General features: G+C 70.7%; 49 protein-coding genes (2 of these 49 running past the window's edge). 29 read left to right on the forward strand and 20 right to left on the reverse strand.

Annotation, left to right across the window (positions count from 1 at the left end; translation table 11 throughout):
* Positions 1–808, reverse strand: partial view of a L,D-transpeptidase family protein gene (locus tag ABZ842_RS20625; protein ID WP_361538413.1) — the 5' portion only. Its footprint begins 113 nt before the window's first position; 808 of the gene's 921 nt are visible here — the first part of the coding sequence; its start codon is at positions 806–808; its stop codon lies beyond the left edge, outside the window.
* 232 nt (positions 809–1,040) lie between these two features.
* On the opposite strand from ABZ842_RS20625, the gene ABZ842_RS20630 reads away from it, so the two are divergent.
* Positions 1,041–2,633, forward strand: coding sequence for a methylmalonyl-CoA mutase family protein (locus ABZ842_RS20630; protein ID WP_361538415.1), 1,593 nt, complete (start codon positions 1,041–1,043; stop codon positions 2,631–2,633).
* A gap of 114 nt (positions 2,634–2,747) precedes the next feature.
* Complete coding sequence (leuE, locus tag ABZ842_RS20635) at positions 2,748–3,404, forward strand: leucine efflux protein LeuE (protein WP_361538417.1); 657 nt, start codon at positions 2,748–2,750, stop codon at positions 3,402–3,404.
* A 57-nt stretch (positions 3,405–3,461) separates the two neighbouring features.
* On the opposite strand, the gene ABZ842_RS20640 is transcribed toward leuE, so the two are convergent.
* Positions 3,462–4,793, reverse strand: coding sequence for a glycosyltransferase 87 family protein (locus tag ABZ842_RS20640; RefSeq protein WP_361538419.1), 1,332 nt, complete (start codon positions 4,791–4,793; stop codon positions 3,462–3,464).
* A gap of 191 nt (positions 4,794–4,984) precedes the next feature.
* Between ABZ842_RS20640 and ABZ842_RS20645 the strand changes: the two genes are divergently transcribed.
* Both ABZ842_RS20645 and ABZ842_RS20650 read left to right on the forward strand, forming a co-directional pair.
* Positions 4,985–5,431 (forward strand): MarR family transcriptional regulator, encoded by a 447-nt coding sequence (locus ABZ842_RS20645; protein WP_361538421.1) that lies wholly within the window; start codon positions 4,985–4,987, stop codon positions 5,429–5,431.
* Entirely contained in the window at positions 5,428–6,378 is a 951-nt protein-coding gene (locus ABZ842_RS20650; protein ID WP_361538423.1) for an SDR family NAD(P)-dependent oxidoreductase, read from the forward strand. The genes ABZ842_RS20645 and ABZ842_RS20650 overlap by 4 nt, the downstream gene beginning before the upstream one ends.
* Positions 6,379–6,398: 20 nt before the next feature.
* Here ABZ842_RS20650 and ABZ842_RS20655 read toward each other — a convergent pair whose 3' ends face one another.
* Positions 6,399–6,794 carry a nuclear transport factor 2 family protein gene (locus ABZ842_RS20655; RefSeq protein WP_361538612.1) on the reverse strand — a complete coding sequence of 132 codons (396 nt, stop codon included), beginning with the start codon at positions 6,792–6,794 and terminating at the stop codon, positions 6,399–6,401.
* A gap of 444 nt (positions 6,795–7,238) precedes the next feature.
* Between ABZ842_RS20655 and ABZ842_RS20660 the strand changes: the two genes are divergently transcribed.
* From ABZ842_RS20660 to ABZ842_RS20695, 8 genes are all read left to right on the forward strand, one after another.
* Positions 7,239–8,117, forward strand: coding sequence for a M14 family zinc carboxypeptidase (locus ABZ842_RS20660; protein WP_361538425.1), 879 nt, complete (start codon positions 7,239–7,241; stop codon positions 8,115–8,117).
* A gap of 49 nt (positions 8,118–8,166) precedes the next feature.
* Positions 8,167–8,793 (forward strand): helix-turn-helix domain-containing protein, encoded by a 627-nt coding sequence (locus ABZ842_RS20665; RefSeq protein WP_361538427.1) that lies wholly within the window; start codon positions 8,167–8,169, stop codon positions 8,791–8,793.
* Positions 8,794–9,076: 283 nt separating this feature from the next.
* Complete coding sequence (locus ABZ842_RS20670) at positions 9,077–10,540, forward strand: FG-GAP repeat protein (RefSeq protein WP_361538428.1); 1,464 nt, start codon at positions 9,077–9,079, stop codon at positions 10,538–10,540.
* A 68-nt stretch (positions 10,541–10,608) separates the two neighbouring features.
* Positions 10,609–14,364 carry a LamG domain-containing protein gene (locus ABZ842_RS20675; RefSeq protein WP_361538430.1) on the forward strand — a complete coding sequence of 1,252 codons (3,756 nt, stop codon included), beginning with the start codon at positions 10,609–10,611 and terminating at the stop codon, positions 14,362–14,364.
* Between the two features lie 60 nt (positions 14,365–14,424).
* Positions 14,425–21,471, forward strand: coding sequence for an RHS repeat-associated core domain-containing protein (locus ABZ842_RS20680; protein ID WP_361538432.1), 7,047 nt, complete (start codon positions 14,425–14,427; stop codon positions 21,469–21,471).
* A 5-nt stretch (positions 21,472–21,476) separates the two neighbouring features.
* On the forward strand, positions 21,477–21,908 hold the full coding sequence (locus tag ABZ842_RS20685; protein WP_361538434.1) for an Imm1 family immunity protein: 432 nt from the start codon (positions 21,477–21,479) through the stop codon (positions 21,906–21,908).
* Between the two features lie 143 nt (positions 21,909–22,051).
* On the forward strand, positions 22,052–22,678 hold the full coding sequence (locus ABZ842_RS20690) for a class I SAM-dependent methyltransferase (RefSeq protein WP_361538436.1): 627 nt from the start codon (positions 22,052–22,054) through the stop codon (positions 22,676–22,678).
* Positions 22,679–22,688: 10 nt separating this feature from the next.
* Entirely contained in the window at positions 22,689–23,183 is a 495-nt protein-coding gene (locus ABZ842_RS20695) for a DinB family protein (RefSeq protein ID WP_361538438.1), read from the forward strand.
* 21 nt (positions 23,184–23,204) lie between these two features.
* Here the strand turns inward: ABZ842_RS20695 and ABZ842_RS20700 are convergent, their stop codons facing one another.
* The 4 genes from ABZ842_RS20700 to ABZ842_RS20715 form a co-directional block, all read right to left on the reverse strand.
* Positions 23,205–23,402: a DUF5708 family protein gene (locus ABZ842_RS20700; protein WP_361538440.1), complete on the reverse strand. Its 198-nt coding sequence runs from the start codon at positions 23,400–23,402 to the stop codon at positions 23,205–23,207.
* A gap of 140 nt (positions 23,403–23,542) precedes the next feature.
* Positions 23,543–25,294 (reverse strand): immunity 49 family protein, encoded by a 1,752-nt coding sequence (locus ABZ842_RS20705; RefSeq protein ID WP_361538442.1) that lies wholly within the window; start codon positions 25,292–25,294, stop codon positions 23,543–23,545.
* A gap of 169 nt (positions 25,295–25,463) precedes the next feature.
* The gene (locus ABZ842_RS20710) at positions 25,464–25,940 is read right to left on the reverse strand and encodes a hypothetical protein (RefSeq protein ID WP_361538444.1); all 477 of its coding nucleotides are present in this window, start codon (positions 25,938–25,940) and stop codon (positions 25,464–25,466) included.
* Entirely contained in the window at positions 25,937–26,209 is a 273-nt protein-coding gene (locus ABZ842_RS20715) for a hypothetical protein (RefSeq protein WP_361538445.1), read from the reverse strand. The genes ABZ842_RS20710 and ABZ842_RS20715 overlap by 4 nt, the downstream gene beginning before the upstream one ends.
* Positions 26,210–26,466: 257 nt before the next feature.
* On the opposite strand from ABZ842_RS20715, the gene ABZ842_RS20720 reads away from it, so the two are divergent.
* The gene (locus ABZ842_RS20720) at positions 26,467–27,267 is read left to right on the forward strand and encodes a helix-turn-helix transcriptional regulator (protein ID WP_361538447.1); all 801 of its coding nucleotides are present in this window, start codon (positions 26,467–26,469) and stop codon (positions 27,265–27,267) included.
* On the forward strand, positions 27,257–27,556 hold the full coding sequence (locus tag ABZ842_RS20725) for a DUF397 domain-containing protein (protein WP_361538449.1): 300 nt from the start codon (positions 27,257–27,259) through the stop codon (positions 27,554–27,556). The genes ABZ842_RS20720 and ABZ842_RS20725 overlap by 11 nt, the downstream gene beginning before the upstream one ends.
* 52 nt (positions 27,557–27,608) lie before the next feature.
* Here ABZ842_RS20725 and ABZ842_RS20730 read toward each other — a convergent pair whose 3' ends face one another.
* Both ABZ842_RS20730 and ABZ842_RS20735 read right to left on the reverse strand, forming a co-directional pair.
* The gene (locus ABZ842_RS20730) at positions 27,609–28,931 is read right to left on the reverse strand and encodes a glycosyltransferase family 39 protein (protein WP_361538451.1); all 1,323 of its coding nucleotides are present in this window, start codon (positions 28,929–28,931) and stop codon (positions 27,609–27,611) included.
* 159 nt (positions 28,932–29,090) lie between these two features.
* Complete coding sequence (locus ABZ842_RS20735; protein WP_361538453.1) at positions 29,091–29,819, reverse strand: polyprenol monophosphomannose synthase; 729 nt, start codon at positions 29,817–29,819, stop codon at positions 29,091–29,093.
* A 561-nt stretch (positions 29,820–30,380) separates the two neighbouring features.
* Here ABZ842_RS20735 and ABZ842_RS20740 point away from each other — a divergent pair.
* Positions 30,381–31,805, forward strand: a complete 1,425-nt coding sequence (locus ABZ842_RS20740; protein WP_361538455.1) for a DUF4157 domain-containing protein — start codon at positions 30,381–30,383, stop codon at positions 31,803–31,805.
* A gap of 29 nt (positions 31,806–31,834) precedes the next feature.
* Here the strand turns inward: ABZ842_RS20740 and ABZ842_RS20745 are convergent, their stop codons facing one another.
* Positions 31,835–32,305, reverse strand: a complete 471-nt coding sequence (locus ABZ842_RS20745; RefSeq protein ID WP_361538457.1) for a DUF1772 domain-containing protein — start codon at positions 32,303–32,305, stop codon at positions 31,835–31,837.
* 147 nt (positions 32,306–32,452) lie between these two features.
* Here ABZ842_RS20745 and ABZ842_RS20750 point away from each other — a divergent pair, with 147 nt between their 5' ends.
* On the forward strand, positions 32,453–32,959 hold the full coding sequence (locus ABZ842_RS20750; RefSeq protein WP_361538459.1) for a GNAT family N-acetyltransferase: 507 nt from the start codon (positions 32,453–32,455) through the stop codon (positions 32,957–32,959).
* 121 nt (positions 32,960–33,080) lie between these two features.
* Here the strand turns inward: ABZ842_RS20750 and ABZ842_RS20755 are convergent, their stop codons facing one another.
* On the reverse strand, positions 33,081–34,043 hold the full coding sequence (locus ABZ842_RS20755; RefSeq protein WP_361538461.1) for a pyridoxal-phosphate dependent enzyme: 963 nt from the start codon (positions 34,041–34,043) through the stop codon (positions 33,081–33,083).
* Positions 34,044–34,324: 281 nt separating this feature from the next.
* Between ABZ842_RS20755 and ABZ842_RS20760 the strand changes: the two genes are divergently transcribed.
* The 8 genes from ABZ842_RS20760 (at position 34,325) to ABZ842_RS20795 (ending at position 44,201) form a co-directional block, all read left to right on the forward strand.
* Positions 34,325–35,554: an amidohydrolase gene (locus tag ABZ842_RS20760; RefSeq protein WP_361538614.1), complete on the forward strand. Its 1,230-nt coding sequence runs from the start codon at positions 34,325–34,327 to the stop codon at positions 35,552–35,554.
* 362 nt (positions 35,555–35,916) lie between these two features.
* A complete protein-coding gene (locus ABZ842_RS20765) occupies positions 35,917–36,966 on the forward strand; it encodes a BMP family ABC transporter substrate-binding protein (protein WP_361538463.1) in 1,050 nt (349 codons plus the stop codon).
* Positions 36,967–37,281: 315 nt separating this feature from the next.
* Positions 37,282–38,925, forward strand: a complete 1,644-nt coding sequence (locus ABZ842_RS20770) for an ABC transporter ATP-binding protein (protein WP_361538615.1) — start codon at positions 37,282–37,284, stop codon at positions 38,923–38,925.
* The gene (locus ABZ842_RS20775) at positions 38,922–40,061 is read left to right on the forward strand and encodes an ABC transporter permease (RefSeq protein ID WP_361538465.1); all 1,140 of its coding nucleotides are present in this window, start codon (positions 38,922–38,924) and stop codon (positions 40,059–40,061) included. The genes ABZ842_RS20770 and ABZ842_RS20775 overlap by 4 nt, the downstream gene beginning before the upstream one ends.
* Complete coding sequence (locus ABZ842_RS20780) at positions 40,058–41,347, forward strand: ABC transporter permease (protein WP_361538467.1); 1,290 nt, start codon at positions 40,058–40,060, stop codon at positions 41,345–41,347. The genes ABZ842_RS20775 and ABZ842_RS20780 overlap by 4 nt, the downstream gene beginning before the upstream one ends.
* The gene (locus tag ABZ842_RS20785) at positions 41,344–41,829 is read left to right on the forward strand and encodes a cytidine deaminase (RefSeq protein WP_361538469.1); all 486 of its coding nucleotides are present in this window, start codon (positions 41,344–41,346) and stop codon (positions 41,827–41,829) included. Before ABZ842_RS20780 ends, ABZ842_RS20785 begins: the two co-directional genes overlap by 4 nt.
* Positions 41,830–41,935: 106 nt before the next feature.
* A complete protein-coding gene (locus ABZ842_RS20790; protein ID WP_361538471.1) occupies positions 41,936–43,210 on the forward strand; it encodes a thymidine phosphorylase in 1,275 nt (424 codons plus the stop codon).
* 700 nt (positions 43,211–43,910) lie between these two features.
* Complete coding sequence (locus tag ABZ842_RS20795; RefSeq protein ID WP_361538617.1) at positions 43,911–44,201, forward strand: STAS domain-containing protein; 291 nt, start codon at positions 43,911–43,913, stop codon at positions 44,199–44,201.
* Here the strand turns inward: ABZ842_RS20795 and ABZ842_RS20800 are convergent.
* The 3 genes from ABZ842_RS20800 to ABZ842_RS20810 form a co-directional block, all read right to left on the reverse strand.
* On the reverse strand, positions 44,198–45,208 hold the full coding sequence (locus ABZ842_RS20800; protein ID WP_361538473.1) for a sigma-70 family RNA polymerase sigma factor: 1,011 nt from the start codon (positions 45,206–45,208) through the stop codon (positions 44,198–44,200). The genes ABZ842_RS20795 and ABZ842_RS20800 overlap by 4 nt on opposite strands.
* 74 nt (positions 45,209–45,282) lie before the next feature.
* Positions 45,283–45,981: a L,D-transpeptidase family protein gene (locus ABZ842_RS20805; RefSeq protein ID WP_361538475.1), complete on the reverse strand. Its 699-nt coding sequence runs from the start codon at positions 45,979–45,981 to the stop codon at positions 45,283–45,285.
* A gap of 174 nt (positions 45,982–46,155) precedes the next feature.
* Positions 46,156–47,448, reverse strand: coding sequence for an MFS transporter (locus ABZ842_RS20810; protein ID WP_361538477.1), 1,293 nt, complete (start codon positions 47,446–47,448; stop codon positions 46,156–46,158).
* Between the two features lie 63 nt (positions 47,449–47,511).
* Here ABZ842_RS20810 and ABZ842_RS20815 point away from each other — a divergent pair, with 63 nt between their 5' ends.
* Complete coding sequence (locus ABZ842_RS20815; protein ID WP_361538479.1) at positions 47,512–48,465, forward strand: LysR family transcriptional regulator; 954 nt, start codon at positions 47,512–47,514, stop codon at positions 48,463–48,465.
* A 500-nt stretch (positions 48,466–48,965) separates the two neighbouring features.
* Here the strand turns inward: ABZ842_RS20815 and ABZ842_RS20820 are convergent, their stop codons facing one another.
* Positions 48,966–49,643, reverse strand: coding sequence for an alpha/beta hydrolase (locus ABZ842_RS20820; protein WP_361538619.1), 678 nt, complete (start codon positions 49,641–49,643; stop codon positions 48,966–48,968).
* A 244-nt stretch (positions 49,644–49,887) separates the two neighbouring features.
* Here ABZ842_RS20820 and ABZ842_RS20825 point away from each other — a divergent pair, with 244 nt between their 5' ends.
* Positions 49,888–51,003 carry an adenosine deaminase gene (locus ABZ842_RS20825; RefSeq protein WP_361538481.1) on the forward strand — a complete coding sequence of 372 codons (1,116 nt, stop codon included), beginning with the start codon at positions 49,888–49,890 and terminating at the stop codon, positions 51,001–51,003.
* 161 nt (positions 51,004–51,164) lie between these two features.
* Complete coding sequence (locus ABZ842_RS20830; protein ID WP_361538483.1) at positions 51,165–51,518, forward strand: ATP-binding protein; 354 nt, start codon at positions 51,165–51,167, stop codon at positions 51,516–51,518.
* A gap of 116 nt (positions 51,519–51,634) precedes the next feature.
* On the opposite strand, the gene ABZ842_RS20835 is transcribed toward ABZ842_RS20830, so the two are convergent.
* The 5 genes from ABZ842_RS20835 to afsQ1 all read right to left on the reverse strand — a co-directional run bounded on the left by ABZ842_RS20835 (position 51,635) and on the right by afsQ1 (position 56,022).
* Positions 51,635–51,835: a PspC domain-containing protein gene (locus ABZ842_RS20835; protein WP_361538485.1), complete on the reverse strand. Its 201-nt coding sequence runs from the start codon at positions 51,833–51,835 to the stop codon at positions 51,635–51,637.
* A 71-nt stretch (positions 51,836–51,906) separates the two neighbouring features.
* The gene (locus tag ABZ842_RS20840) at positions 51,907–52,488 is read right to left on the reverse strand and encodes a VanZ family protein (protein WP_361538487.1); all 582 of its coding nucleotides are present in this window, start codon (positions 52,486–52,488) and stop codon (positions 51,907–51,909) included.
* 585 nt (positions 52,489–53,073) lie between these two features.
* Positions 53,074–53,724 (reverse strand): hypothetical protein, encoded by a 651-nt coding sequence (locus ABZ842_RS20845; protein ID WP_361538489.1) that lies wholly within the window; start codon positions 53,722–53,724, stop codon positions 53,074–53,076.
* Positions 53,721–55,286 carry a HAMP domain-containing sensor histidine kinase gene (locus ABZ842_RS20850; RefSeq protein ID WP_361538491.1) on the reverse strand — a complete coding sequence of 522 codons (1,566 nt, stop codon included), beginning with the start codon at positions 55,284–55,286 and terminating at the stop codon, positions 53,721–53,723. The genes ABZ842_RS20845 and ABZ842_RS20850 overlap by 4 nt, the downstream gene beginning before the upstream one ends.
* 58 nt (positions 55,287–55,344) lie before the next feature.
* On the reverse strand, positions 55,345–56,022 hold the full coding sequence (gene afsQ1 / locus ABZ842_RS20855) for a two-component system response regulator AfsQ1 (protein WP_361538493.1): 678 nt from the start codon (positions 56,020–56,022) through the stop codon (positions 55,345–55,347).
* A 193-nt stretch (positions 56,023–56,215) separates the two neighbouring features.
* Between afsQ1 and ABZ842_RS20860 the strand changes: the two genes are divergently transcribed.
* Entirely contained in the window at positions 56,216–56,983 is a 768-nt protein-coding gene (locus ABZ842_RS20860; RefSeq protein WP_361538495.1) for a SigE family RNA polymerase sigma factor, read from the forward strand.
* A gap of 357 nt (positions 56,984–57,340) precedes the next feature.
* Positions 57,341–57,671: the start of a deoxyribose-phosphate aldolase gene (deoC, locus tag ABZ842_RS20865; RefSeq protein WP_361538621.1), read on the forward strand. The gene runs 617 nt beyond the window's last position; 331 of the gene's 948 nt are visible here — the first part of the coding sequence; its start codon is at positions 57,341–57,343; its stop codon lies beyond the right edge, outside the window.

The following is a 57,671-nucleotide window of genomic DNA, read 5'->3' on the forward strand; positions in this document are numbered from 1 at the left end:
CCGCGAAGTCCGCCGAGTAGTGCACCGCCTGGCCGCCGCTGAAGAACAGCGCGTACGGCATCGGGGTGTCGTACAGGGACGAGACGTGGTCCCGCGACTTCATGAACACGCTGAAGACGCCCTCGCGCGTCGGGGTGTACTGCGAGCCGAAGCGGACGTCCATCGTCGACTTCACCGCGCCGTCCACCACCCACGACAGCGTGCGGGACGTCTTGCTGATGCACATCACCCGGCCGTTCAGACAGCGCGGGTCCAACTCCACCTTCGGCTTGTTGACCGCCTTGCCCTCCAGCTCCGCCCGCGTCGGCTCCTTCGTCATCGCGAGCAGCCGCTGCCAGGTGACCGTGTCCGTCTTCCCCGTCACCGGCAGCCCGCGCTTGCCCTGGAAGCCGCGCACCGCGGTGGCCGTGACGGGGCCGTACGTCCCCGTCGGGGCGTCGTCGAACCAGCCGATCTGGGCCAGCCGCGCCTGGAGCTTGCGCACCCGATTGCCCCCGTCGCCCTGTGCCATCAGCACTTCCGCGGGCGGCGCGCTGCTGCTCTCCGCGTCCTCCGGCCGCTCCGACTCCGTCGCGGACGGCGTGGGAGACGGCGTCCGGGAAGGGGTGGGCGTGGGCGACGGGGTCGGCGCAGCGGACGGCGTCGAGGCTCCGCTCGGCGCCGTGGCGCCGCCGTCCGGTTTGCCGTCGGACGGGTCGGACGCGCGGTCCGCGGCCTGCGCGGAACATCCGGCGGTCACCGCGACCACGACGGCCGCGGCGAGGGTCCTCCGTATGAAGGGCTTCCGTACGAGCGTCTTGCCGGGCATGATCGTCCCCCCTTGTCGGCCTCTGTCAGCCGCTGTCGTCCTGTGTGGGCCTGCGTGGGCCTGTGCCTGCCCGTGTCGGCTTGCGTCCTTTGCCCGTGCATCGAGCGATGCACAGTTAGATGCATTCCCGCGCTGCCCGGTTGCCCATTCGCGAGCATGATGGGAAAGGCGTTGCGAAATCGACACCTGCAACGCCTGCAACGGCCCCCGGCACCCCTGGAGGGAGGCGGCCATGGCGGCGGCGCGCGAGTCCGAGTCGGGGCTGCCCATCGAGCCGGTGTACGGACCCGAGGCGCTGGCGGGCTGGGACCCGGCGGAGCGGCTGGGCGCCCCCGGCGCGTACCCCTTCACCCGGGGCGTGTACCCGACCATGTACACCGGCCGCCCCTGGACGATGCGGCAGTACGCCGGCTTCGGCACCGCCGCCGAGTCCAACGCCCGCTACCGACAGCTGATCGCGGACGGCACCACCGGCCTGTCCGTCGCCTTCGACCTGCCGACCCAGATGGGCCACGACTCGGACGCCCCGATCGCCCACGGCGAGGTCGGCCGGGTCGGCGTCGCGATCGACGCGGTCGACGACGTGCGGGTGCTGTTCGACGGGATTCCGCTGGACCGGGTCTCCACCTCGATGACGATCAACGCGCCGGCCGCGCTGCTGCTCCTGCTGTACCAGCTCGTCGGCGAGGAGCAAGGGGCGCTCGGACCCCGTCTGAACGGCACGGTCCAGAACGACGTGCTGAAGGAGTACGTCGCCCGCGGCACGTACATCTTCCCGCCCGGACCCTCGCTGCGACTGGTCGCCGACACCTTCGCGTACTGCCGGCGCGAACTGCCGCGCTGGAACCCCATCTCGATCTCCGGCTACCACATGGCGGAGGCCGGGGCGTCGCCCGCACAGGAGGTCGCGTTCACGATCGCGAACGGTGTGGAGTACGTCCGCACCGCCGTTGCGGCCGGCCTGGACGTCGACGACTTCGGGCCCCGGCTGTCCTTCTTCTTCGTCGCCCGCACCACGCTCCTGGAGGAGATCGCGAAGTTCCGGGCCGCGCGCCGCATCTGGGCGCGGGTGATGCGGGACGACTTCGGGGCCCGCAACCCCAAGGCGCAGATGCTGCGCTTCCACACCCAGACCGCGGGCGTCCAGCTCACCGCGCAGCAGCCCGAGGTGAACCTGGTACGGGTCGCGGTCCAGGGGCTCGCGGCCGTGCTCGGCGGCACCCAGTCCCTGCACACCAACTCCTTCGACGAGGCCATCGCCCTGCCGTCGGACAAGGCGGCGCGGCTGGCGCTGCGGACCCAGCAGGTGCTCGCGTACGAGACGGACGTGACCGCCACGGTCGACCCCTTCGCCGGTTCGTACGCGGTCGAGCGGCTGACGGACGCGCTGGAGGAGGAGGTGGTGGCGCTGCTGGCCCGGATCGAGGACCTGGGCGGCGCGGTGGGCGCGATCGAGCAGGGCTTCCAGAAGTACGAGATCGAGCAGAACGCGTACCGCATCGCGCGGGAGACGGACGCGGGCGAGCGGGTCGTGGTCGGCGTCAACCGCTTCGTACGGGACGAGAGCGGGGAGCCGCCGTACGAGCCGCTGCGGGTGGACCCGGCGATCGAGGTCCGCCAGGGCGAACGCCTGGCGCGGCTGCGCGCGGAGCGGGACGGCGCGGCGGTGGCGGCGGCGCTGGACGCGCTGCGCGCGGCGGCGGGCGGCGAGGACAACGTGCTGTACCCGATGAAGGACGCGCTGCGGGCGCGGGCGACGGTGGGCGAGGCGTGCGACGCGCTGCGGGAGGTGTGGGGCACGTACGTCCCCTCGACGTCGCTGTGAAGTACCCCTGGTCACAGCCCCTGGCCATGGCCGGGCGCCCTTGCCGCAGTGTTCTTGGTCACGGCGTTCTCGGCCACGGCGGGAGTGTCGGACCCGTGTGCGAGACTCCGACGCATGATGGGCGTCACCGATCTCCCGACGTACCTGGCGGGGCTTGTCCTGATCATCTTGCTGCCGGGGCCGAACTCGTTGTACGTGCTCTCCGTCGCCGCGCGACGGGGCGTGCGCACGGGCTATCGCGCCGCCGCGGGCGTCTGGGCCGGTGACACGGTGCTGATGGTGCTCTCCGCCGCGGGCGTGGCGTCCCTGTTGAAGACGAACGACCTGCTGTTCGGCATCGTGAAGTTCGCCGGCGCCGGCTATCTGACCTGGCTGGCGATCGGCATGCTGCGCGCGGCCTGGGGGATGTGGCGCAGCCGCCGCGAGACCGTGCTGGCCGAGGCCACCGCGTCCGCGGAGCCGGAGGCGACGGAGCGGCCGTTCCGCCGCGCCTTCGTGATCAGCCTGTTGAACCCCAAGGCGATCCTCTTCTTCATCGCCTTCTTCGTGCAGTTCGTCGATCCCGCGTACGCGTACCCGGCGCTCTCCTTCGTGGTGCTCGGGGCCTTCGCGCAGCTCGCCAGCGTGCTCTATCTGTCGCTGCTGATATTCACCGGCACCCACCTCGCGTCCGCGTTCCGCCGCCGCAAGCGGCTGTCGGCGGGGGCGACGTCGGCGGCCGGCGCGCTGTTCCTCGGCTTCGCGGTGAAGCTGTCGCTCAGCAGCGCTTGAGGTGGCGCGCGGCAGCCCGAGGGGCAGCGGGCCATCGGGGCGTCCGTCCCTGACGCGTCACGGTCCTTCCGTATCGAGCGCAGCGGAGGCCGCGCGCCCGTCGACCGGGCCCGACCGGCGTTCCTCCGCTGTCGCTGCCGCCCCGGTGCCGCCCGTCCCCGTACCCGCCGTGGCGATCGCGACCAACGTCAGCAGTGCGCACACCGCGTACACCCAGCCCACCACGGCGAGCTGCGTCGGGGCCGGGGCGCCGGCCGGTAGTGCGGCCTCGACGTGGTTCAGCTGCGGCACGACCCGGCCGGCCGTCGCGATCGCCCAGGCCGCGAAGGCGGCCAGCCGTTGCGTCCGGCCGCGCCCCGGCCCGTACAGCAGCCAGATCATCGCCGGTACGCACCACACCCAGTGGTGGCTCCAGGAGATGGGGACCAGCAGCAGCCCCGTGAGCTGTACGGCGACCAGCGCGCCCAGCAGGTCGGCGCGGCGGGCGGCGACCCAGGCGGCATATCCGGCGAGCGCGGCGACGACGAGTGCGGCGAGCAGCCACGGCGCTTCGAAGCCGACGTCGTGCCCGAGGGCCCGGCCGACGGCGCCCCGCAGCGACTGGTTGCGCACGGAGACGACCGGGCCGACCCGCTCCGGCTCGACGACCAGCGAACGCCAGTAGCGCACGGACTCCCGCGGCGCGACGGACCACCCCAGCGCGAGGGTGCCGACGAAGACGACGCACGCGGCGACAGCGGCCTTCCACTGCCGGGTCAGCAGCAGATGGACCCCGCTGACCGCGGGCGTCAGCTTCACCCCGGCGGCCACACCCACCGCCGCACCGACGGCACCGGCTTCCTTGGCCGCGGCGAGCCCCCACAGCACGAGGGCCGTCAGGACGAGGTTGACCTGGCCGAGGTCGAGGGTGTGCCGTACGGGTTCCAGCCACAGGCAGCCGGCGACCCACAGCATCACCCGGTCCCGCCCCAGCCCCCGGTGTCCCATGCCCGCCGTTTCGGGCAGCAGCCGGCCGGCGCAGACGACGATCACCGTCAGCGCGCCCAGGGAGAGCAGGTGCCAGCCGACGACGGCGACCGGCCACGGCACGTACGACAGCGGCAGGAACACCACGGCGGCGAACGGGGGGTACGTGAACGGCAGCCCGCTCGGCGCCAGTCGGAAGTCGTACAGCCGGCCGGAGAGGACCTGCGGCGACGCCTCCCAGTACACCCGCAGGTCGAACGGGTCGGGCGGGGCGACGGCCAGCACGACCGCGTGCGCCGCGAGCGACAGCAGGAGCAGCCAACGGGCGTGGTCGAGGGCCCGGCGCCGGACGGCGGCGAGCACGTCGGACGGCTTGACGGCGGGGGCGCTGCGATGGATCGGGCCGGTGGGGCGGGTCGCCATGCTCGTGGTCCTACCGCATCCGGTGGGCGGGGGCGGCGGATGCGCGGCAGCGCCCGCCGCGGACACCCCAATGGCAGAGCGCCCCTTCGCCCGATCCGTCGCCCGATCCGTCGCTCCGTGGATTCAGCCACGTGCACGGAAACACATTCTTGGAAGTTCCAATGATGGGAAAGTCCATGTACATTCTGTTCATGGACGACGACACCCGCGTGGACCGGGAACTGATCGACTACCTCTTCGCCCTGCGCGACCAGGTCCAGGGCGAGCTGAAACGCCTGCTCCGCGACCTGGAGCTGACCGACGCGCAGGCCGACGCGCTGTGGCGGCTCAACGGCGAGCGGGAGATGACCGCGCGGCAGCTCGCCGACCGGCTGAACTGCGACGCCTCCACCGCGACGTCGATGGTCGACCGCCTGGAGAAGCACGGCCTGGTCCGCCGCATCCCCCACCCCACCGACCGCCGCGCGAAGCTCCTCCAGCTCACCCCGGAGGGCTGCGCCCTGCGCGACCGGGTCATCCGGCACGCCGTCGAGCGCTCGCCGTTCGCCCGTCTCGACGACGACGGCCGGCTGCGGCTGCACGCGCTGCTGCGGCAGGCGGCGGGGGACGCCCGACCCGGTGCGGGAGGTGCGTCGTGACCCGTAGGACCGCCGTCGTCACCGGAGCCGCGGGCGGCCTCGGTCTGGTGACCGCGCGTCATCTGGCTCGGGCGGGCTACGACGTCGTACTCGTCGGCCGCGACGCGTCCCGCACCGCAGCGGCGGCCGACGCCCTGAGCGACGTCGGCGCCCCAGGTGAGCTCGGCGCCCCGAGTGAGCTCAGCGCCCTGAGCGACCTCGGCGCGCACGCCGTCCGGCCCCGGGCGTACGCGGCCGACCTTTCCCTGCGCTCCGAAGTCCGCGACCTGGCGGCGGCGCTGGCGACGGACCTCGCGGCCGACGCCGCCCGCGTCGACGTGCTCGTCAACAACGCGGGGGCGGCCTTCGCCCGCTACGGCGAGACCCCGGACGGCGCCGAACGCACCCACGCCGTCAACCACCACGCGCCGTTCCTGCTCACCCACGCCCTCCTCGCGGCGGACGCCTTCGCCGCGGACGCCCGGGTCGTCAACCTCTCCACGTTCGTGGAGAAGCGCGGTCGTCTCGACGCGAGCGCTCCGGACGTCCTGGGCGCGTCATGGCGCGACCGCTTCTACTCCCAACTCCACGTCTACGGCACCAGCAAACTGCTCGCCCTGCTGGCGACCGCGGAGCTGGCCCGTCGGCTGCCCGCCGGCATGCGCGCGTACAACGCCAACCCGGGCATGGTGAAGGGCACCGGCATGAACACCAACGCCGGCGGCCTGATGCGACTCACCGCCCCGCTGTTCCGCCCGTTCTCCACCACCCCGGAGCAGGGCGTGCAAACCGCCCTCCGGCTCGCCACCGCCACCCCGGCCCCGGAGCCCAGCGGCGGCTTCTTCACCGACTCCCGACCGTCGACGCCTTCGGCACCGGCCCGGTCGCCGCAGCTCGCCCGCGCCGTCTACGAACGGACGGCGTCCCTCCTGGACGTCGAGCCCCTTCCGATTCCGGCCCGGTCGTAGCCGCTCCCGACCCGTGCGCCCTACGCGTCGAACGCCTGGGCGACGGCGAGGCTGTCCTCGTACACGTGGTGCCGGGTGACCAGGCCGTTCTCGACGGTGAGGTGGAGTGCGAACCGGGCGCTGTAGGCGCGGCCGGTGGAGCGGGCGGTCTGGCGGATCTCGCCGAGCACGACCGCGTCGTCCCCGTCGACGAGGATCCGCTCGACCGCGGTCGCGGCGCGCTCGGGCACGTGGTGCTCGGCGAGGGCGCGGTAGTGCGCGGCGGCGTCGGCGTGGGTGGAGCGGCGCCGGATCCACGGGGTGGCGGCGCGGCCGTGCTCCGCATCGGGCCAGCTCAGCTTCCAGTCGCCCTGCTCGGCGTACAGCTGCGCGATGCGCTCCGGGTCGCCCTCGCCGATCCGGCGCAGCAGCTCCATCACGACATCGCGGGTGGACGTCGCGGCCGTTCCCCCAGAATGCGTCGACACGTCAACTCTCCGATCCGTACTGCTCGGTTCTGCGCGTCCGACGGTCGGCGCGGCGTGCTCGCCATCCTCGCCAGCCGCCCCGACCTGCGCCATTACCTCCCGGGTAAGCACCCGCGTCCACGCCCGTTCCCATGCCCTCGCCCACGGCCTTGACCTCGATAACGCCATTATGCAGATAATGACGTTATCGAACTAGGCTCTATTGGGCGAAGGGTGGACCGGGGCATGGGCAAGGCGTTAACGAGTCGACGTACGTTTCTGCGCACCGCTGGATCGATGGGGGTGGCCGGTGCCGCCGGCGCCTTTGCCGCGGGTCCCGCGCACGGCGCCGTGGCGTCCGCCGGACTTCCCGGGATCTCCGTTCCACCGGATTGGGAAGCGGCGCTCCCGCCCATGCGCCGATTCCCCACCTACGACGAACTGCACCGTACGGTCAGGGCGGTCGCCCGAGCCCATCCCGCGCGGGTCGAGTTGAGCGAGGTGGGCAAATCCAGGGGCGGCCGGGACATCTTCCTGGCCTCTGTCGGGAAGGGCCGGAAGAACGTCCTGGTGCTCGGCGGACCGCATGCGAACGAGCCCACGGGATTCCTCACGGTCATCCATCTCGCGCACCTCGCGGCGAAGCATCCGGAGTTCGCCGAAGGGCTCGACGTGACGTGGCATTTCGTTCCCTGCATGGATCCGGACGCCATGCGCCTCGGCGAAGGCTGGTACGGCGCGCCGCGCACCATCCGCAACTATTACGGACGCTTCTACCGCCCCGCCTTCGTCCACCAACCGGAATGGTCGTTCCCCGTCGACGGCGGATTCGACCGCCCGCTCCCCGAGACGCGCGCGCTGATGTCGATCATCGACGACCTGCGCCCGAACCTCGTCTACACCCTGCACAGCGCGGACTTCACGGGCCACCAGTTCATGGTCACCGACGCCGTGCCCGAGCTGGTGTCCGGCGTCGAGCACGCCATGGCGCGGCGCGGGCTCCCCGTCCACACCGCCCCGTCGGACGGTGGCACCCCGACCGTCGGCCGCACGGCGACCGTCGCCGAGTACTACCAACTCCTCTCGATGAGGTTCACCCTTTCCCTCCGGACCGGCGGCATGCTCCTGCAACTGCTGGAGGGCGCCGGGGCGAATGGCGAAAATGCGGTGCGGAATTGGTTCGACTTCCGGTGTGCGCAGATGCGGCACCATTTCCCCGGCCGCGCCCTCGATCTGCGTGAACTGACCGCCTTGCAGATGGAAGTCGGTCTCGCTGCTGCGCGCTGCCTGTGACGGGTACGATGCTCCGCACGTACGCCGTTCGAACCTCGGGGATCACATCATGCGTCGCAGTCGCGCGGAGCAAAAGGAAGTCAACCGCCGTGCCCTTATCGCCTCGGCGCGGCACCTCATAGCGACTCAAGGGACGAACGTGCCCGTGGACGCCATTGCGGAAGCGGCCGATCTGACCACCGGCGCCATTTACTCAATTTTCGGCAGTAAGCGCGACTTGTTCCTCGCGATCGTCGAGGAGGGAATTCTGGCGGACGCCGAAGGAATCGACGCCCTTACCCAGAGCGTCGGCCGGAGCGCTCCACTGCGCGACGCCCTCGAAGCGTACGCCCGCCGCGCCGCGTCCCACGTCGACGACGCGTTCCACGAGGAGACCCGACTGGAGGTGCTGATGACGCTGCTCTGCCTGGACGACGAGGTCTTCCGCGCGCAGTGCCTGCACCTCCAGCAGACCCAACGGTCCGCAGTCGTCACCCTGCTGACGGATCGCCCCGTCTCCGCCGCCTCCCCCCTGCGCCGCGTCACCCCCACCGAGGCCGAGACGATCGCCACCGCCCTCCTGGCCGTCATGAGCGGCTTCCTGCTGCGGGGCGTCCTGGACGACCACACGCACCTGGACGCCATGGTCCGCGCGTGCGCCGCGCTCACCGGCCTGGTGGGCGACGACGAGGCGTAGACGGCGAACAACTGACAACTTGTGATCATGTTGTGACTAGTGGTGCACAACAATGTCTCAATTGTGGTCTTGTTGTGACGGTGTCAACTCTGCATGATCGTTTCTCTCGATCACTCAGCGACTGAGCGACTACTCCTTGAGTCGACCAGTCGGCAGGTGAACAAGTCGACACCGAGGGGGACGGGCGTTGTCCGTGGGGGGAAAGTGGCGGCGTGTCGCCGTCTGTTGTGCGGCAGCAGCGCTGTTGGCCACCGGAGCGGGGCAGTACGCCGCAACTCCTGCCGTGGCCGCCGCCACGTGCCAGGGCGGCGTGGACTCCGACTTCAACGGTGACGGGGTACGGGACACGGCCATCGCCGACCCGGAAGCCACCGTCTCCGGCAAGGAGCGCGCAGGTCTCGTGCGCATCGTGCTCGGCGGCGGCAAGGGCGTGGCCGAGCTGTCGCAGAGCACGCCCAACGTCTCCGACGCCGCAGAGGAGGGCGACCGCTTCGGCTTCTCCCTCGCCGTCTACGACGCCAACGGCGACGGTTGCAGCGACCTGGCCGTGGGCGTGCCGTACGAAGACGTCGGCACCGCCGAGGACGCCGGCCTCGTCCACCTCCTCTACGGATCTCCCGCGGGCGTCGCCCAGGGCACCCCGGCCAGCCAGGGCCTGCGCCAGGGCGCCGACGGCTGGGTCGGCGAACACGTCGAGGCCGGCGACCTGTTCGGCTACTCCCTCGCCACCACGGTCTCGGCGACCGACGTCCCGTACCTGGTCATCGGCTCGCCCGGCGAGGACGCCGCCGCGGGGCCGGACATCGGCATGGTCATCGCCCTCTACGGAGCCGACCTGAAGGTCTCCCGCTTCACCCAGGACAGCCCGGGCATCTGGGAGACCGCCGAGCCGAACGACCGCTTCGGGTACGCCATCGCGGCGGCGGGCCCCTGGATCACCGTCGGCATCCCCGGCGAGTCCATCGACCAGGCAAAGGGCGCCGGCGCGATCTCCGTCTTCCGGGCCTCGATCAACGTCGACGGCATCCCCGACCCCGCGTGGAGCGGGGGCCAGACCCGCAACGGCGTCGGCGACAGCTCGGCGGAGGCGGGCGACGGCTACGGGACGTCGGTGGCGATGGTCGGCTGTTGCGCGCCCTTCCTCGACCCTGGGAAGTCGACCGAGGCTCTGATCGCCGTGGGTGTGCCCGGTGAGGACGTCGGCTCTTTCACTGATGCCGGCGGGGTCCAGGTCGCCCGGGTCACGCAGACCGGCGGCGCGACGTGGTACGCCTGGATCACCCAGGACACCCCGGGCGTGGAAGGCGACGCCGAGGCGGGCGACCGATTCGGCCAGAAGGTCGGACTTACTAACGCACACCGGATCCGGCCGCCGGACGACAACTCGGTCCGCCTCGTCGCGGGAGCGCCGGGCGAGGACGCGGGTGCCGATGTTGGCGCACCCGTCACGGACGTCGGCGGCGTCGCCGTCCTGCCGTTCGTCGGACCCCCGGGGGCCACGGACGTGTGGCTGGAGCCCGGCGACGGAGTTCCGGCGACGCCCGCGGACCACGTCCTGACCGGGCTCAACCTCCAGACCACCGGCAACGCCTTCTACCTCGGCCTCCCGTACGCCCGCGCGACGGACCGCGCCGTCCACTCCTACCCCTGGGACGTCGCCCCCGGCGGCGCCCCGACCCAGAGCTGGCGCCCCGGCGAAGGCGGCATCCCGCCGGCCAACACCGCCTTCGGCGCGACGATCCGGTGACTCCCCGCCCGCCACGGGCGACGACAGAACAAGTGCGGCTCAGACAACCAAGGGTGGGGGAGAAAGCAGTGTCCAGGAGCATGCGCCGACGCGGCGCGCGGACGGCAGCCGGCGCCATCGCCGTGGCGACCGCGGTACTCGCCACGAGCGGACAGTTCGGCGTCGACATCGGCATCGTCGGCAGCGGGTCCGGCGACGACGACAAGGTGCGAACTCCGCAGTCCAGCGCCGCCGACGTGACCCAGGCCCGGCTGAAGGCCGCCGTCGCCAAGGGGCTGCCGACCGAGACCGAGGCCCGGGAAGCCGCGAAGTCCGCGAAGGCTGCCGTCGAAGTCACCGGGATGCGGGAGGAGCGCCGCACCGTCGTCGCCAACCCCGACGGCACCTTCACCGCACAGGAGTTCCTGGAGCCCGTCCGGGCCCTGGGCAAGGACGGCTGGCGGCCCATCGACACCAAGCTCGCCAAGGCCGCCGACGGCCGGTGGCGACCGGCGGCCACCACCGTCGACCTGACCGTGTCCAACGGCGGTACGGGCCCCTTCGCCACGGTCAAGAGGGCCGGCCGCGAGTTCGCCCTGAGCTGGCCGGGCCGCGCGCTGCCCGCACCCACGGTCAGCGGCGACACCGCCACGTACGCCGAGGTCCACCCCGGCGTCGACCTGGTCGTCCGCGCCGAGCCGGAAGGCTTCGGCCACTTCGTCGTCGTCAAGACCCCGGAGGCGGCGGCCAACCCCGCCGTCGCGAAGATCCAACTCGGGCTGCACACCGAAGCGCTGACGGTGGGCACCACCGCGTCCGGCGACCTCCAGATCACCGACGACCAGTCCAAAGGCGTCGTCTTCGAGGCGCCCGAGCCGGTCATGTGGGACACGCCCGCTGCTGCGCCGCAGGCCGCGAAGGGCGCCAAGCCTGCCGCGGGTGCCGGCGCGACCGGTGCCGGCGCGACCGGTGCCGCCGGCGCGCCCCTCGACCCCGCGCCCAACGCCACCGTCGCCCCCGTCGACATGACCGTCGGCAAGGACGGACTCACCCTCGTCCCCGACCCGAAGCTGCTCACGAACCCGGCCGCGTTCCCTGTTGTCATCGATCCGCCGTTGACCACCCCCGCCTCCGCCTGGACCTCGGTCATCAAGGGCATGCCCAACGAGCAGAACTGGAAGTTCAGCGGCAACGAGGGCATGGGCAAGTGCCCCACCGACTACAGCGCCGCGTCGTGCCAGGGCATCGACACCCGCCGGCTGATGTACACGGTCCCGCTGACGGCGTACCGCACGGACATGACGATCCTGGAAGCCACCTTCGCCACCCGGGTCGCCCACATCTACGCCGCAACGCCCACCGCCGAGCCCGTCCGCCTCTACCGGGTCGGCGGCAAGAACTTCGGCATCACCTCCAGCAGCAGTTGGAGCAACACCGACGCGCTGTGGGACACCCACCTGGGCACCGTCGACAAGGCGATCCAGCCGACCGCGTGCAGCAGCCCGGCCAACCTCCACTTCGAGTCCGCCGCCAGCGGTGCGCTCGCCAAGGACGTACAGGCCGCGGTCCGCGGCGGCTGGTCGAAGATGACCTTCGGCCTGCGCGCCGCGAACGAGTCCCGGTTCGCGGAGTGGAAGCGGATGTGCGGCAACGCGTACCTCTCCGTCACCTACAACCGTCCGCCGACCGCGCTCACCGACAAGACGCTCTCCAGCAACCCGGGCGGCGCGTGCAACACCACCGCCAACGGAGTCCGCGTCAGCCGACTGCCCAAGCTGTACGCCCAGCCCACCGACCCCGACCACAGCACCCGCGACGCCGAGCCCGTGAAGGTCGAGTTCAAGGTGGCGTGGACGGACGCGGCCGGCGTGGCGCAGTCGTACCCGGCGACCACCGGGATGGCCTCGCCAGGAGCCACCTTCCAACACCAGGTCTACGTCCCCAAGGGGAAGACGATCCCCGAGAACGCCGTGGTGAGCTACTCCGCCCGGGTCAGCGACGGCGTGGTGTGGAGTGCTTGGAGCCCCACCTGCCGCTTCCTCGTCGACCAGAACGTCCCCGGCGCACCGCTCGTCGACTCGCCCGAGTTCCCCCGCGAGAACCCCGGCGCGAGCGTCGGCGTGACCGGTAGCTTCACCCTCTCGCCCAACACGGAGGACCGGTACGACGACGCCGTCGCCAAGTACGTGTACGACTTCGACTCCGACAACCAGCCGCCGGCCACCGCGACCCCGACCGCGGTCGGCGGACCGGTCACGGTGAAGTGGAGCCCGCAACACCGCGGCGGCCACAAGCTCTTCGTGACGTCGTACGACGGCGCGAACAACGCCAGCGAGCAGACCACGTACCTGTTCGACGCGGTCACGGGCGCTCCGCCCGCCGCACAGTGGACGCTGGCCGACAGCGCGCAGGCGACCGTGGCGCGCGACGCGTCGGGCAGCCACCCGGCGCGCATCGGCCCCAAGGTCACCCGCGACACCGCGGGCAACGGCACCGCCGCCGACCGGGTCATGGACCTCGACGGCTCCGCCGACTCCTACCTGGAGACGGACTCCTCCGTCGTGGACACCGAGCGGGGCTTCTCGATCAGCGCGTGGGTCAAGCCCGACATCCTGACCCGCGACATGACCGTCGCCAGTCAGAACGGCTCCGGCGAGCCCGGGTTCCGACTCGCCTACCAGGCCGCGAAGAAGACGTTCGCCTTCGCTCTCCCGACGTCCGACGTCGAGGCGATGAACGACACCGTCCTCACCACCACCCTGAACCGCACCTGCCCGGACGGCGCGTCCCAGCCCGTCTGCGCCGGCGAATGGCGCCACCTCGCCGGTGTGTACGACCCGGGCGCCCCGAAGCCGCTGAAGCTGTACGTCGACGGCCAACTGCGCGCCGAGGCGGACCGCCCGCTGCCGTGGAAGGCGTACGGCACCTTCCAGATGGGCCGCGAACGCGCCAAGACGGGCTACCGGTCCCACTGGGACGGCCAACTCGCCGACGTCCGCGCCTACAACCGCGCCACCACGGCCGACGAGGTCACCAAGATGGTGGCGAGCAAGGTGGCCCGGCTCGGGTACTGGAACCTGGACGTGGCCGGGGGGACGGGCGGGAAGTCGTTCGCGGAGGCGGGCGGCGGGCAGTCGTTGGTGATGGGCGGGGGTGCGGTGCACTACGCCGAAACTGTCACCGACGTCTTCGAGGGCAACGTCCTGATGTACACGACCGATGCTTCGGGAGCGGTCGTTCCCGGTGGCCGTCTGAACTTGAAGAACAACGGTTACGCGGCCACGGCCACCCCGCCGCTGGACGGCACGGGCAGCTTCTCGGTCACCGCGCGCGTCCGGCTCTCCAGCAAGACTGCGACGACGAAGCAGGCGGTACTCTCCCTGCCCGGAGACACGACCAGTCGCTTCGTGGTCCGCTTCACCGCGTCCCCCGACGGGACCGCCCCCGGCCACTGGGAGTTGGTCGTCCCGAAGGAGGCGGGCAGTGAGACCCCGGCCGTGGTGGCCCGCGCCTACGCGGACGGCGCCCCCGACGAGGCCAACGGTCAGTTCATCACGGTCACATATGACGCCCTGACGCAGCGGTTGAGCCTGTACACGGACGGAAACGCTGCCGAACCGGCCCCCGGCTCGCCCGTCTCCGGCCACGTCGACGGAGTCGGCATGACCTGGCCGGCCACCGGTGGTCTCCAGGTGGGCCGGGCCCGCACCGGAGCCGGGGGCACCCCCAACGAGTGGGGCGACTTCCTCGCCGGAGAGGTGGACGACGTTCGCGTCTACAACGGCGTCCTCGACAAGACGACGATCGACCAGCTGGCGGACCGCGTCGTCAGGCCCACGCTCTGAGACGGGCCCCAGCCCGCCCCCGACCTTCTTTCCTTCTCACCGTCTGCCACGGGAGTTCTCATGTCCGCCCGTACCACCCGCAATCGCCGTGCGTACCGACGGAGATGGGTTGCCGTCGTCGTACTGACGTTGTCGACCGTTCTCACCGCATCGACGGTGCAGGCGGTGCCGGTCCTCGCCGACGCGACACGCACCTTCGAGGCCGACAAGCCGACCTTTGACGACCCGGCCAAGGGCACCCGGATGAAGGCCGAGCCCCGACCGGTCGACACTACGAAGAAGGCCGCGGTGACCGGGCTCGACCGGGCCGACTGGCCCGTCGCCGGCAGTGCCACGGGCACGCTGACGCCTGGCCGGGTCACGACCCTCCGGCCGGGCGGCCTGCCTCTCACGCTCTCCGCTCCCACGGCTAGGAAGGCCGCGAAGGCACCGGTCGCAGCCGGTCCCGTACGCGTCGAGGTCGTCGAGCCCGGACGCGCCACGGAGCTCGGCGCCGCGGCCCTGCTGAAGGTGACGAGCGGGGAGAGCGCCACCGGGAGCACCAGGAAGGAGGCGACGAACTCCACCTCGAAGACCCCGACCGCGCCAGGAGCGACGAGCCGTCTGGGCGTCGACTACACGAGCTTCGCCGAGGGACACGGCGGGGGCTACGGTGCCCGGCTCGCTCTGTACCAACTCCCTGCCTGTGCGGTGACCGCAGCGCCGGGTTCCAAGGCGTGCCCCCAACAACCCGTCCTGCTGCAGGCGGTCAACGACTCCGAGAAGAAGACGCTCTCCGCAGACGTGCCGGTCGGTACGGGGAAGGGCGCTCCGCTCCTCGCCGTCGCCGCCACCCCGAACTCTTCCCAGGGGACCTACTCCGCCACCCCCCTCGCTCCCTCTGCCTCCTGGAGCGTCGCCCCTTCCTCCGGCGGCTTCTCCTGGTCGTATCCGCTGCGGGCGGTGCCCACTCCCGGCGGATTCCAGCCACCGCTCGGCCTCTCGTACAACTCCCAGAGCACCGACGGCAAGACGGCCATCACCAACAACCAGGGCTCCTGGGCGGGTGAGGGCTTCACCTACGAGCCCGGCTACATCGAGCGCCAGTACAAGGCTTGCGCCGACGACGGCCACAAGACCTCCGGCGAACTCTGCTGGGCCCACGACAACGCAACGATCGTGCTCAACGGCTCGTCCGGCCAGCTCATCAAGGACGACGCCACGGGCGAGTGGCGGATGACCGGTGACTCCAACTGGAAGATCGAGAAGCTTACCGGCGCCGTCAACGGCGACGACAACGGTGAGCACTGGAAGGTCGTCACGGAAGGCACCGAGTACTACTTCGGCCTCAACCGACGCCTCGGTTGGGCAGCCGGCAAGCCGGAGACCAAATCGACCTGGACCGTGCCCGTCACCGGTGACGACAGCGGTGAGCCCTGCTACAACCCCGTCTTCGCGAGCGCCTCGTGCCAGCAGGGTTGGCGTTGGAACCTCGACTTCGTCAAGGACCTCAACGACAACACCATCTCGTACTTCTACGAGAAGGAGCAGAACGCCTATGCCCGCGGCGGGAAGACGGACGTCGACGGCACCGAGTACACCCGCGGCGGGTACCTCGCCCGTGTCGAGTACGGCCAGCGCCACGGCGCCCTGTTCACCGAAGCGGCAGCGGCCCGAGTGCTCTTCAAGACTGAGGAGCGCTGCGAGAAGACCGCGGACTTCGACTGCGATGCCGCCAAGTGGACCGCCGCTAACGCTGCCCGCTGGCCCGACACCCCTCAAGACCGCTACTGCGCGGTGGGCACCAAGTGCACCTTCAGCCAGTCCACGCCGTCCTTTTTCACCCGCAAGAAGCTGACGACCGTCACCACCCAGGTGCGCACCGGCGCCGCCACCTACGCGGACGTCGACGCCTGGCACCTCAAGCACATCTTCACCGACAACGGTGACAGCTCGAAAACCTTGTGGTTGAACGAGATCCAGCACGAAGGGCGCGGCAACGGCGGCAGCATCAAGCTCCCCGCGGTCAAGCTCATCGGCGACGTCCTGGACAACCGGGTCGACACGATCGGCAACAACCTCGCCCCGATCAAGCGGTTCCGCCTGCGTACGGTCCTGAGCGAGTCCGGCGCTCAACTCGACGTCACGTACAAGCCCGTGGAATGCGTCGCCGGTTCGCTTCCGGCGCCCGGAGCCTCCACAAAGCGCTGCTACCCGGTCGTCTGGGCCCCGCCCGGCAATCTGGAGCCGATCACCGACTGGTTCCACAAGCACGTGGTAGCCGAGGTCGAACAGTTCGACCGCACGGGCGGCAGCGCGCAGATGGTCACTCGGTACGACTACCTGGACGAGGCCGGCTGGCGGAAGGCCAAGCCCGACGGCATCACCGACCCCAAGTTCCTCACCTGGGGCGTGTGGCAGGGCTACGGAAAGGTCCGGGTCACCTCAGGCACCGGCCAAAATATGACCTCGCGCGTCGACTACACCTACCTCAAGGGACTGCACGGCGACGAGAAGCCCGGCGGCGGCACCCGCGCCTCTTCCGTCACCGACTCCGACGGCACGATCCACTCGGACCTGGAGGAGTACACGGGCTTCGAATTGGAGAAGGCCGCGTACGACGGCTCCAAGCTCGTCTCCAAGGTGATCAACACGCCGTGGCACCGGACCACCGGCACCCAGACCCGGACCTGGGACGGAAAGCAAGTCATCACCAAGGCGAGCGTGGTCCGCACCCAAACCACGCTTGGTCTCAAGGCGCTGAACGACGGGACCTGGCGCAAGTCGAAGTCCGCCACCACCTTCGACACCACCACAGGCGCGGTCGGCCGCGAGCTGGTGGCCAACGACCTCGGTGACCTCTCCACGCTGTCCGACGACAAGTGCACCCGCACCTCCTACGCGGACAACCCCGCACTGAACCTTTACAAGCTGCCGTCCCGGGTCGAAACGGTGTCCGTCGGCTGCGACGCCGACCCGAACCTGAACACCCAGGTCGTCAAGGACGAGCGCACGCACTACGACGGCAAGCCCTACGGGGCGGCGCCCACCCGTGGCCTGGCCACCAAGACGGAGCGACTGACGGGCTACAACGGGATCGAGCCCCAGTACCAGACCACCGGCACCACGACCTACGACGTGCACGGCCGGCCCCTCAGCCAGACGGACTCGGCCAACGCCACCACCACCGTCACCTACGCCGAGACCAACGGTCTGATCTCCAAGACCACCTCGAAGAACCACCTGAACCACCTCACCACCACGGAGTACGAACCCGCATGGGGCCAAGCCAAGGCCCAGACCGACCCGAACAATCGCCGCACCGACCTGGTGTTCGACGCGCTCGGCCGGCTCACCTCCGTGTGGCTACCGGACCGACCCAAGAGCACGCAGACGGCGAGCATCAAGTACGACTACCTGATTCGCCAGGACGATGTCTCCGCCGTGAAGACGGAGAAGATCGGCAACGGCAACGCCTACAACGTGCCCGAGTACCAGCTCTACGACGCGTTGCTGCGCCCGCGACAGCACCAGACCGAAGGTCCCCACGGCACCCGGATGGTGGCGGACACCTGGTACGACGGTCTGGGCAAGGTGGCCAAGACCAACACCACGTACAACGCTCTCGGCGCTCCGTCCGACAAGCTCCTGAACGTCCCGGACGGTGAGGTCGGAAAACAGACGCTGAACCTGTACGACGGGATGGCGCGTCCGACCGTCGAGATCTTCGCGATCGCCGGACACGAGCAGTGGCGCACGACCACGACCTACGACGCGACGGCCGAGGGCGACCGCATCCACGCCGACCCGCCGCAGGGCGCGGTCCCGACCACCACGATCAGCAACGAGGCCGGCCAGGTCACCGAGGTCAGGCACTTCGACGGCGCGGCGCCCACGGTGAGCGGCCCGTTGGGCGAGCACACCAAGACCACCTACACCTATCGCCCCGCCGGTCAGCTCGCCACGGTGACCGACGCGCAGAACAACGTGTGGACGTACGAGTACGACCAACTCGGCCGCAAGACCAAGACGGTCGACCCCGACGCAGGTCCCTCCACCGTCCGGTACGACGCGGCGGACCGCCCCGTCACCACCACCGACGCCCGCGGCAAGTCGATCCACACGACGTACGACGTAATCGGCCGCCCCGTCGCCACCTACGAGGGCACGGATACCACCGGCACCAAGCTGACGGAGCGGAAGTACGACCGGTCAGGAGCGCTCGGGTACCCCTACGCCTCCTACCGCTACACGGACGGCACCAACGCCTTCGCCTCGGTCATCACCAACTTCGACACCTTCTACCGACCCAAGAACGCGTTGTACTCCGTCCCGGCCACCGAGGGCGCCTTCACGGGCCCCCTCGTCTACACCACCGACTACAACAGGGACGGCACGGTCCAGCGGACGAGTGTGCCCGGCGTCGGCGGCCTCCCTGCGGAGACCCTGGTCACCGGCTACGACGACCTCCAGCGACCGGTCACCCTCACCGGAGCGACCGACTACGTCACCAACACGGCCTGGACGCCCACCAGCCAGCTCTCCACGCTGACCCTGAGTGCGGGTGCGAAGCAGTCCCAGCAGCACTACTTCTACGAGCGCGGCACGGACCGCGTCACCCGGCAGCTGGTGACGATGGAGGGCCTGCCGCGTGCGGCGAAGGACGTCCGCACGTCGTACGACCAGGCCGGCAACGTCCTGTCGATCGCGGACACCGCCGACACCACGACCTCGGCCGCGACGGACGTGCAGTGCTATGCGTACGACGGCCAGCGCCGGCTGACCGAGGTCTGGACCCCCGGTGCCACCGCGGCGACCGCGGACGGCTCCGGCACGGTCGGCATGAAGACCCCCGAGTACAACGGCAAGACACCCACGGCGTGCACTTCGGCCAAGCCGGGCGCGACCCCGCTCGGCGGCCCGTCGCCGTACTGGACCTCGTACTCCTTCGACAAGATCGGCAACCGCACGAAGGAGGTCCGCCACGACATCGGCGGAACGACGGCGAACGACGTCGTCCGCACCTACTCCTACGCCGACGCCAACCAGAACGGCACGCCCAAGGAGGCGGGTGACGGCGGCCCGCACGCCGTCACCAAGGTGTCGGAGAAGACCGCGACGGGCGTCCAGGAGTCGATGTACGGCTACGACCCTGCCGGCAACACCACGAAGCGGACACTCAGTGGCGACAAGCAGACGCTGACGTGGAACGCCGAGGGCAAGGTCGAGTCCATCACCGAGCCCGACGACCCGACGACGCCGGACAAGAACGAGGCGTCCACGACGACGTTCCTGTACGACGGCGACGGCAACCGCATCAAGCGTACCGACCCGTCGGGCAGCACGTTCTACCTGCCGGACGGCACCGAGGTCCACCTCCCGACCGGCCCCGACGCCAAGCTACAAGGCACCCGCTACTACTCCCACGCGGGCCAACCAGTCGCAGTCCGCACCCATGACGGCAAGTTCTCGCTGATCGCCTCGGACCACCATGGAACGGGCGACGTGGCGATCGACACCGCCACGGGCGCGGTCACCCAACGACGCGTGGATCCGTACGGAAATCCGCGCACCGGCAACACGGGCACGTGGCCCGGCCAGAAGGGTTTCGTCGGCGGCACGATCGACGCGTCCACCGGTCTGACCAACATCGGCGCCCGCCAGTACGACGCCTCGCTGGGCAAGTTCATCTCGGTCGATCCGATCATCGACGTGACCGACCCGCAGCAGATGAACGCGTACGCCTATTCCAACAACAACCCGACGACGTTCACGGACCCGACCGGCCTCCGAGTTGCCTGCGGCGGCAGCACGGGCCTCGGCTGCCCGACCCCGCCGAAGCCCAACGTCAAGAAGGACGCTTCCAATAGCGTCAGCCGGGCCGAGGTTGAGGTCAGGGGTGCCCAGGCGTCTCAGGAAAGCGCGAAGCAGAGGATCGTCAGTGCGACGAAGGAACTCGTCAAGATCCTCATGGACGAACTCGGTGTCACCGCGGGCCTGGACTGCATATCCAGCGGTGACGTGGCCGCCTGCGGCGAAACGGTACTCAACATCGCAGGGAGCTTCCTCGGGGGGCTGGCGGGCAAGGCGGTGGCCAAGTATGGGCTTCCGTGGAAGTGGGACGACGGGGCCAAGCTGGCCAAGCGAATAGGCGGTCTGGCCAGTGACCTGATTTCAGGTGTCAAGGAGTATCGGGACGCCTCGAAGAAACTTGACAAGGCCAGAGACAGGCTGGCAGCTGCTGAGTCGAAGTTCAAAGAAATAGTAACGAAATGCCGGACGCACAGCTTCCTTCCGGGGACGCAGGTACTCCTTGCGGATGGTTCGACTAAACAGATCGAGGACGTCAGCCCCGGTAACGAGATCCTGACGACCGATCCGAAGACGGGTGAGGAAGTCGTCCGCAAGGTGGTCGGCACCATCGTCACCGAGGACGACAAGGACTTCGTAGACCTCAGCATCACTGCTGATGGTGTGACGTCGTCACTGATCTCGACCACGACCCACCCGTTCTGGGTCGAGTCGGAAAGTGACTGGATCGAAGCCGGCGATCTAAAGCCGGGCATGCGCCTGACGACTCCCGAAGGCGCGACGGCGGTTCTGGACGACACCCGGTACTTCGAGAAGCGTCAGCGCACGCACGACTTGACGATCGAGAGCCTGCACGCGTACTACGTGTTGGCGGAGGAAACTCCACTCCTCGTTCACAACTGCAACTTTGATCGGGATGCGGAGGTTGGCAAGCTTCCAGCATACAAGGCTGGCGGTCCTACGTCTGGTCGTGCCGTGTCAGCGGATGGCACCGCCTACGACCTGGTGAGTGGCAACACGAAGGAAGACGCTGCCTTGGTTGACTGGGTGAACGGCACCCTTCGAGAGCGCGGAGTGCTGCCCGGTGCATCAAAGTCTTGGCGCGCGAGCGATGTCGAGCAAAAATTCGCCGCGATCATGGCGCGGGACGGCATCGCGGATGCGGATCTGGTGATCAACTTTCCGACGGGGCCGTGTACGGTCAGGCTTGGGTGCGATCAGGTAATGGACACTCTGTTGGGGGGCGAACGTTCGCTCACGGTGCATTGGCAGGGAACTGATGGCGCTTGGCAGAGTCGTAGATATGGAAGGCGTTGACCGTGATGGCACGTGCTGAAGCGCGATATCGCTTGGAGCATGGTGAGGAACCGCTGTTGTTGGGTGCGGACGATGACGTCGATGCGCTGATCTCTGCGCTCCTCATGGGTCCGGCTCACGAGAACCTGGCTCAGGTGCACTCCTTGGACCGACAACTCATGCCGTCCGGTTTCCCTGATCACGAACTTTTGGTCGGGGTTGACGGGGCTCTAAGTCTCGGACTCTTGGCCTACTTGGATGCAGAGGGGAACGTTGTAACGTTGGGGCCGCCCGAGAGTCGAACGGACCCTGTTTACTGCATTCAGGGGAATAGGACAGAATTTCCAGCCCATTCGGAAGTTTCTGTTGATCTTGTGCGTGAGGCTCTTAAGGAGTTTCTGTCCTCAGGGGGAATGCGGCCAACTTGTGTCCAGTGGCAGGCGGCAGACAATCTCTGACCTCAGGCGGCCTGATGTGGTGAGGTCAGGTTCCCACCTGCCGCGCCCACGGCCGGCTTGCGGAAACGGCAAGCCCGGTCGCGTCGGCTAGGTGCGCGTGTCAAGACTGAGGGCTCCCGGTACAGGCGATTCGAGGAGCCCCCATGCGGACCAGCGAAGCATCCACCTTCTGGAACGACGTCTACGCGAGTCGGCCCGACGCCGGGGAGCCCGGGCCGAATGTGCGGCTTGTGGAGGTTGTCGGTGGGCTGGCCGTCGGGGACGCGTTGGATCTTGGGTGTGGGCCCGGTGGGGACACGCTGTGGCTCGCGCGGCAGGGGTGGAACGTCACCGCCGTGGACATCTCCGCCGTCGCGACCGAGCGGGTCACCGAGTTGGCGCGGGGCGCCGGGCTCGGGGGGCGGGTCAGTACGGAGGCGCATGACCTCGGGGAGTCGTTTCCGCAGGGGCGGTACGACCTGGTGTCGGCGCAGTACCTGCAGACGCCGTACGACTTCGACCGGGCCAGCGCCCTGCGCGCCGCGGCGCACAGCCTGAACCCGGGCGGGCGGCTGCTGGTCGTGGATCACGGGTCGACCGCGCCGTGGTCGTGGAACCAGGATCCGGACCTGCACTACCCGACCCCGCGGGAGGTCATCGCGGGGATCGGTCTGGACCCGGCGACGTGGACCGTCGAGCGGGCCGACGCGCCGCGGCGGGTCGCGACCGGGCCCGACGGGCAGACCGCCGAGGTCGTCGATCACGTCATCGTCATCCGTCGCGCCGGGTGAAGGGGAAGCCATGAGCCGCAAGACACCCCGCCGCCGCGACACCTCGCCGCCGCGCACCGGCGGCAGCGAAGCAGAGACCCTGCGCGGGTTCCTCGACTACCTGCGGGACTCCATCGCCGCGAAGGTCGACGGCGCGCCGGAGCCGGACGTCCGGACCGCGGCCGTGCCGTCCGGGACGAACCTCCTGGGCCTGCTCCAGCACGTGACCGCCGTCGAGCGGTGGATCTTCCTCGGGGAGGACGTCAAGAACTGGCCGGCGACGTTCCGACCGGCGCCCGAGGACAGCGTGGACGACGTCGTCGCCCGCTACTGGGACGCCGTCGCGCAGGCGAACGACGTCCTCGACGGCTGCGCCGACCTCGCCGCGCCCCTACCTCACGCGCCCGCGGGGCGCACCGCGCCCAGCGTGCGGTGGGCGCTCACGCACATGATCGAGGAGACCGGCCGGCACGCCGGCCACGCGGACATCCTGCGCGAACTGATCGACGGCGCGACCGGCCGCTGACACGCCGCGGTCCTGCCGCGGTCACGTCGAGACCGACGCGCTGCGCGCCATCTGGAACATGCCCGTCAGGATCAGCGCGCCGCCGACGAACATCAGGACCACGCCGACCTTCGTCAGGGTGACGACCGGGGTGTCCACGCCCTCCGTGAACAGCCGCAGCACCAAGCCGACGGTGAAGGCGACGCCACCTTCCAGCAGGTTCTTGTACGGCTTCCTCATGTGCGGCTCCTCCCGTTGGACTCCCTTGACTCCTGAAAGCCAATTTAGGAAGGGAAAGTGCGAGGAACCTCGGCTCTCAGGACGAACCCGCCGTACATCCTTCGATGCAGCAGCTACAGCGGCAGCCGACCGCCTGCGCCTCAGCCGACCATCGTCCTCGGCTCCACCACGCCCGCCGGTATGTACGGCGACACCACCGGGACGTCCCAGCCCATCCTGCGGACGTGGCAGACCAGGGCCAGCACGTCCAGGTCGAGCACCGCTTCCGACTTCTCTGAGAGCTCGCCCATTGCGTAGTGGTCGCGGTGCTTTTCCAGGGCGTCCGCCAGGGCGAGGGCGAAGCCCTCGCGGTCGCCCTCGACGAGTTGGGAGAGGAGGTGGACGGGTGGGGCGAGGTAGGCGCCGCGTTCGTGGCGGAAGGAGACTTCGAACGCGGTGTTCACCGCGGGCTCGGGGTCCGTGCCGCGCAGGTAGTCGTGGAGGGCGGCGCCGTACGCGTTGGCAGGGCCGAAGTGGTTCGTGGCGGTGAGGAATTCGGGCTCGACCGTGACGCATGCGGCGAGCGCGTCCCGGTCGCCGGTCACCAGGGCCAGGGAGACGGTGCGGAGCCAGTGGCGGGCGTGGTTGGAGTACGGGTCGCGCGTCGCGGGCAGGTCGCGGGTGGTGCCGGCGACGGTGACGGGGAGCTGCGCACCCTTCGCCGCGCGGTGCAGCCGGAGCGCCCCCGCCCCCGCCTGCGTCGCGATGCGCAGCAGCTCGCGCTGGTGCGGGTCGTGGCACTCCGGCTCGCTCGCCGCGCGTTCCAGGAAGACGGAGACATGGCCGTCCATGAGGTGGGGCAGCCAGCGGGCGACGGACGTCGGGCTCTTGTCCGGGTCGTGGAACTCGGCGAGGTCCCGCTCCGCGTGCTTCGCGTACAGCAGCGGCTCGACGTTGCGGGCGTAGGGGTGTTCCGGGCGCTCGACGACCAACGGGCCGGCGGCCAGCGCCGCGACCGCGTCCGGGCGCTTCTTCTTCCCGTACGCCAGCACCCGCGGCTCCGGCGGCTTGAAGCCGGAGACGGGGCCGGTCGGCAGATAGCGCGACTCGACATCCAGCGGCCACTCGTGCCAGCGGACCGCCATCGCCGCCAGGGCTATCGCGTCCATCGGGAGCAGCGTGCGCGGCGCCGGGTTGCGCTCCGGGGTGCCGGCCGCGGCGTGCCGCTCCAGCTGGGCGGCGAGCGCGCTGGTGAAAGCTCCCCTGTCACCTGCGGCGAGCGCCCGCAGCGTGGTCAGCGCGGCCCGGCAGGACGGCCAGTCCTTGCCGTCCGCGACGGCCGCCGCGATCTCGTCGATACGGGTCGAGCGCGCCGCGTCCGAGTCCGTCCCGTCGTCCCCGACCCCGTACACGAACACCATCAGCGCGTGCACCAGCGCGGCGTCCGGGTCGGACTCGCGGCCGGCCAGGGGGACGGCGGACGCCACGAAGAGGTCCGCGAAGGTGTCGCTCTCGTTGGCCACGAACGCGGGGAAGAACGCGTCCAGCCACACGTGCGGAGCGACGCCGTCCGGATTCTCCGGCGGGCGGCTGCCGTCGTACACGATGCCGGTGCCCGTGTACTCGATGAAGACGTGCGGATGCCCGGCCCGGCCGGCGCGCAGCGCCAGCGCGCCCACGCCCGCCGTCGCCGCGGACTCGCACGCCACCCGAGCGTCCTTGTCCGTCAGATCGGCGTGCGACGTCGACCGCGCGCCCAGGTAGTCGAGGAACGACTCCGCGATCATCTCCCAGCCGAACGCCGGGAGTTCGTCGTGCTGCATCATGTGCACGTCGCCGGCGATGCGCTCGGCGAACCCGTCCAGAGCGCGGCTCAGCGCCGCCTGTCCCACTTCATGGCGCTCGATCCACATGGCTCGTCGCCACCCCCCGTCCGTCCCCGTGTTCGTGCTGGTACCGCTGTGTCTCCTCAGCATAGGAACCACCACTGACAACCCGCCCGGCTGCGCGTGATACCCGGAGCGGCAGCCGGGCGGGCTCGGTGGTGGTCACGACGACGGTGACGACGGCGGTCACGGTGAGTCAGGGGACCGGACCCGCCGGCCCCTCGAACTCCGCGCTCATACGTACGAATTCAGGGCTCGCGAGCGCGGCCTCGTACTCGGGGTCCGTGAATTCGTGGCTGTGGCCGCCGGAGTGTCCAGCGAATAGCGTGCACGCGTCATTCGCTGCTCCCGGCTTGCCGTTGTGTATGGGGCAGTCCTGCTGGATCGTGACGGCGGAAGGTTCTATTCCACTTTTCCAGCGCGCCCAGATTCCACTGCCCTCGCCGTCGTCGAGTTCGCGTACCAGGTCGAAATGGGAGCCGGTGTCGTGCTCCTCCAGCGCGCACCGCAATCCCGTCACGATCTGGATGGGATGGGCCGGCGGGTCCGGCCACAGGTCCTGGGTGAGCACGATCAGTTGGAGGGGGAGCGTCGCGAGCGCGGCGCAGACGCGGCGTTCGGCGGCGGATGCGCCCGCAGTGGGCGGCGTGCGCGGCGATGGCGGGCTGCTCATGTGCCCCCGATTCGCCGGCTCAACGCGTTGACCTGCGCAACTGCGGCTTGTAGGGCAACGGCCGAATGCGGCGCCGGGGAGGGCGCCGGGGTGAGGTCGAGGGGGGATGCGTCCCACTCCAGCCCGCCGTTCAGCGGCCGGAGCTGTACGAGCTGACACATCCGGTCCATCACCCGCCCGACCTTGTGGGTCGCGGCGTCGAGGACTACGTCACCGGGGGCGGGGACGTACGGATGGGGGCGCGCATTCTCGTCTAGGTCCAGGTTCACGGATGTCTCCTGCGCGGAAAGCTCTCGCCGTCCCGGAAACCTCCCGCCTTTATCAGGGCGCCCGATCCCGTCCATTCGAACGTCTGGGCGGGGATATCGTTCCGGTCGGTCATGGTTCCTTGCCGTACCCCTTCAGTCGATTGTTTCTTTCGTCTTTCTGGAGACAAGTCTGGGGCAACTATGTAGCCTCCGAAAGAGGGTTGAGGGTGACCCGATCCAAATCACCTTGCACACAGGGGAAGTGGGAGTGTCGACCTATGGCCAAGCCTTACGGAGAGTGGCTACGGGAGCAACGCGTCAAGTCGGGCATGACACAGCAGCAGCTCGCGGACGCCGCGATCATGACGCGTACGCACATCACGCACATCGAGGCGGGGCGGCGCGTACCGTCCGAGGAGGACGCGAAAAGGCTGGACCGGGCGCTGAACACGGGTGATGTGCTGACGAACTTCCGGCCGGGCGCGGACGCCCACCCCGTTCCTGACTACTTCGAGTCGGCCATGCAGTTTGAACAGCAGGCGTCGATCATCCGGGAGTTCGCCATCTCGTTCGTGCCGGGGCTGCTTCAGACGCCGGAGTATGCGCGAGCCGTCATCGGCTCGGCGTATCCTCCGGTCAGCGTGGAGGAACGTGACCGGGCCGTCGACACCCGGATAGAGCGTGCGCACGTCCTCAAGGACCCGGTGGAGCCGATTGTCTGGGCGTTGTTGGACGAGGCAGTGCTGAGGCGCCCGATGGGGAGCCTGGCTGTGATGTCCGAGCAACTGCACCACATCGCTGACCTGGCTGAACGTGGACGGATTCGTGCTCACGTCATTCCGTACAGCGCGGGCTCGTACCCTCTGCTGGGAAGCATGGTCCGGCTCATGTGGTTCGAGGACCAGCCGCCCATCGCCTACGTTGAAGGTGTCCAGACGGGCAAGGTGCACGACATCGCGGCGGTGGTGGAGCACATCCAGGGCAGCTACGACCTTGCACTGGCCGAAGCGTTGCCGCTACAGGAGTCCCTTGCCCTCCTGAGAGCAACAGCGAAGGACTACGAAGGCGATGACAACTGAGCGCATACTCCCCGACGCGTCCGTGCTGACCGGGTGGCGGAAGTCCAGCTACAGCGGTCCGAACGGGGACAGTTGCGTGGAGGTCGCGGACGGCTACACGTCCGCGTGGGACGGGTGGCGGAAGTCCAGCTACAGCGGTCCGGAGGGTGGCGACTGCGTGGAGGTCGCCGACGGGTACGCCGTCGTACCCGTACGGGACTCCAAGGTTCCCAGCGGGCCGGCGCTCGTCTTCCCGGCTGCTGCCTGGTCGCTGTTCGTCCAGAACCTGAAGGACGACCAGCCCGCCTGAACAGCGCCAACCGCAGCCCCGCCACTCCACCGAGCGGCGGGGCTCGGCTCGTTCAGGGGGAGTACTTCCACACCAGCATCAAGTAGCCGCCGTACGCGCTGGAGACGACCACCGCCGCCGTCACGACCGCGTACGCGACCCTCGGGCGGGCCGTCGCGAACGCCTTCGCCAGCGGGAACAGCAGCGGGAACGCGGGGAGCAGGAAACGGGCCTTCGAGTGGAAGTAGCCCGCGCCGCCGACCGCGATGAGGAGCAGCAGCGCGGCGTAGATCAGCGGCGCCGCGTGCTGGCGCTCCAGCAGGCAGATCACGAACAGCAGCAGCGCACCGAGGACGGTGAAGGTGGCGACGACCGCGTTCAGGTTGGTCGGCATCTTGGTGAAGGTGTCGACGATCCGACCCATCGTGAAGCTGCCGCCGTCGAAGGTGGAGCCCCAGCGCTCTTGGAGCTGGAAGTAGCCGTCCCAGCGGCCGGCGCGGTAGCCGACCCAGCCGAACCAGGCGAACCAGCCCACGGGGGCGATGAGGATCGCGGCGAGCAGCCGGCCCCTGCCGGCCCCGGGCGGTGCCTCCTTCTGCCGTTTGCGGAACGTGGCGAAGAGCGCCCAGGCCGCGCAGAGCGCCACGGCCGCGACGACCGCCGAGCCTGAGGGGCGGGTGAGGCCGGTGAGGCTGGCGAGGAGGCCGGCGGTGAGCCAGTGCTGTTTGAGCACGGCGTACAGCGCCCACGCTGCGAGCGCGGTGAACAGGGGCTCGGTGTACGCCATCGACTGGACCATGGCGTGCGGGACGATGCCCCACAGCACGACGGCGAAGAGGGCCGTACGGCGGTCGTGGAGGTGCTTGGCGACGGCGAAGATGCCCCACGCGGCGACGAGCGAGGAGAGGACGGAGACGCCCCAGGCGACGATCTCCGTGGAGAAGGGCGTGACGGCGGAGAAGCCGCGGACCAGGCCCGGGTAGACGGGGAAGAAGGCGTACTTGCACAGTTCGCCCTGGACGGTGCACTTCTCGGCGAGCGGGGCCGCGTAACCGGCCTCGGCTATGTGGACGTAGTAGACGGTGTCGAAGCGGGTGGCGAGGAGCTTGCCGAGGCCCGGGCCGTCGTCGCCGGCGCGCCACGCGACGAAGGCGGTGCCGACGAAGCGTACGAACGCGTAGAGCGCGAGGGCCGGCCAGGCCGCGAGGAAGGCTGTGCGGAGGCGGGCTATGACGCTGGATCTGCCGCTGCGATTGCCCTTGCCGGCGCCGCTCCTGCTCCCGTTCCCAGTCCCGTTTCCGTGGCTGGATTTGGCCGATCTTCGACGGGCGGCGTGGCGGCGTGGTGCGGCGGGTGTGGAATCCGCCGGGGCAGGTGTCGTCTCAAGTCCCGACATCTTCGTTTTTCGTCCCCTCCGCAGGGCACCGCGCCTTCACTCGTGCGGGCCTATTCAGGCACAGAAATAACACATGCTGGCGATGGTCGGGTACTTGGGCAGGACGAACCGGCCAGCGGAGGGGCGAACTTCAGAGGACGGGCGGCGGCGGCCCGAGGCTCAGCGGCGGCGCTTGGTGAGGGCGCCGACCCGGGACCGTACGCCCCACGCCGTCACCCGCCACAGCGCCTCGACGACGATCGAACGGCTCATCTTGCTGTCGCCGCGCTCGCGCTCGACGAAGGTGATGGGGACCTCGACGACCTTGAAGCCGGACTGGACCGCGCGCCAGGCGAGGTCGACCTGGAAGCAGTAGCCCTGCGAGGCGACCTGGTCCATGCCCAGGCCGAGGAGGGTCTCCTTGCGGAAGGCCCGGTAGCCGCCGGTGACGTCGCGGAGGGGGACGCCGAGCATGATGCGGGAGTACAGGCTGCCGCCGCGGGAGAGGACCTCGCGGGACTTCGGCCAGTTCACGACGCTGCCGCCGGGGACCCAGCGGGAGCCGAGGACGAGGTCCGCGTTCTCCTCGACGAGGGCGTCGAGGAGGCGGGGGAGCTCTTCGGGGCGGTGCGAGCCGTCGGCGTCCATCTCGACGAGGACGTCGTAGCCGTTCTCGATGCCCCACTGGAAGCCGGCGAGGTACGCGGCGCCGAGGCCCTGCTTGCCCATGCGGTGCAGGACGTGGATGTTGGCGTCGGCGGCGGCGAGGTCGTCGGCGATCTTGCCGGTGCCGTCGGGGCTGTTGTCGTCGGCGACGAGGATGTGGGCCTCGGGCACGGACTCCCGTACGCGGGAGGTGATCGGGCCGACGTTCTCGGCCTCGTTGTACGTCGGGATGATCACCAACACCGGACCCGGCGCCTCAGTTCTCCGGCCGGGCTGACCGCCAACTGTCACTGTCGCTCCACTCCTGCTGCTTGCCGACGCGGCGGGCGGGGCCGGGCCGGGTCACGCGAGCATACGCGCGAGTGGGGGGTGGATGTTTGAGAGGGGGCGCATCCGGACACGGTGGGTGCGCGGTCGTGCCGTGAGGGTGATCCCCGCGGGCCCGGTGCGCGGTGTGCTCGACGCCCGTCCAGAGATCCGTCCAGAGGTCCGCGGCAGGCTCGCCGGCTGTGTCGTCGACGGCTCCGGAGCGTGTACGATCATCTCGTAACTCCGGTGCAGCGCACGGGAGTCACGCGTCTGTGGTCCAAGGAAAGACGCCCATCTGCCGATGGGAAATGTAGGTGCAAGGCCTGCCGGGCGCTCCATGACGAAGGCCCCCTCGAATGTGAGGGGGCCTTCGTGCTGCTCAGCGACAGGTGCCCGAAAGCGTGCCCCGAAAGCCCTGCCCGGGCGGGGCGGCGACGACTACAACGGAGGGCGAGGGCAGGACCGCCGAGGTCGGGTCGGGAAAGGGGACGTGTCGTGCGGGCGTTCGAGGAGCATCCGGGGGAGAAGAAGGGCAGCGCTGGACGGGTCCCGCACCCGGCGGCGCCCGCTTCCCGGCGGGCGGTGCGCAGGCCCGTTAACCCGGCCGAGATCACGACCCTGCAGCGGCTGGCGGGCAACCGCGCCGTCGCGCGCCTGCTGGACGAGGAGCAGCACGCGCACGGGCCCGGCTGCGGCCACGACGGGGCGAAGGAGGCGGCGGGGCCGGGGCCCAAGGCGCTGCTCGACGACGCCCTGGCCTCCCCGAGCCGGCCCGTCCCCGACGGGCTGCGCGCCGAGGCGGAGTCGTTCTACGGGAACGACTTCTCCGCCGCGCGACTCCACGACGGTCCGGTGGCGCAGCGGGCGATCGAGGCGATGGGGGCGCGGGCCATGACGGTCGGCACCCACGTCTTCCTCCCGCCGGGCGGCACCCAGGACCGGGCGCTCGTCGGCCACGAGTTCAGCCACGTCGACAAGAACCTCAAAGGCGTGCGCGAAACGGGTGCCGACCAGGGTTCCGGGGTGACCGTCACCGACCCCGGGCAGAGCTCGGAACGGGCCGCGGAGAGCGACGGCACCGCCTTCGCCGCGGGCGCGGGGGCCGCGCCTTCGGTCACGGCTCAGCGAGCGGTGACCGACGAGGTGCAGGAATCGGAGCCGGAGCGGGAACCGGCCCCGACGGTCCAGCGCATGATCATCCCCGAAGGGGACCCACACGGCGAGCCGAGCGACTTGCTTGGCGACGACGCCGTTGCGGCGACCCCCGGCTTCGCCGAGCTGCACCCGGGTCATCAGCGTCGTGTCATGGGGCTCGTCGAAGACACCGACACGATGCTGTGGCCGAGCGAGGCCATCAAGCACACGAGGAACACCGTGGTCGCCGCGGTCGACGGACTGGGCGGGCCGCACGAGGGCCAGTTCCTCGCCGACGCCTACGGGCAGCGCAACAACCTCAGCGCGTACTCGCCCGACATGTCGGTGAACGCCGTCAGGGCCAGGCTCGGCAGCGCGGTACCCGCGGGTGCGGCCACCCTTGAGCAGGGGTCGGTCACCAACTTCGGCCAGCACGTGCCGCACACCGAACTGTTCGTCCCCCACCCCGGGCCCTGGGCGGTGGACGGCGGGGACGACGGGCTCGCGTCCTGCATCGAACGCGTCCTCGGCGAGAGCAGCGCCGCGTACGTCGTGACGGACAACGAGATGCCGGGGAAGAGCCAGTCGCAGTCCCTGGAGCAGTACATCGGCGCCCTCAACGCGAGGCTCGGCGGCGACGACGCGTACCGCCCGCTCAGGGTCGAGGTCACGACCCCCAACGTCAAGGTCGCGGGTGACGGGAAGAGGACGACGGAGATGGGCGGCGTGAAGCTCCAGATCGCCCACGCACCGCCCTACCGGCTGGTCACCATCAGGCGCACCTGAGCCCGCGACTGCGCTCCGCGCTCCCGCGGTCAGACGAGGACCGCGAGCGTCAGGGCCACCGCCCCGGCGACGCTGGTCAGGGTGCGGACCAGGTGGGCATTGTTCCAGCGGGGCTCGAAGGCCCGGCGCGCCTCGGCGAGCGCCGTCGGCGAGTCGACCGCAGCGGCGTCGAGGCGTTGGTTCAGGGGGACGTTGATCGCCGCGGTGATGACGAACGTGGCGATCGCGCACGTCGCGCCGACGACGAGCCAGCCAGTCGCCGCGCCGTCGGGGCGCAGCACGGCCGCGACGACGGCGAGGACGGGGGCGCCGGCGAAGACGGTGAGGAACCAGCCGTTGAGGATCGCCCGGTTGACGGCGCGGAACGCGGTGACGTACGTGGCGTCGTCGACCCGCCGCAGGCCCGGGACGACGGAGCAGGCGAAGGCGAAGAACGCGCCGGCCAACAGGCCGTTAAACACGATGGCCGCGGTGAGCACGGCCGTGGAGGTCGGATTCATGCCCCCGTTGATAGCGCGTCCTTCACGGCCTCGTCGATATCGCGATTGATCACGCGCCCGCTGCCGGGAGACCCTGGGGGCGCCCTCCGCGACGAGGGGGCCGGTGCCGCCACGGTCACCGCTCGATCCCAGCTCCAGGGGCACCACATGACCGCTCTGACCACGAGCCCCCGGCTCGCACCGCCGACCGTACGGGTCCGGGAGTCGTACCTCACCGGTGAGCAGGCCGACATGGTCCACCGCGGCTCGGACACGTCATGGCTCGCCGACGCGAGCCGGGACTTCGCGCAGTTCGTCGCGGACCGCGTCGGCGTGCGGGAGCGGTGGGGCGTCCCGTCCGAGGTGTTCTGGTTCACCGCGGAGGAGCACTACATCGGCTCGCTGGTCATCCGTCACCAACTGCCGAAGGACGACCTCGGCGGCCACATCGGCTACCACGTCGTCCACCCGTGGCAACGGCAGGGCCACGCGACGACGATGCTCGGCCAGGCGCTGACCATCGCCCGCGGCCTCGGGCTCGACCGCGCCCTGCTCACCGTCGCCGCGGACAACGCCCCTTCGCTGGGGGTCGTCCGGCGCAACGGCGGCACTCCGGACGGCACGAACTCCGACGGCCAACTGCGCTTCTGGATCGACACGCCCACGGCTCCTTAGCAGGCGGGCTTCACGGCGCCGAGTCCGTCCCAGCACCCGCGCTGCCTGCGGCCCCCTCACCGGCCCGCAGGCACTCGCCCGTCTTGGCTACCCGCCCGTCTTGGCCACCCGCCCGTCCTGGCTACCCGGCCGCGCTGGACTCCCAGCCCGCCACGTCCTCCAGTGCCGCGTTGCCCCCGCACACCACCAGCCCCAACCGCGCATCCGGGCCCACGCGGTCCAGGACCCGGCGGGACGCCGGGAGGAGGCAGCCCGCGGCCGGCTCCGTCCACAGCTTCGCGTGGTGCGCCATGTCCCGTACGCCCTGCACCGCTTCCGCGTCGGAGACCACGATCACGTCCTCCACCAGCGCCGCGACGTGCTCGTACGTCAGCGCCGAGACGGAAGGTGCGGAGAGCGTCGTCACCCTCGACGTCAGGGGGACCGGGACCGGGCCGCCGGCGGCCAGCGCGCGGGACATGGACTCCGCGCCCGCCGTCTCCACGCCCCAGACGCGCACGTCGGGGCGGCGCGCCTTCAGGGCCACCGCGACGCCCGAGATCAGGCCCCCGCCGCCGATGCTGACGAGGACGTCCGTGAAGGCGTCGGGGGCGGCGTCCTGGTCGAGTTCCAGGCCGACCGTGCCCTGGGCGGCGACGACGACCGGGTCGTCGAAGGGGTGCAGCAGGGTCAGGCCCTCCGCGCGCAGGCGTTCCATCAGGGCGAACGCCTCGTCCATCGTGTCCGTGAGCTGGATCGACGCGCCCGCCGCCGCCACCGCGGCGATGGAGCGGGCCGGAGCCGTACGCGCCATGCAGACCGTCGCCTTCACGTCCAGCAGCCGGGCCATCTCGGCGACGGCCACACCGTGATTGCCGCCGCTGACGGCGAGGACGCCCGCCGCGCGCTCGGCGGGCGAGAGCGACAGGAGCTTCGCGAGGGCGCCGCGCGCCTTGAAGGAGCCGGTGTGCTGGAGGAGTTCCAACTTCGCCGTCACCGGAGCCCCCAGCAGCTCCGACAGACCCGGGCTGGACACCGTGGGGGTACGCACCAGCCGGCCATCGATCAGCCGCGCCGCCGCCTCGACATCTCCGATCTCAATCATCCGTCCATCCTCGCACCGGGGCGCCGGCCAGAACCCGTGGCCGAACCGGTGATGGCGCCGCGCGCTCCCGAGGCGCGCACCAGAGAGGCACCAGAGACGGGCTCCAGAGGCGGTGGAGTCCCACTGCCGGTACGGTCAAAAAGAGGCCGTGAGTTTACCCACATACGTGCACAACCATGCAGCATGCGGCTCTCTTTCCATCCCCTATCGGATTGAACTTTTGTTGATCAGTGGTCAGTTGACCCCCGGCTGCGCCTAACCTTCAACAGGTGAACCAACTGATGTCCCGCGAGTCCGAGACCGATCTGCCCGGGAGCGTCAACCTGCCCGGCACGCTGTCCGAGCCGCTGCGCGCCGAGCTGATCGCGTTCCGCCGCGATCTGCACATGCACCCAGAGCTGGGCAACCAGGAGTTCCGCACCACCGCCGCCATCAAGGCCCGCCTTGAGCTGGCGGGGCTCGCACCAAGGGTGCTGGGCATGGGCACCGGGCTGGTGTGCGACATCGGCACGTGGGACGGGGTGCAGCCGCTGCTGGCGCTGCGCGCGGACATCGACGCGCTGCCGATCCCGGACACCAAGACGACCGTGCCGTACCGTTCCACCGTGCCCGAACGGGCCCACGCCTGCGGGCACGACGTGCACACCACGGCCGTGCTCGGCGCGGGCATCGTCCTCGCCGAGCTGGACCGCGAGGGGCTGTTGCCCGCCCCCGTACGGCTCGTCTTCCAGCCGGCCGAGGAAGTGCTGCCCGGGGGCGCACCCGACGCGATCGAGTGCGGCGTGCTCGACGGCGTCGGGGCCATCATCGCCGTGCACTGCGACCCGAGGGTCGACGCCGGCTCCGTGGGGCTGCGGGCCGGGCCGATCACCTCGGCCTGCGACCGGCTGGAGATCAGCCTCGACGGCCCCGGCGGGCACACCGCGCGGCCCCATCTGACCACCGACCTCGTCACGGCCGCCGCGAAGGTCGTCACCGAGGTTCCCTCGCTGGTCGCCCGCAGGTCGGACGCCCGGTCCGGACTGGCGGTGACCTGGGGGCGGATCGAGTCCGGCCACGCGCCCAACGTCATCCCGAACCACGCCGAACTGTCCGGCACGGTCCGCTGCCTCGACCTGGAGACCTGGCGCGCGGCGCCCGACCTGGTGCACGCGGCGGTCGACGAGATCGCCACCGTCCACCGGGCGAAGTCCCAGATCGACTACATCCGCGGGGTCCCGCCGGTGGTGAACGACCCGGCGGTCACCGAACTCATCCGGGACGCCCAGACCGCCCGCGGCGGGGCGCAGTCGATCGAGGACACCGAGCAGAGCCTGGGCGGCGAGGACTTCTCCTGGTACCTGGAGCACGTGCCGGGCGCGCTGGCGCGGCTCGGGGTGCGGCGGCCGGGCGACACGGTCCGCCGGGACCTGCACCGCGGGGACTTCGACGTCGACGAGGAGTCGATCCGGGTGGGCGTCGAACTCTTCACGGCGGCGGCGCTGCTGCACGGCCACCGCGCCCAGGGCTGACGCCGGGCGCCCGCGGCGCACGTAGGACGCGTACCGCAGCGCGCGAGCAACGCGCACCCGGCGTGCGAGCAACGCGTACCGCAGCGCGCGAGCAACGCGTACCCGCGGCGCGTGAATGGCGAGTACCCGCAATCAGTGCGTACCAGCGGGTAGCGGGCCGGGTGCGGATCGGGGCACACTGCCGAAGTGCCCCGACTCCGTACCCGTGCGTCACCTGGGCATCACTGCCCGGCGAAGCTAAACGCGACGATCCGATAACGACTCATGAACAGGTCTTTAACTGACATCTACGCGCGTTACGATCGCCGCAAAACCAGCGCCGGAAGAGGCGCTTCAGGTCAGTCTTGAAGGGACCCCTCCTCTTGCGCCGGGTATCCAAGATCACTGCCGCGTGCATCACGACCGCGGCCCTCGCGTTCACGGCCACCGCGTGCGGTGAGTCGTCCACCGAGTCCAGCTCCTCCAGCTCGTCCAGCGACGGCAAGCTGAAGATCGGTGCGGCGTACGACGTCGGCGGACGCGGCGACAACTCCTTCAACGACTCCGCGGCCCGCGGCCTCGACAAGGCCAAGGCCGACCTCGGTGCCGAGGTCAAGGAGCTCACCGCCAAGCACGGCGAGACCCCGGCCGACCGCGAGTCGCGCCTCGCGTCCCTCGCCGAAGGCGGGTACAACCCCGTCGTCGCCGTGGGCTTCGCGTACAAGGACGCCGTTGACAAGATCGCGCCGAAGTTCCCGAAGACCACCTTCGGCCTGGTCGACTCGGTCTCCGAGCAGAAGAACGTCGACAGCATCGTCTTCACCGAGGAGCAGGGCTCCTACCTCGCCGGCGTCGCCGCCGCGCTGAAGTCCAAGGACGGCAAGATCGGCTTCATCGGCGGTGTGGACCTCCCGCTGATCAAGAAGTTCGCCGCGGGCTTCCAGCAGGGCGTCACCGAGACGAACCCGAAGGCGTCGGTGCAGATCCAGTACCTGACCACGGGTACGGACCTCTCCGGCTTCGGCAGCCCGGACAAGGGCAAGCAGGCCGCCCAGGGCATGCTCGACAAGGGCATCGACATCGTCTACGCGGCTGCGGGCGGCTCCGGCGCCGGCGCCATCGAGGCCGTCGCCGCGAAGAAGGGCACCTGGGCCATCGGCGTCGACTCGGACCAGGCCAAGGACCCGGCCCTGTCCAAGTACGCGGGCTCGATCCTGACCTCGGTCGTCAAGAACGTCGACACCGGCGTCTTCGAGCTGGCCAAGTCCGTCAAGGACGGCAAGCCGAAGACCGGCGTCAGCACCTACTCGCTGGCGCAGGACGGCGTGAGCCTGACGACCACCGGTGACCACCTGAAGGACATCCAGGCCAAGCTGGACGAGGCGAAGAAGAAGATCGTCGACGGCCAGATCAAGGTCAAGTCCACGACCTGACGGTCGCGGAACGTCTTCGAAAGCGGCGTCGTCCGCCCCTTTGGGCGGGCGGCGCCACTTTCCCAACACGACTCGACGCGACCCACCCCCCGGCCGGCGACCGAGCCCACAACCGGCCCGCGCCCGGCCCACGCCCGTGTCGCACCGTCCGGCGGACCCTCCGCTTCGGCTCCCCCCGCCGAAGTCGCCCGTCCGTCCCGGTTCCAAGGGTGGCGCTACGCGCGTAGCATCGCGTAACACCGACCGCGCGCGGTAGTTTTCGCCCACACCCCCCGCCTCTGCTCCTCCTCCGCTCCTGCCCAGGGAGAGTGCGCCATCAACGCGTCCAGCAGCCCCCATGCCGTAGAGCTCCGCGGCATCACCAAACGATTCCCCGGAGTCGTGGCCAACCACGACATCGACATCACCGTGCGCCGCGGTACCGTCCACGCCCTCGTCGGCGAGAACGGCGCGGGCAAGTCCACCCTGATGAAGATCCTCTACGGCATGCAGAAGCCGGACGAGGGCACCATCACCGTCGACGGCGAGCTGGCCTCGTTCAACAACCCCGGCGACGCCATCGACCGCGGCATCGGCATGGTGCACCAGCACTTCATGCTCGCCGACTACCTCACCGTGCTGGAGAACGTCGTCCTCGGCTCGGAGAAGCTGTACGGCATCGGCGACCGGGCCCGCGCCAAGATCAAGGAGATCTCGGACGCTTACGGCCTCGGCATCCGCCCCGACGCGTACGTGGAGGACCTCGGCGTCGCCGACCGCCAGCGGGTGGAGATCCTCAAGGTCCTCTACCGCGGCGCCCGTACCCTGATCCTCGACGAGCCCACCGCCGTCCTGGTGCCGCAGGAGGTCGACGCCCTCTTCGACAACCTGCGGGAGCTGAAGGCCGAGGGCCTGACCGTCATCTTCATCTCGCACAAGCTCGGCGAGGTGCTGTCGGTAGCCGACGACGTCACCGTCATCCGGCGCGGCACCACGGTCGGCACCGCCGATCCGCGCACCACGACCACCAAGCAGCTCGCGGAGCTGATGGTCGGCAGCGAACTCCCCAAGCCGGACACCTGCGAGTCCACCGTCACCGACGTCGCGATGCTGACCGTCGACGGGCTGCGGCTGACCGCCACCGACCCCGACGGCGTGGTGCGTTCCGTGCTCGACGGCATCGACTTCACCATCCACAAGGGCGAAGTGCTCGGCATCGCCGGCGTCGAGGGCAACGGCCAGTCCGAACTCGTCGAGGCGATCATGGGCATGCGCAGCCCGGACGCCGGCACCCTCACCCTCGACGGCGAGGACATCTCCCAGCGGCCCACCCGCAAGCGGCGCGAGGACGGCATGGCCGTCATCCCCGAGGACCGGCACCGGCACGGCCTGCTGCTGGAAGCCCCGCTGTGGGAGAACCGCATCCTCGGCCACGTCACCGAGAAGCCCAACAGCAAGGGCGCCTTCCTCGACCTGAAGGCGGCGCGCGCCGACACCGAGCGGATCGTGCGCGAGTACGACGTGCGCACCCCCGGCATCGACGTCACCGCCGCCTCCCTCTCCGGCGGCAACCAGCAGAAGCTGATCGTCGGCCGGGAGATGAGCCACCGGCCGAAGCTGCTGATCGCCGCCCACCCCACCCGCGGCGTGGACGTCGGCGCGCAGGCGCAGATCTGGGACCAGATCCGCGAGGCCCGCCGCGAGGGCCTGGCGGTGCTGCTGATCTCCGCCGACCTGGACGAGCTGATCGGGCTCTCCGACACGCTGCGCGTGATGTACCGCGGGCGGCTGGTGGCGGACGCCGACCCGGCGGACATCACCCCGGAGCAGCTGGGCTCGGCGATGACCGGCGCGGCCAGCGGCCACCTGGAGCAAACCGAGGAGTCGGCCGAGGAGTCGGCCGAAGCGCCCGCCGCCGAAGCCCCCCGCGACGAGACCCCCAGCGCCGGGCGCGACACCGACGGGGGAGAGGACCGATGAAGAAGATCGACAAGGAGCGGGTGCTCCTCGGGCTCGCCGCCCCCCTGCTGGCGATCGTGGTGGCCTTCCTGGTCACCGCGGTCGTCCTGGCCGCGACCGGCAAGCAGCCGTTCAACGCCTTCAGCATCATGTTCGACTACGGATCGAAGTCGGACAGCCAGGTCTACATCCTCAACAAGGCCACGACCTACTACCTCGCGGGTCTCGCGGTCGCCCTCGGCTTCCGCATGAACCTGTTCAACATCGGCGTCGACGGCCAGTACCGGCTCGCCGCCTTCTTCGCCGCCGCGCTCGGCGGCGCCCTCACCCTGCCCGGCCCGGTGCAGATCCCGCTGATCATCCTCTGCGCGATGATCGTCGGCGCGATGTGGGCCGGCATCGCCGGTGTCCTCAAGGTCACCCGCGGCGTCAGCGAGGTCGTCTCCACGATCATGCTGAACGCCATCGCGACCGCGATCATCGGCTACCTGCTCCAGGAGGGCCGCCTCGGCCACCTCGACCAGGCCGGCACCAAGGTCTCCACCAAGCCCATCCCGGAGTCCTCGCACTTCTTCGAGTTCCCGACCCAGCCCTCGCCCGTCTGGGGCTTCATCGTGGTCGCCGCGCTCGCCGGCGTCGCGTACTGGTTCACGCTCTCCCGCACCCGCTTCGGCTTCGACCTGCGCACCGTCGGCCAGTCCGGCTCCGCCGCCGAGGCCAGCGGCGTGAACGTGAAGCGGATGGTCGTCACGTCGATGCTGATCTCCGGCGCCGTCGCCGGCCTGGTCGGCATGCCGACCCTGCTGAACGACAGCTACGAGTACAGCGGCGACTTCCCCGTCGGCATCGGCTTCACCGGCATCGCCATCGCGCTCCTCGGCCGCAACCACCCCGTCGGCATCGCGCTCGGCGCCCTGCTCTGGGCCTTCCTGGAGCGCGGCAGCGGTCAGCTCGAATTCAAGGGCTACGACAAGGAGATCGTCGGCGTCATCCAGGGCGTCATCGTCCTGTGCGTGGTCATCGCGTACGAGGTCGTACGCCGCTACGGCCTCAAGCGCCAGCAGCGGCAGGTCGGCGCCAAGCTCGCCGCCCAGGCCCGCAAGAACAGCAACGGCAACGGCAACGGCAACACCGACAAGCAGGAGGTGTCGGCGTGAGCGCCACGGCGACCTCGACTCCGCCGCCCACCGCACGCAAGGTGAGCGGCGGCAAGGGCGGGCGCACCCGCCTGTCCTTCCCCGTCATCCTGCTGATGATCGCGGGCGCACTGATCGCCCTCGCCGCGGTCCGGGTGATCACCGGCGCGGAGGACATCACCTCCTCCGGCCAGATCAGCGCCGCGCTGTCGATGGCCGTGCCGATCGGCCTCGCCGGCCTCGGCGGCCTGTGGGCCGAGCGGGCCGGCGTGGTCAACATCGGCCTCGAAGGCATGATGATCCTCGGCACCTTCTTCGGCGCCTGGGCCGGCTGGCAGACCGACCCCTGGATCGGCGTGCTCGCCGGTGTCCTCGGCGGCATGTTCGGCGGCCTGCTGCACGCGATCGCCACGGTCACCTTCGGCGTCGACCACATCATCTCCGGCATCGCGATCAACATCCTCGCGCTCGGCATCACCACCTACTTCGCCAAGCTGTGGTTCAACTCCGGCGAGGCGGCGGCCAAGGGCGGCAGCCCCAAGCAGTCCCCGCCGTCCGATGACATCGGCACGGTGACGATCCCCGGCCTCTCCGACGGCCTGAAGTCGATCGAGAACCACGAGTGGTTCTTCGTCTCGGACCTCGCGGGCGTGCTCGGCGGCCTGGTCACCAACGTCTCGCTGCTGACGATCGTCGCGATCCTGCTCTTCGTCGGCACCTTCGTGGTGCTGTGGAAGACCGGCTTCGGACTGCGGCTGCGCTCCTGCGGCGAGAACCCGATCGCGGCCGAGTCGCTGGGCGTGAACGTCTACAAGTACAAGTACATCGCCGTGATCGCCTCCGGCGGCATGGCCGGCCTCGGCGGCGCCTTCCTCGCCCTGGTCACCTCGCACATCTACAACGAGGGCCAGACCGGTGGCCGCGGCTACATCGGCCTCGCGGCGATGATCTTCGGCAACTGGCGGCCCGGCGGGCTCGCGATGGGCGCCGGCCTCTTCGGCTACGCCGACGCGCTCCAGCTGCGCAACGGCGGCCAGTCCGTGCACGCGCTGCTCCTGCTGCTGGTCGTGGTGCTGGTCGGCATCGCGATCTGGAAGTTCTACCGCAAGAGCTTCGTGCCGGCCACGATCAGCGCGGTCATCGCCGCCGGCGTCCTGGTCTGGTACCTGGGCACGGACACCGTCCCGACCGAGTTCGTCACCGCGACCCCGTACGTCGTGACGCTGCTGGTGCTCTCGCTCTCCGCGCAACGGCTGAGGATGCCGAAGGCGGACGGCATGCGCTACCGCAAGGGCCAGGGCAAGTGACCGGGCCCGACGCCGGCGGCGCGGCGGACGACGGCAGCGGCCCGGTCGACGGCAGCGGCTCGAACGACGGCGCGGCGGACGGCGGCAGCGGCTCGGACACGTTCGACTGGGAGGCGCTGCGGGAGCTGGCGCGCACGGCGATGAGCCGGGCGTACGTCCCGTACTCCGACTACCCGGTCGGCGTGGCCGCCCGCGTCGACGACGGCCGCACCGTGACCGGCTGCAACGTCGAGAACGCCTCGTACGGCCTGTCCCTGTGCGCCGAGTGCGGGCTGGTCTCCCAGCTCCAGCTCACCGGCGGCGGCCGGCTGACGCACTTCGCCTGCGTGGACGGGCGGGGCGCGAGCCTCGTGCCGTGCGGCCGGTGCCGTCAGCTGCTGTACGAGTTCGGCGGGCCCGAGCTGCTGCTGGACACGCCCGAGGGCGTGGTCACGCTCGCCGAGTTGTTCCCGCAGCCGTTCGGCCCGGCCCATCTGGCATGACACGCTGATGCGCGGCCCTTCTCCTTCGGTGATCACACCGGAGGAGAAGGGCCGCGGCCCTTTTTCCCGCAACACCAGGTTTTCCCGCACCACAGGAGGAACCCCCATGGACGTCATCTCCGTCATCCGCACCAAGCGGGACCGGGGCGAGCTGACCGGCGAGCAGATCGACTGGGTCATCGACGCGTACACCCGCGGCGCGGTCGCCGACGAACAGATGTCGGCGCTGGCGATGGCGATCCTGCTCAACGGCATGAACCGCACCGAGATCGCCCGCTGGACCGCCGCGATGATCGCCTCCGGCGAGCGGATGGACTTCGGCTCGCTGGCCCGGCCCACCGCGGACAAGCACTCCACCGGCGGCGTCGGCGACAAGATCACCCTGCCGCTCGCCCCGCTGGTCGCCGCCTGCGGCGCGGCCGTGCCGCAGCTCTCCGGCCGCGGCCTCGGCCACACCGGTGGCACCCTCGACAAGCTGGAGTCCATCCCCGGCTGGCGCGCGCGCTTGAGCAACGAGGAGATGCTGCACGTCCTCGACACCACCGGCGCGGTCATCTGCGCGGCCGGCGACGGACTCGCCCCCGCCGACAAGAAGCTGTACGCGCTGCGGGACGTCACCGGCACCGTGGAGGCCATCCCGCTGATCGCCTCCTCGATCATGTCGAAGAAGATCGCCGAGGGCACCGGCTCGCTGGTGCTGGACGTCAAGGTCGGCTCCGGCGCCTTCATGAAGACCCTGGACGACGCGCGCGAGCTGGCCTCGACCATGGTCGCGCTCGGCAACGACAGCGGCGTACGGACGGTGGCCCTGCTCACCGACATGGCCACCCCGCTCGGGCTGACCGCCGGCAACGCGCTGGAGGTCCGTGAGTCCGTCGAGGTGCTGGCCGGCGGCGGCCCCTCCGACGTCGTCGAGCTGACCCTCGCCCTCGCCCGCGAGATGCTGACCGCGGCCGGGCTGCCGGACGCCGACCCGGCGAAGGCGCTGGCGGACGGCTCCGCGATGGACGTGTGGCGGCGGATGATCAGCGCGCAGGGCGGCGACCCGGACGCCGCGCTGCCGACCGCGCGCGAGCAGCACGTGGTCACCGCGCCCGCGTCCGGCGTGCTGACCCGGCTCGACGCGTACGACGTCGGCCTCGCCGCGTGGCGCCTGGGCGCGGGCCGCGCCCGCAAGGAGGACCCGGTGCAGGCGGGCGCGGGCGTCGAGCTGCACGCGAAGCCGGGGGAGACGGTCGCTGCGGGTCAGCCGCTGCTGACGCTGCACACGGACACGCCGGAGAAGTTCGAGTACGCGCTGGAGTCGCTGACCAACGCGTACGACATCGAGCCCGCGGCGTCCTTCACCCCCACCCCGATCGTCCTGGCCCGCATCGCCTAGCACCGCGGCGCCCCTTGCGGGTGCGGCTAGGACCTCGCCGTTCGCGCAGTTCCGCCCCCTGTGCCCTGCGGGCACGGGGGGACTCCCAGCGCCCCAAAAACCTTCGCCGTTTCCCCGCGGATGCGTTGGTCTCCGCGCCCCGGTGGTGGGCTTGTCGCGCAGTTCCCCGCGCCCCTAAAGACCTTCGCCCCCCCCCGCAGACAAGTGACGGGGGCAGCGAATCAGGGGCGCGGGGAACTGCGCGAACAAGCCCCACCGGGCCGCAGAGGTCAACGCACCCTGCAGGGGAACGGCGAGGGTCTTTGGGGGCGCGAGGAACTGCGCGACAAGCCCACCACCGGGCAGCAGTGGTCAATCCCCCCGCAGGGGAATGGCGAGGGTCTTTGGGGCGCTGGGGGTCCCCCCACGCCCTCCGGGCGTAGGGGGCGGAACTGCGCGACAAGCCCACCACCGGGCCGCAGAGGCCCACGCATCCGCGGGGAAACGGCGGGGTCCCCGTACCAGGGCGCCGGCGCGGCGATGAGAAAGGGCGCGGGGCGCGGTCCATACCGCAAGAGATGTTCGCAGAGCGACGGATCGGGGACCGTGAGCCATGTGCCGAAGTACGCCAACCGCGGCGGAGCCGGAAGGGCCGGGGGAGCCAGGAGAGCACAACCGCCTCCCCGACCCGCCGCCCGCGCAGCAACCCGCAGTCATACGGATCACCGGCAAAGTGACCCGCAGCGACGTGCCGCAGCTCTGCGCCGAGCTGGGCGCCCGGATCGACGAGCAGCAGCACCAAGGCGCGGTGCCGGTCGACGCGGTGTGCGACGTCGGGGCGCTGCCCGCCGACCTCGTCGCGGTGGAGGCGGTCGCCCGCCTCCACCTCACCGCCCGCCGCCACGGCTGCCGGCTGCGCCTGCACGACGTCCGGCCCGAGCTGAGGGAGCTGCTGCACCTCGTGGGCCTCGGCTCACTCGCCGAAGCCGCCGAGCCCCAAGACAGGCCCTAGGACCCCTCCCGCGGGAGCCGGTCGGGCAGGTCGAACATCGGGAACCAACGCGCCGTGTCCAGGAAGGAGTTGATCCCCGCGATCTTGCCGTCCCGGATGTCCATGACCATGAGCGCCCACGGCGTGTGGCCGTTGCCGTCCTCCGCCTCGTGGTAGTGCGCGAACGCCGGCATGCCGTTGGCCACGGTCGGCACGAGCCGGGAGCCGCGGCAGACCGATCCGACGCCCAGCATCCAGCCGACGATGTTCTCGTGGCCCTGGAGCCACAGGTCGTAAGGCGGCATGGAGAGCGTGGCGTCGTCGTGCAGGACGGCGGTGAGCGCCTCCATGTCGTAGCCCTCGAAGGCCGCGACGTACCGCTCAAGCAGCTCGCGCTGCTCCTCGTCCAGCGGATCGGCCCGGTCGCTCGGCGCCGGCGGGGACTCGGCGAGCGTCGCCCGCGCGCGCTGCAGGGCGCTGTTCACCGAAGCGACGGTGGTGCCCAGCAGCTCCGCGACCTCGCTGGCCTTCCACGCCAGCACCTCGCGCAGGATCAGCACCGCGCGCTGCTTCGGCGGCAGGTGCTGGAGCGCCGCGACGAACGCGAGCCGGATCGTCTCCCGCTCGACGGCCGTCTCCGCGGGGTCCGCCACCGACGGCAGCACCCGCCCGTCGGGCACCGGCTCCAGCCAGGTCGCCTCCGGCCGGCTGGTGAGCTGGGCCTGCGCGACCGGCGTCGGACCGGACAGGTCCATCGGACGGGCCCGGCGCTTGCCCGCGTTCAACATGTCGAGACAGACGTTCGTCGCGATGCGGTACAACCAGGACCGCAGCGACGAACGCCCCTCGAACTTCTCCACGCTCCGCCAGGCGCGCACCATCGTGTCCTGGACGGCGTCCTCCGCCTCGAAGGAGGAACCCAACATCCGGTAGCAGTAACCGGTCAGTTCGCGCCGGTACCGCTCCAGATCCTCCTGCTGCGCCTCCCGCGCTTCCCCTGCGGTTGCCAGATCGCTCAGCTCGCTCATTGGGGTCCACCCCTGTAACCCGTCGGAACCAGTCCTAGGGTCGGGAACCTACAGGAGGGCACTGACAACGCGGCTCAGGTTCCCGGCTTCCGACCGTATACGAACACCTCGTCGCCGTTCTTCAGCAGGTTCCAGTACGCCTTTGCGTCCGCGGGACGCATGTTGACGCAGCCCGCGGAACCCGGCGGGTTGTACATCGACTTGGTCGTCGAGTGGAACGCCTGCCCGCCGTCGAAGAACTGCGCGTACGGCATCTTGACGCCGTACAGCGACGACACGTGGTTGAGGTTCTTCCAGTACACCTTCTTCAGGCCGGTCCGCGTCTCCGCGCCGTCCCGTCCCGTGCGCACCGGAACCGGCCCGTACTTCAGCTTCGACCCGTCCTGGATCCAGGTCAGCTGGCGGGTCAGGTCCACACAGGCGATCCGGCCCTTGTTCGTCGGGCACTTCCCCGCCTTGTTCGGGTTCGTGCCCGCCGCGCGCTGCTGGAGGATGGTGTCCATCGTCCGCCAGGTCAGCGTGCCCGCGTACCCGGCCGCCGGGGTGATCCCGTGCTGCGACTGGAAGGAGCGGATCGCCCGGCAGTCCGTCGTGGACTGCTTGCCGTCGACCGGCCGCCCCAGGAACTTCTCCACCTGCTTCTGGTGCGGCCCCGCGGACGCGGTGCAGGCCGACGCCGCCTGCGCGGTGCCCGAACCCAGGAACATCGTCAACGGAACCACCATGCCGGCGATCCCGAGGACGACCCCCGCGCTTCTACGCACGTTCCTCATCTTGTGCCCCCCTCTTCCCCTTCGACCGTGAGAGATCTTCAGCGATCTTCCCCGTGGGAGCCGGCCGTTGCACCGGCTCTATTGGGTTGGACGAAGGGAAAGGAGCGCCAGTTGTACGGCGCACGTCTCGGTTTCGCGACAAAGGGCGCCGGCCGGGCGGTCCGCGCCGCGGGGTCAGCCGACTGCGCCCCGCGCAGCCGCCCGCGCCGCCGACCAACTCCCGTACCCCGTGATCGACACGACGCCGACGACCGCCAGCAGGCCCAGCGCCACGGTGCCCGCCCAGCCGCCGGAGTGGAAGGCGATCGCACCGAGCGCGCCGCCGACGCTGCTGCCGACGTAGTACGCGGACTGGTACAGCGCCGACGCCTGCGCCCGGCCGGTCGTCGCCGTACGGCTCACCGACGAGGAGGCGACCGCGTGCCCGGCGAAGAAGCCGGCCGTGATCAGCACCAGGCCGAGCAGCACCGTCGACAGCGAGTCGGAGAGGGAGAGCAGCAGCCCGGCCGCGGTGGTGACGACCGCGGTGTACAGCGCGCCGCGCCGCCCCATGCGGCCCACCAGCCGGCCCGAGGCCGCGGAGGAGACCGTGCCGACGAGATAGACCAGGAAGATCGAGCCGACGACGCCCTCGGGGAGGTCGAACGGCGCCTCCGTCAGCCGGTAGCCGATCATCGTGTAGACCGCGCCGAAGACGGTCATGAAGAGCGCGCCGATCACGTACAGCCGCATCAGCAGCGGGTTCGCGAGGTGCTCGCGGACCGTCGACCCCAGCGCCTTCGGGCTGAGCGGGGCGGGCGTGAAGCCGCGCGGCTTCGGCAGCAGCAGGCGGAAGACCACCGCGCCCACCAGCGCCAGCAGCCCCACGGCCAGGAGCCCGGCGCGCCAGCCGCCCAGTTGGGACGCCCAGCCGGTGACGATCCGGCCGCTCATGCCGCCGATGCTGTTGCCCGCGACGAACAGCCCGATCGCGGCGATCAGCGCCCGCGGACGGACCTCTTCCGCGAGGTACGCCATCGCGGACGCGGGCACCCCCGCCAGCGCCGCGCCCTGCACGGCGCGCAGCACCACCAGCGCCTCCAGGCTCGGCGCGAAGGGCACCAGCAGCCCGACGCCGACGGCGACGGAGAGCGAGACGGTCATCAGGGTGCGCCGCCCGAAGCGCTCCGAGAGCGCGCTGAGCGGCAGGACGAAGAGGGCGAGCGCGCCGGTCGCCGCGGTGAGGGTCCAACTCGCCGCCGATGCCGTCACGCCGAAGTCGGCGGAGACGGCGGGCAGCAGTGCCTGCGTGGAGTAGAGGAGCGCGAAGGCCGCGACGCCAGCGGCGAAGAGCGCGAGGCTCATCCGGCGGTAGCCGGGCAGTCCCGGTGCGAGCGGTTCGGATCCGTGGGATCGGGGGGTCGGGGTCAGGGGCTTCGCGGCGACGGCGCCCACCGGAGTGGACGCCTCGGTACTGGCAGCAGGCATGCCATGAACGTACGACCGTCGCCATTCATGCGTCCAATGCATGGAACGGCGATAATCGTTCCCATGGTGCATGACCGCAGTTCAGAGAAGTGGCTGTCACACGCTAGTGACACAGAAGACATGTCCATGGTGCTTGCGCCACGCCTGGCGTACTTCGCGGGCGTGGCCCGCCACGAGCACGTGACGCGCGCCGCGCTGGAGATGGGCGTGCCGCAGTCGACCCTGTCGCGGGCCGTCGTACGGCTCGAACAGGACCTCGGCGTCACGCTGTTCGCCCGCAAGGGCCGCACGGTCTCCCTGACCCCGGCCGGCCGCACCTTCCTCGCCTCCGTGGAACGCGCCCTCGGCGAGGTCGAGCGCGCCGCGGACGAGGTGCGGGCGGATGCGGACCCGCGGGCGGGGAAGGTCGCGTTCGGCTTTCTGCACACGATGGGCTCGGAGACGGTGCCGGCGCTGCTGCGGGCGTTTCGGGCGGACCACCCCAAGGTGCGGTTCACTCTCGTGCAGAACTACGGCGAGGCGATGCTGGGCGGTCTGCGCACCGGCGAACTCGACCTCTGCCTGACCTCACCGGTGCCGGAAGCGCCCGACCTCGTCGCCCGCCGCCTCGACGAGCAGCGCCTACGGCTGGTCGTGCCGGACGACCACCGGCTGGCGGGGCGCCGCCGCGTGCGCCTGGCGGAGGCGGCGGACGACGTCTTCGTCACCCTGGAGCCCGGGTACGGCCTGCGCCGCATCACCGACGCGCTGTGCGCGCAGGCCGGCTTCAGCCCGAAGATCGCGTTCGAGGGGGAGGAGGCGGAGACCTTGCGGGGGCTGGTGGCGGCGGGCCTGGGGGTGGCCCTGCTGCCGCCGCCGGCGGTTCCGCGGCCGGGGGTGGTGGAGCTGACGGTCACCTCTCCGCGGGCGGTCCGCGAGATCGGTCTTGCGTGGTTGGACGGCCACCCGGACACGCCCCCGGTGGCGGCGTTCAAAAGATTCCTCCTCAGCCGCCGCGGCCACCTCCTCCCCAAGTAACCCCAAGCCTCCCCCTGCGGGGTGCGCTGCGCTGTGCTGGCCGGTGCCGGGTCGCCCGCGGTTTCCCCTGCGGGGTGCGCTGGTCTCTGCGGGCCATCTGTGGTTATTCGCGCAGTTCCCCGCGCCCCTAGACACCCTCGCCGTTTCCCTGCGGGAAGTGTGGTCTCTGCGACCCGGTGGTCGGCTTGTCGCGCAGTTCCCCGCGCCCCTAAATGCCCATGCCCTGGCCCGCAGACGAATGACGGGGGCAGCGAAACAGGGGCGCGGGGAACTGCGCGAACGACCACAGACGGGCCGCACGGACCAACGCACCCCGCAGGGAAACGGCGAGGGTGTCTAGGGGCGCGGGGAACTGCGCGACAAGCCACAGACGGGCCGCACAGACCAACGCACCCCGCAGGGGAAACCGCGGGCACGTCAGGGGCGCGGGCGACCCGGCACCGGCCAGCACAGCGCAGCGCAGCGCACCCCGCAGGGAAGCCCCGGCCCGCCCGGAGGGCTCAGTGGCGGAGGGACTTGCCGAAGCCCGCAGCCAAGGGCATCCGCAGGCCCAGCGGCGGCGGCGCCGCCAGCGCGTCTGCGATCGGGCGGGCATAGGGGTGCGGGAACAGCGAACCCCGCACGAAGTCCACCGCCAGCGCCAGCACCTCCGCATGGTGCTGGCGCAACGCGTTCCCGTCCGTGTGCACCTCGAACCGGCACGTGTCGCGGTTCGCCTTCTTCGCCCGCTCCGCCAACCGGTACGACAGATCCGGATCGGCCCGTTCGTCGTTCGTGCCGTGCACGATCAGGACCTGGCGGCCCACCAACTGCTTCACCGGCTCCGGCGGCTCCTCCGCGCGCTGCCGCGGCAGCCAGGGGGCCATCGCCAGTACGGAGGTGACAGCCGGATGCCCCGCCGACCGCAGCGCCGCGCGGGCGCCGAGGCCGTGGCCCGCCAGGCACACCGGTATGTCGCCGTAACGGCGGGTGACCTCCGCCAGCGCCCAGTCCGCGTCCGCCGCGGGCCCCGCGTCCGTGCCGTTCCAGCCGCGGCTGCGGTAGTGCACGGGGAGCACCACCAGCCCGTCCGAGCGCCCGCCGCGGGCCAGCGCCCGCCCCAGCGGCAGCGCCGCCAGGTGCGCCCGGCGCGACGGGCCGCGGGTCGACTCGGGCTCGCCGTCCGGCAGCACGAGCACGACACCGCCGACGCCCCCGGCACGGGAACCGGGCCCGCCGGACCCGTCGGCCGCGGGCGCGCCGCGTCCGCCGTACGCCCTGCCCAGCCGGGCCCCTCGCTTCGCCGTGGTCGTCGTGCGACCGCTCGTACGCCCTGTCACGACAGCACACTCTCAGAAGCCCGGGGGTACGCCACCCGTACGCGCGATCACTGTTACATATCTCCACGGAGCGTTCTACGCGCGTAGGGATTAGAGTGCGCAAATGACGAGCCAGACCCTGAGTACGCCCACCACGGACCAGATCCGTCGCGCGCCGAAGGTGCTCCTCCACGACCACCTCGACGGCGGGCTGCGTCCCGGCACGATCATCGACATCGCCCGCGAGACGGGCTACGACGCGCTGCCCGAGACCGACCCCGACAAGCTGGGCACGTGGTTCCGGGAGGCCGCCGACTCCGGCTCGCTGGAGCGCTACCTGGAGACGTTCGCGCACACCTGCGCCGTCATGCAGACCCGCGACGCCCTGGTGCGGGTGGCCGCCGAGTGCGCGGCGGACCTCGCCGAGGACGGCGTCGTGTACGCGGAGGTGCGGTACGCCCCCGAGCAGCACCTGGAGGGCGGCCTGACCCTCGAAGAGGTGGTGGAGGCGGTGAACGAGGGCTTCCGCGAGGGCGAGCGGCAAGCCCGCGCCGCCGGCCACCGCATCCGCGTCGGCGCCCTGCTCACCGCCATGCGCCACGCCGCCCGCGCCCTGGAGATCGCCGAACTCGCCAACCGCTACCGGGACCTGGGCGTCGTCGGCTTCGACATCGCCGGCGCCGAGGCCGGCTACCCGCCCACCCGCCACCTCGACGCCTTCGAGTACCTGAAGCGGGAGAACAACCACTTCACCATCCACGCGGGGGAGGGCTTCGGGCTGCCGTCCATCTGGCAGGCGCTCCAGTGGTGCGGCGCCGACCGCCTCGGACACGGCGTGCGGATCATCGATGACATCGAGGTCGACGGGGCCGGCGGCGTCAAACTCGGCCGACTCGCCTCGTACGTACGGGACAAGCGCATCCCGCTGGAGCTGTGCCCGACGTCCAACCTCCAGACCGGCGCCGCCGCCTCGTACGCCGAGCACCCCATCGGGCTGCTGCGCCGGCTGCACTTCCGCGCCACCGTGAACACCGACAACCGGCTGATGTCCGGCACCAGCATGAGCCGGGAGTTCGAGGTGCTGACCGAGACCTTCGGCTACACCCTCGACGACATGCAGTGGTTTTCCGTCAACGCGATGAAGTCCGCGTTCATCCCTTTCGACGAACGCCTGGCCATGATCAATGACGTCATCAAGCCCGGCTACGCCGAGCTGAAGTCCGAATGGCTGTTCAGGTAGACCGCCTTGACCAGCGGTTCCGTGCCGGTGGAAAGCTGATCGTACGAACCCGGGGGCGGTCGGGAACGTCAACAAACCACCGCCCCGGGGTGTTTGCCACGCCCTCGGACCGGTGGCTAGCTTGCGGAGCCGCTCCTGTTCCCGTTACGAGGACGACCCTGATGAAGCAGTCCGCAGTCAAGACCCTCGGTGTCACCGCGCTCGGCGCCGCCTTCGCCGCTGCCGCCGCGGGCACCGCCGCTGCCGCTCCCGCCGCGCTCCCCGCGGCGCCCTCGCTCGACACCGTTACCAGCGTGGTGCCGGTGCAGGACACCCTCACCCAGCTGCCCGCTGGTGCGCCCGACTCCCTGAGCGGTGCGCAGAACGCCCTCACCGAGAGCGCGAGCACCCTCCCCGGCACCCTCCAGGGTGCGGGCGAGCGCGTGCTGGGCGGCAAGGGCGCCGGTGGCGACCCGGTCTCCGGCCTGCTCGGCGGGCTGCCGGTCGGTGGCCTCACGGGCGGCGGGCTCACCTGACCCGGTGACCCCGGAAGTCTCCCCTCCCGCCGTCTCTTCCCCGTGAACGGCAGGCCGACGGGGCGGGTACGCGTCACAGTGCGCGTGCCCGCCCCGTTCGTCCGTACGGGCCCGGCTCACCAGGCGGTCGACGCGGTCTTCTCCGCCGGCAGGAAGATCCACAGCGCGAGATAGACGAGGAACTGCGGTCCGGGCAGCAGGCACGAGGCGACGAAGACGACGCGCATCGTGGTCGCGGAGGTGCCGAAGCGCCGCGCCAGCGCCGTGCACACCCCACCGATCATGCGTCCCTGACGCGGGCGGACAAGTGCGGCCATGGTGGGCTCCTTAGCGAGAACCGATATCCGATGGCTCCATCGTCGCCGTGCGAAGCGGGCAAAGCGTCGCTCTACGGGGCGATCCCGACCCTGGGAATCGTCGGGGTCGAGCCCTGAGCCACCTCATCCGCGGGTACGGGGCGGGCTACGACCTCCTCCTTACGGCGGGCCGACCGGGCGTCGGGCGCGAGCAGCCGACGGCGCAGCCGGGTCCGGGCCGCCGGGACCACCAGCAGGTGCGCCAGCGCCACTCCGGCGCTGTTCAGCAGCAGCGAGTCCACGTCCATCACGCGGCCGGCGATACCGGTCTGCAGCAGCTCGATGCCCAGCGAGATCAGCGCGCCGGCGGCGACCGTGCGCACGAGCGACCCGAGCGTCGACGCGGTGAGGCTGCCGCCGGCCATCGGGAGCAGGACCCCGAGCGGGGCGAGCAGCGCGAGGGCGCCGCCGATGCGTTGGGCGGCCTCGGCAGGGCCGAGCGCGAGGCTCGCCTCGATACCGGCGAACAGCTCCAGGTTGGCGGCGGCGACCCAGGGGACGTCGAGGGGGCGGAGCGTGAGCCATCCGACGAGGAGCAGGTGCGCGAGGAGGAGGAGCCCGCCTGCTGCGCGGAAGCGGATGGCGGTGTTGCCGCCCTTACCTTGACGCTGCACGCCCCACAAGACGCACGCGCGGCGTGTCCCGGTTCCCACGACCTGCCCCCGCCCCGCCGTTTCCCCTGCGGGACGCGCTGCGCTGTGCTGGCCGGTGTCGGGTGGCCCGCGCCCCTGACATGCTCGCCGTTTCCCTGTGGGGCATGTTGGTCTGTGCGGCCAGGTGGTGGGTTGCCCGCGCAGTTCCGCCCCCTGTGCCCTGCGGGCACGGGGGGACCCCCAGCGCTCCTAGATGCCCACCCGCCGTTGTCCCGCGGGCAGATTGGTCCCTGCGACCCGGTGGGTGGTTCTCGCGCAGTTCCGCCCCCTGTGCCCTGCGGGCACGGGGGGACCCCCAGCGCCCCTGTTTCGCTGCTCCCGTCATTTGTCTGCGGGCCAGGGCATGGGTTTTTAGGGGCGCGGGGAACTGCGCGACAAGCCGACCACCGGGCCGCAGAGACCAGACCCCCCGCAGGGAAACGGCGAGCATGTCAGGGGCGCTGGGGTCCCCCCGTGCCCGCAGGGGCACAGGGGGCGGAACTGCGCGGGCAACCCACCACCGGCCAGCACAGCGCAGCGCACCCCGCAGGGGAAACCGCAGGTGTGTCAGGGGGACGAGGGGCGGGTGGGGAGGGGGTCCTTGGGGCGGGTCTTGGACTCGGGCGGGCAGTCGTACGCACGGGGGGCGTACGAACCCGGGCCTCCCAACAGCACCGCGCCGTCCAGCACGCCCACCCGGTTCTCCGCCAGCGTGCAGACGAGCTGTGACAGGGACTGGGGCTCCAGGTCCTCCGGCTGACGGCTCAGGCGGAGCGTCGCGCCGGGGTCGCCGGAGCGCGCCGGGCCGAGCGTCATCGGCTTCGGGACGTGCGTGGAGAAGCCCGCCTCCTGCTCCGCGTCCGACGGCTCCCGCTGCAACTCCGCCAGCACCGCCCGCGCCACCTGGAGCGTCCCGCGGGCCGGCTCCTTGGAGCTCGCCGCCGGGACGTCCGCCGTGCGGTCGACCGCCACAAGTTGGGAGCCGCACACCAGGTAGATCCGTACCGGGAGCGCCTGCGGATGGACCTGGCCCGTGGCGTCCCCGCGCACCTCGCACGGCACCCGCGACGGCGCCGGGCCGCCGTCGACCGGCACCTGGGTGGGGCGGATGCCGCAGCCCGTGAGCGTCAGCGCGCCCACCAGCAGTGCGCACCAGGCGTACGCCAGTCTGCCGCGGCCGACCCCGTCGCCGGACCCGTCGCCGACTGCTCGCGTCACCGCACGCCTTCCTCTCCGGGCTCCGGGTCCTGCCCGCCGGTCTCGGGGTTCGGAGCGTCGGGCCGCGGAAGCCGCAGCACGAACACCGCGCCGTCGCCGTCCGGCGAGTTCGCGGCCGTGATGGTGCCGCCGTGGATGTGCGCGTTCTCCACCGCGATGGAGAGCCCGAGCCCGCTGCCCTCGGACCGCGGCCGGGACGCGCTCGCCTTGTAGAAGCGGTCGAAGACGTGCGGAAGCACGTCCTCGGGGATGCCGGGACCGTGGTCGCGCACCTCGATCACCAGCTCGCCGCCGGTGTTCTCGCGCGAGGTCGCCCCCGTCTTCGGGTCCACCGCGCGCACCGACACCCGCACCGGGGAGCCGCCGTGCTTGAGCGCGTTCCCGATCAGGTTCGCCAGGATGACGTCGAGGCGGCGCGGATCGAGCCGCGCCATGATGCCGCGCTCCGCGTCCAGCTCCACCGCGTCCAGCCACGCCCGTGCGTCGATGCACGCCGTGACCTGGTCGGCGACGTCCACCGTGTCCAGGACGACCTTCGCGGTGCCCGCGTCGAAGCGGGTCACCTCCATCAGGTTCTCCACCAGGTCGCCCAGCCGCCGGGTCTCGCTCACCACCAGGTTCACCGCGGGCGCGATCATCGGGTCGAGGTTGTCGACCTCGTCCTCCAACACCTCCGTGACCGCGGTCAGCGCGGTCAGCGGAGTGCGCAGCTCGTGGGACATGTCCGCGACGAAGCGCCGGCTCGACTCCTCCCGCGCGCTCATGTCCGCGACCTGCTTCTCCAATGACTCCGCGGTCTTGTTGAAGGTGCGGGCCAGCTCCGCGAGTTCGTCCGTGCCCGAGACCCGCAACCGGGTGTCGAGCTGGCCCTCGCCGAGCCTGCGGGCCGCGTCGCCGAGGCGTCGCACCGGCTTGAGCACCGTCGTCGCCGCGGCCTGCGCCAACAGCGCCGAGCCGGCCAGCGCCAGCGCGGTCGCGATCCCCAGCGACCAGGCCAGGGTGTTGAGGTCCTTGCTCTCCTGGTCGAGCGACTTGAACAGGAAGCCCGTCGGACCACCGTTGACGATCTTGGTGCCGCCCACGAGGTACGGCTTGCCGTCGCGCTCGATCCGCTGCCAGTACAGGTGGTACGGGGCGGAGTTGCCCGCGCCCGTCTCCTGCCGCTTGCCCACCTGGTCGCGCAGCCGCTGCGGCACGTCGTCGTAGGTGAACTCGTCCGGGTCGGACGCCCCGGCCACCGGCTTGCCCTTGGCGCGCTCGCCGATCAGGAGGACGTTGTACCCGGCCTTGCCGTGGCTCATCTGCTCGGCCGCGGCCTGCAGCTCCTCCTGCGTCGCGTTCAGCGGCAGCGTCGCGGCCTGGCCCTGCATCTGCCCGCGGAAGTCGTCGATCGCCGAGTCCTGCGTACGGGTCAGCACCGCTTCGCGGTTGAGCCAGTACGCGATGCCGGACGCCGAGACGGCGGCGGTCAGCGCGACCACGGCGAAGACGACCACGAGCCGCAGTCGCAGACTCGTCCAGCGCAGCCCGGTGCGTATGAAACGTCGTGCGGTACGGCTCACCGAACGGCACCCGTGGAGGTGCTGCCCGGCAGGGGGAGCCGTCGGAAGAACGGTCGGATCACTGAGGGACGTCCAGTCGGTAGCCCACGCCCCGGACGGTGCGGATCAGCGTCGGGGAGGACGGCACGTCCTCCACCTTCGCCCGCAGCCGCTGCACGCAGGCGTCCACCAGCCGGGAGTCCCCGAGGTAGTCGTGTTCCCACACCAGCCGCAGCAACTGCTGCCGGGACAGGGCCTGTCCCGGTCGGCGGCTCAGTTCCAACAGGAGTCTCAGCTCGGTCGGCGTGAGCTGGAGGTCGTCACCGTTCTTGGTGACCGTCATCGCGGAGCGGTCGATCACCAACGAGCCGAAGGTGGCGGAGTCCGTGGACTCCCGCTCGCCGCGGCGCAGCACCGCGCGGATGCGGGCGTCCAGGACCCGGCCCTGGACGGGTTTGACCACGTAGTCGTCGGCACCGGACTCCAACCCCACGACGACGTCGATGTCGTCGCTGCGGGCGGTCAGCAAGATGATCGGCAACTGGTCGGTTCGGCGGATGCGACGGCACACTTCGAAGCCGTCGATCCCGGGCAGCATGACATCCAGCACGATCAGATCCGGCCGCTGCTCGCGCAGCAGTTTCAGGCCGTCCTCGCCCGTCGCCGCGGTGGCCACACGGTGGCCCTGGCGCGTCAGGGAGAGTTCGAGGGCCGTGCGGATGGCGTCGTCGTCCTCGATCAGCAACAGGAAAGGCACGGGGGTCATTCTGGCCCATGGGCGTCCCGGAGTTCGACCGGTGCACCGGTCGCTTCCCGCGGGGGCCCTGTGACAGGTCTGTGACAGTCGGCGGACACCTCGATGAAATCGCCTCGGCAAGCTTGTGCACATCGCCGACGGCCGGGACGGAGAAGGCGAAACGATCCACACACCACTCGACGGGGGGCGCGAGATGACCGCGATGCACAGCACCACCTCAACCGCTGTTGTCACGCGTCTCCACGACATGACCCGGGCCGCGGACCGCGCAGGCGTCGCCACCGGCCGGGGCTGCGCCCGCAGCACCTGCCGTCAGCACAAGACGTCGTCGTTCATGACGGTCGTCGAGACGAACGGCGCGGCGGCGGCGGTCGAGTCGGTGGTCGAGTCGGTGGAGCCGGCCGCCGCGACGGGGCCGGCGGTGAGCGCGCCGTCGCTCACGGAGGCGGAGTTCACCGCGTACGTCCGGGAGCGCCGCTCCTCGCTGTACGCGACGGCCTACCACCTCACCGGCGACCGCTACGAGGCCGAGGACCTGCTGCAGAGCGCGCTCTTCTCCACGTACCGCGCCTGGGAGCGGATCAGCGACAAGGCAGCCGTGGGGGGCTACCTCCGTCGCACCATGACCAATCTGCACATCAGCGCCTGGCGCCGGCGCAAGCTCAACGAGTACCCGACGGAGGAGCTGCCGGAGACGGCGAGCGACACCGACGCGATGCGGGGGACCGAGCTGCGTGCCGTGCTGTGGCAGGCGCTCGCCCGGCTTCCCGAGCTCCAGCGCACGATGCTGGTCCTCCGTTACTACGAGGGCCGCACCGACCCGGAGATCGCGGACATCCTGGACATCAGCGTCGGCACGGTGAAGTCCAGCATCTGGCGCTCGCTGCGCCGGATGCGGGAGGACGAGGCCCTGAGCTTCGGCCGCGACATGGAGGAGTCCTTCGGCGAGCTGGTGGCCTGAAGGCGACGGGGGAAACCACGGGGGAGCACGAGGGGGGAGACCACGGGGGACACACGGGGGAAGAACGGGGGATCAGGGCGCCTCGCTTCGGGGGAAGCGGTGCGTTCGACCGGGGGACACGGGGTCGGGGGGATCCCGTGGACACCTCAGCACGGGGGAACAGGGTTCGTGGGGGACCCTTCGAGCGGGGCTGGACGGGCCGGGGGGTCTTGTCCGGCCCCGCTCCTTTCTGTTCCCGCTCCTCATCTGTTCCCCCGCTCCTTCTGAGTTCGCGTTCTCTTGGCGTTGCCTCTGTTCGTGCGGGGAGCGGCCCCCTGTACAGGTCGCTACGCGCGTAGATATGCTCTCGTGGTGACCATGCCCCGCATCACCTCAGCCCTCGCCGACGTGACCGCGTCCGACCAGGCCCTTCGCCGGTTCCTCCATGGGCTGCCCGGCGTCGACCCCGTCGGGCTCGAAGCACGTGCCGCCGCCCTCGGGACCCGGTCGATCAAGACCACGGCCAAGGCGTACGCCATCGACCTCGCCGTCTCGATGATCGACCTCACCACCCTGGAGGGCGCGGACACCCCCGGCAAGGTCCGGGCCCTCGCCACCAAGGCCGTGCGGCCCGACCCCACCGACCGGACCGTGCCGACGACCGCCGCCGTCTGCGTCTATCCGGACATGGTCGCCACCGCGAAGGAGG

The organism is Streptomyces sp. NPDC047315 (genome assembly GCF_040643215.1).
Taxonomy (GTDB): domain Bacteria; phylum Actinomycetota; class Actinomycetes; order Streptomycetales; family Streptomycetaceae; genus Streptomyces.

What these genes read in the sequence shown, in the direction of transcription:
- ABZ842_RS20630 (WP_361538415.1), top strand. Translation starts at nt 1,041, where the DNA reads ATGGCGGCGGCGCGCGAGTCCGAGTCGGGGCTGCCCATCGAGCCGGTG.
- leuE (WP_361538417.1), top strand. Translation starts at nt 2,748, where the DNA reads ATGATGGGCGTCACCGATCTCCCGACGTACCTGGCGGGGCTTGTCCTG.
- ABZ842_RS20640 (WP_361538419.1), bottom strand. Translation starts at nt 4,793, where the DNA reads ATGGCGACCCGCCCCACCGGCCCGATCCATCGCAGCGCCCCCGCCGTC.
- ABZ842_RS20645 (WP_361538421.1), top strand. Translation starts at nt 4,985, where the DNA reads ATGGACGACGACACCCGCGTGGACCGGGAACTGATCGACTACCTCTTC.
- ABZ842_RS20655 (WP_361538612.1), bottom strand. Translation starts at nt 6,794, where the DNA reads ATGGAGCTGCTGCGCCGGATCGGCGAGGGCGACCCGGAGCGCATCGCG.
- ABZ842_RS20660 (WP_361538425.1), top strand. Translation starts at nt 7,239, where the DNA reads ATGCGCCGATTCCCCACCTACGACGAACTGCACCGTACGGTCAGGGCG.
- ABZ842_RS20665 (WP_361538427.1), top strand. Translation starts at nt 8,167, where the DNA reads ATGCGTCGCAGTCGCGCGGAGCAAAAGGAAGTCAACCGCCGTGCCCTT.
- ABZ842_RS20680 (WP_361538432.1), top strand. Translation starts at nt 14,425, where the DNA reads ATGTCCGCCCGTACCACCCGCAATCGCCGTGCGTACCGACGGAGATGG.
- ABZ842_RS20685 (WP_361538434.1), top strand. Translation starts at nt 21,477, where the DNA reads ATGGCACGTGCTGAAGCGCGATATCGCTTGGAGCATGGTGAGGAACCG.
- ABZ842_RS20690 (WP_361538436.1), top strand. Translation starts at nt 22,052, where the DNA reads ATGCGGACCAGCGAAGCATCCACCTTCTGGAACGACGTCTACGCGAGT.
- ABZ842_RS20695 (WP_361538438.1), top strand. Translation starts at nt 22,689, where the DNA reads ATGAGCCGCAAGACACCCCGCCGCCGCGACACCTCGCCGCCGCGCACC.
- ABZ842_RS20700 (WP_361538440.1), bottom strand. Translation starts at nt 23,402, where the DNA reads ATGAGGAAGCCGTACAAGAACCTGCTGGAAGGTGGCGTCGCCTTCACC.
- ABZ842_RS20705 (WP_361538442.1), bottom strand. Translation starts at nt 25,294, where the DNA reads ATGTGGATCGAGCGCCATGAAGTGGGACAGGCGGCGCTGAGCCGCGCT.
- ABZ842_RS20710 (WP_361538444.1), bottom strand. Translation starts at nt 25,940, where the DNA reads ATGAGCAGCCCGCCATCGCCGCGCACGCCGCCCACTGCGGGCGCATCC.
- ABZ842_RS20720 (WP_361538447.1), top strand. Translation starts at nt 26,467, where the DNA reads ATGGCCAAGCCTTACGGAGAGTGGCTACGGGAGCAACGCGTCAAGTCG.
- ABZ842_RS20725 (WP_361538449.1), top strand. Translation starts at nt 27,257, where the DNA reads ATGACAACTGAGCGCATACTCCCCGACGCGTCCGTGCTGACCGGGTGG.
- ABZ842_RS20730 (WP_361538451.1), bottom strand. Translation starts at nt 28,931, where the DNA reads ATGTCGGGACTTGAGACGACACCTGCCCCGGCGGATTCCACACCCGCC.
- ABZ842_RS20745 (WP_361538457.1), bottom strand. Translation starts at nt 32,305, where the DNA reads ATGAATCCGACCTCCACGGCCGTGCTCACCGCGGCCATCGTGTTTAAC.
- ABZ842_RS20750 (WP_361538459.1), top strand. Translation starts at nt 32,453, where the DNA reads ATGACCGCTCTGACCACGAGCCCCCGGCTCGCACCGCCGACCGTACGG.
- ABZ842_RS20755 (WP_361538461.1), bottom strand. Translation starts at nt 34,043, where the DNA reads ATGATTGAGATCGGAGATGTCGAGGCGGCGGCGCGGCTGATCGATGGC.
- ABZ842_RS20760 (WP_361538614.1), top strand. Translation starts at nt 34,325, where the DNA reads ATGTCCCGCGAGTCCGAGACCGATCTGCCCGGGAGCGTCAACCTGCCC.
- ABZ842_RS20775 (WP_361538465.1), top strand. Translation starts at nt 38,922, where the DNA reads ATGAAGAAGATCGACAAGGAGCGGGTGCTCCTCGGGCTCGCCGCCCCC.
- ABZ842_RS20790 (WP_361538471.1), top strand. Translation starts at nt 41,936, where the DNA reads ATGGACGTCATCTCCGTCATCCGCACCAAGCGGGACCGGGGCGAGCTG.
- ABZ842_RS20800 (WP_361538473.1), bottom strand. Translation starts at nt 45,208, where the DNA reads ATGAGCGAGCTGAGCGATCTGGCAACCGCAGGGGAAGCGCGGGAGGCG.
- ABZ842_RS20805 (WP_361538475.1), bottom strand. Translation starts at nt 45,981, where the DNA reads ATGAGGAACGTGCGTAGAAGCGCGGGGGTCGTCCTCGGGATCGCCGGC.
- ABZ842_RS20810 (WP_361538477.1), bottom strand. Translation starts at nt 47,448, where the DNA reads ATGCCTGCTGCCAGTACCGAGGCGTCCACTCCGGTGGGCGCCGTCGCC.
- ABZ842_RS20815 (WP_361538479.1), top strand. Translation starts at nt 47,512, where the DNA reads ATGGTGCATGACCGCAGTTCAGAGAAGTGGCTGTCACACGCTAGTGAC.
- ABZ842_RS20825 (WP_361538481.1), top strand. Translation starts at nt 49,888, where the DNA reads ATGACGAGCCAGACCCTGAGTACGCCCACCACGGACCAGATCCGTCGC.
- ABZ842_RS20830 (WP_361538483.1), top strand. Translation starts at nt 51,165, where the DNA reads ATGAAGCAGTCCGCAGTCAAGACCCTCGGTGTCACCGCGCTCGGCGCC.
- ABZ842_RS20835 (WP_361538485.1), bottom strand. Translation starts at nt 51,835, where the DNA reads ATGGCCGCACTTGTCCGCCCGCGTCAGGGACGCATGATCGGTGGGGTG.
- ABZ842_RS20860 (WP_361538495.1), top strand. Translation starts at nt 56,216, where the DNA reads ATGACCGCGATGCACAGCACCACCTCAACCGCTGTTGTCACGCGTCTC.